Source organism: Streptomyces albiflavescens (genome assembly GCF_014645835.1).
GTDB classification, from domain to species: Bacteria; Actinomycetota; Actinomycetes; order Streptomycetales; family Streptomycetaceae; genus Streptomyces; species Streptomyces albiflavescens.
In genome coordinates this window covers 115,001-171,607 of record NZ_BMMM01000011.1, presented here as the reverse complement: position 1 = coordinate 171,607, position 56,607 = coordinate 115,001, and the positions used below count along the sequence as shown (strand labels likewise).

At 70.0% G+C, this 56,607-nt stretch carries 48 protein-coding genes, 5 tRNA genes and 3 pseudogenes (2 of these 56 only partly in view); 20 read left to right on the top strand and 36 right to left on the bottom strand.

What is annotated here, in order from left to right:
* Together leuD and leuC are read right to left on the bottom strand one after the other, a co-directional pair.
* Positions 1-293, bottom strand: partial view of a 3-isopropylmalate dehydratase small subunit gene (gene leuD, locus IEY95_RS28070; protein ID WP_189188942.1) — the beginning only. Its footprint begins 301 nt before the window's first position; only the first 293 of its 594 coding nucleotides appear in the window; its start codon is at positions 291-293; its stop codon lies off the left edge, out of view.
* 5 nt (positions 294-298) lie between these two features.
* Positions 299-1,723 (bottom strand): 3-isopropylmalate dehydratase large subunit, encoded by a 1,425-nt coding sequence (leuC, locus tag IEY95_RS28065; protein WP_189188941.1) that lies wholly within the window; start codon positions 1,721-1,723, stop codon positions 299-301.
* A 190-nt stretch (positions 1,724-1,913) separates the two neighbouring features.
* Between leuC and ndgR the strand changes: the two genes are divergently transcribed.
* Entirely contained in the window at positions 1,914-2,630 is a 717-nt protein-coding gene (gene ndgR, locus IEY95_RS28060) for an IclR family transcriptional regulator NdgR (protein ID WP_189188940.1), read from the top strand.
* 76 nt (positions 2,631-2,706) lie between these two features.
* Here the strand turns inward: ndgR and IEY95_RS28055 are convergent, their stop codons facing one another.
* Complete coding sequence (locus tag IEY95_RS28055; RefSeq protein ID WP_189189101.1) at positions 2,707-3,231, bottom strand: DUF4188 domain-containing protein; 525 nt, start codon at positions 3,229-3,231, stop codon at positions 2,707-2,709.
* A gap of 81 nt (positions 3,232-3,312) precedes the next feature.
* Between IEY95_RS28055 and IEY95_RS28050 the strand changes: the two genes are divergently transcribed.
* The gene (locus IEY95_RS28050; RefSeq protein WP_189188939.1) at positions 3,313-3,957 is read left to right on the top strand and encodes a MerR family transcriptional regulator; all 645 of its coding nucleotides are present in this window, start codon (positions 3,313-3,315) and stop codon (positions 3,955-3,957) included.
* Between the two features lie 53 nt (positions 3,958-4,010).
* Here IEY95_RS28050 and IEY95_RS28045 read toward each other — a convergent pair.
* The 10 genes and pseudogenes from IEY95_RS28045 to IEY95_RS28000 form a co-directional block, all read right to left on the bottom strand.
* Positions 4,011-4,083, bottom strand: a tRNA-Glu gene (locus IEY95_RS28045).
* Positions 4,084-4,111: 28 nt separating this feature from the next.
* Positions 4,112-4,183, bottom strand: a tRNA-Gln gene (locus tag IEY95_RS28040).
* A gap of 21 nt (positions 4,184-4,204) precedes the next feature.
* Positions 4,205-4,277 (bottom strand) — tRNA-Glu (locus IEY95_RS28035).
* 62 nt (positions 4,278-4,339) lie between these two features.
* A tRNA-Glu gene (locus IEY95_RS28030) sits at positions 4,340-4,412 on the bottom strand.
* A gap of 42 nt (positions 4,413-4,454) precedes the next feature.
* Positions 4,455-4,526, bottom strand: a tRNA-Gln gene (locus IEY95_RS28025).
* 91 nt (positions 4,527-4,617) lie between these two features.
* Positions 4,618-5,351 (bottom strand): annotated as a pseudogene (locus IEY95_RS28020) (HAD family hydrolase).
* Positions 5,352-5,387: 36 nt separating this feature from the next.
* Positions 5,388-7,616: a FlgD immunoglobulin-like domain containing protein gene (locus IEY95_RS28015; RefSeq protein ID WP_189188938.1), complete on the bottom strand. Its 2,229-nt coding sequence runs from the start codon at positions 7,614-7,616 to the stop codon at positions 5,388-5,390.
* Positions 7,617-7,781: 165 nt separating this feature from the next.
* Positions 7,782-9,257, bottom strand: a complete 1,476-nt coding sequence (gene gltX / locus IEY95_RS28010; protein ID WP_189188937.1) for a glutamate--tRNA ligase — start codon at positions 9,255-9,257, stop codon at positions 7,782-7,784.
* A complete protein-coding gene (locus IEY95_RS28005) occupies positions 9,250-10,026 on the bottom strand; it encodes a fumarylacetoacetate hydrolase family protein (RefSeq protein ID WP_189188936.1) in 777 nt (258 codons plus the stop codon). The genes gltX and IEY95_RS28005 overlap by 8 nt, the downstream gene beginning before the upstream one ends.
* Positions 10,027-10,146: 120 nt before the next feature.
* Entirely contained in the window at positions 10,147-10,335 is a 189-nt protein-coding gene (locus IEY95_RS28000) for a hypothetical protein (protein WP_189188935.1), read from the bottom strand.
* A gap of 598 nt (positions 10,336-10,933) precedes the next feature.
* Between IEY95_RS28000 and IEY95_RS27995 the strand changes: the two genes are divergently transcribed.
* From IEY95_RS27995 to IEY95_RS27960, 8 genes are all read left to right on the top strand, one after another.
* Positions 10,934-14,653, top strand: coding sequence for a sensor histidine kinase (locus IEY95_RS27995; protein WP_189188934.1), 3,720 nt, complete (start codon positions 10,934-10,936; stop codon positions 14,651-14,653).
* 9 nt (positions 14,654-14,662) lie between these two features.
* Complete coding sequence (locus IEY95_RS27990; RefSeq protein WP_037764993.1) at positions 14,663-15,076, top strand: roadblock/LC7 domain-containing protein; 414 nt, start codon at positions 14,663-14,665, stop codon at positions 15,074-15,076.
* Positions 15,077-15,184: 108 nt separating this feature from the next.
* Positions 15,185-15,583: a DUF742 domain-containing protein gene (locus IEY95_RS27985; protein ID WP_095936861.1), complete on the top strand. Its 399-nt coding sequence runs from the start codon at positions 15,185-15,187 to the stop codon at positions 15,581-15,583.
* Positions 15,564-16,139: a GTP-binding protein gene (locus tag IEY95_RS27980; protein WP_054235412.1), complete on the top strand. Its 576-nt coding sequence runs from the start codon at positions 15,564-15,566 to the stop codon at positions 16,137-16,139. The genes IEY95_RS27985 and IEY95_RS27980 overlap by 20 nt, the downstream gene beginning before the upstream one ends.
* 350 nt (positions 16,140-16,489) lie before the next feature.
* Positions 16,490-19,693 (top strand): nitrate- and nitrite sensing domain-containing protein, encoded by a 3,204-nt coding sequence (locus IEY95_RS27975; protein ID WP_189188933.1) that lies wholly within the window; start codon positions 16,490-16,492, stop codon positions 19,691-19,693.
* A gap of 10 nt (positions 19,694-19,703) precedes the next feature.
* Positions 19,704-20,117 carry a roadblock/LC7 domain-containing protein gene (locus IEY95_RS27970; RefSeq protein ID WP_005479603.1) on the top strand — a complete coding sequence of 138 codons (414 nt, stop codon included), beginning with the start codon at positions 19,704-19,706 and terminating at the stop codon, positions 20,115-20,117.
* A gap of 97 nt (positions 20,118-20,214) precedes the next feature.
* Positions 20,215-20,814, top strand: a complete 600-nt coding sequence (locus IEY95_RS27965; RefSeq protein WP_189188932.1) for a DUF742 domain-containing protein — start codon at positions 20,215-20,217, stop codon at positions 20,812-20,814.
* Complete coding sequence (locus tag IEY95_RS27960) at positions 20,795-21,376, top strand: GTP-binding protein (protein ID WP_161225504.1); 582 nt, start codon at positions 20,795-20,797, stop codon at positions 21,374-21,376. The genes IEY95_RS27965 and IEY95_RS27960 overlap by 20 nt, the downstream gene beginning before the upstream one ends.
* Before the next feature lie 150 nt (positions 21,377-21,526).
* Here IEY95_RS27960 and IEY95_RS27955 read toward each other — a convergent pair whose 3' ends face one another.
* The 4 genes and pseudogenes from IEY95_RS27955 to IEY95_RS27940 all read right to left on the bottom strand — a co-directional run bounded on the left by IEY95_RS27955 (position 21,527) and on the right by IEY95_RS27940 (position 25,706).
* Positions 21,527-21,718 carry an acyl-CoA carboxylase subunit epsilon gene (locus IEY95_RS27955; RefSeq protein WP_189188931.1) on the bottom strand — a complete coding sequence of 64 codons (192 nt, stop codon included), beginning with the start codon at positions 21,716-21,718 and terminating at the stop codon, positions 21,527-21,529.
* 57 nt (positions 21,719-21,775) lie between these two features.
* Positions 21,776-23,374, bottom strand: a complete 1,599-nt coding sequence (locus IEY95_RS27950) for an acyl-CoA carboxylase subunit beta (protein WP_189188930.1) — start codon at positions 23,372-23,374, stop codon at positions 21,776-21,778.
* A gap of 154 nt (positions 23,375-23,528) precedes the next feature.
* Positions 23,529-25,179, bottom strand: a pseudogene (locus IEY95_RS27945) (polysaccharide lyase family 8 super-sandwich domain-containing protein).
* 29 nt (positions 25,180-25,208) lie between these two features.
* Positions 25,209-25,706, bottom strand: a complete 498-nt coding sequence (locus tag IEY95_RS27940; RefSeq protein ID WP_189188929.1) for a hypothetical protein — start codon at positions 25,704-25,706, stop codon at positions 25,209-25,211.
* 238 nt (positions 25,707-25,944) lie between these two features.
* Between IEY95_RS27940 and IEY95_RS27935 the strand changes: the two genes are divergently transcribed.
* Entirely contained in the window at positions 25,945-26,559 is a 615-nt protein-coding gene (locus tag IEY95_RS27935; protein WP_189188928.1) for a YceI family protein, read from the top strand.
* A gap of 103 nt (positions 26,560-26,662) precedes the next feature.
* Here IEY95_RS27935 and IEY95_RS27930 read toward each other — a convergent pair whose 3' ends face one another.
* The gene (locus tag IEY95_RS27930; protein ID WP_189188927.1) at positions 26,663-27,727 is read right to left on the bottom strand and encodes an FUSC family protein; all 1,065 of its coding nucleotides are present in this window, start codon (positions 27,725-27,727) and stop codon (positions 26,663-26,665) included.
* Between the two features lie 57 nt (positions 27,728-27,784).
* Here IEY95_RS27930 and IEY95_RS27925 point away from each other — a divergent pair, with 57 nt between their 5' ends.
* Entirely contained in the window at positions 27,785-28,216 is a 432-nt protein-coding gene (locus IEY95_RS27925) for a MarR family winged helix-turn-helix transcriptional regulator (RefSeq protein WP_189188926.1), read from the top strand.
* 37 nt (positions 28,217-28,253) lie between these two features.
* Here the strand turns inward: IEY95_RS27925 and IEY95_RS27920 are convergent, their stop codons facing one another.
* The 3 genes from IEY95_RS27920 to IEY95_RS27910 form a co-directional block, all read right to left on the bottom strand.
* Complete coding sequence (locus IEY95_RS27920; RefSeq protein ID WP_189188925.1) at positions 28,254-28,685, bottom strand: group II truncated hemoglobin; 432 nt, start codon at positions 28,683-28,685, stop codon at positions 28,254-28,256.
* 55 nt (positions 28,686-28,740) lie between these two features.
* Positions 28,741-30,090 carry a hypothetical protein gene (locus IEY95_RS27915; protein WP_189188924.1) on the bottom strand — a complete coding sequence of 450 codons (1,350 nt, stop codon included), beginning with the start codon at positions 30,088-30,090 and terminating at the stop codon, positions 28,741-28,743.
* A gap of 250 nt (positions 30,091-30,340) precedes the next feature.
* Positions 30,341-33,361 carry a glycoside hydrolase family 3 protein gene (locus tag IEY95_RS27910; protein WP_189188923.1) on the bottom strand — a complete coding sequence of 1,007 codons (3,021 nt, stop codon included), beginning with the start codon at positions 33,359-33,361 and terminating at the stop codon, positions 30,341-30,343.
* Between the two features lie 273 nt (positions 33,362-33,634).
* Between IEY95_RS27910 and IEY95_RS27905 the strand changes: the two genes are divergently transcribed.
* Genes IEY95_RS27905 through IEY95_RS27895 form a run of 3 tightly spaced genes read left to right on the top strand, consistent with a single transcriptional unit; the run spans position 33,635 to position 36,608 of the window.
* The gene (locus tag IEY95_RS27905) at positions 33,635-35,512 is read left to right on the top strand and encodes a lectin (protein ID WP_189188922.1); all 1,878 of its coding nucleotides are present in this window, start codon (positions 33,635-33,637) and stop codon (positions 35,510-35,512) included.
* Between the two features lie 41 nt (positions 35,513-35,553).
* Positions 35,554-36,096 (top strand): hypothetical protein, encoded by a 543-nt coding sequence (locus IEY95_RS27900; RefSeq protein WP_189188921.1) that lies wholly within the window; start codon positions 35,554-35,556, stop codon positions 36,094-36,096.
* A gap of 38 nt (positions 36,097-36,134) precedes the next feature.
* Positions 36,135-36,608 carry a hypothetical protein gene (locus IEY95_RS27895; RefSeq protein WP_229703430.1) on the top strand — a complete coding sequence of 158 codons (474 nt, stop codon included), beginning with the start codon at positions 36,135-36,137 and terminating at the stop codon, positions 36,606-36,608.
* A 10-nt stretch (positions 36,609-36,618) separates the two neighbouring features.
* Here the strand turns inward: IEY95_RS27895 and cimA are convergent, their stop codons facing one another.
* From cimA to ureA, 6 genes are all read right to left on the bottom strand, one after another.
* On the bottom strand, positions 36,619-38,223 hold the full coding sequence (gene cimA / locus IEY95_RS27890) for a citramalate synthase (RefSeq protein WP_189188920.1): 1,605 nt from the start codon (positions 38,221-38,223) through the stop codon (positions 36,619-36,621).
* Positions 38,224-38,523: 300 nt separating this feature from the next.
* Positions 38,524-38,781 (bottom strand): hypothetical protein, encoded by a 258-nt coding sequence (locus tag IEY95_RS27885; protein ID WP_189188919.1) that lies wholly within the window; start codon positions 38,779-38,781, stop codon positions 38,524-38,526.
* A 3-nt stretch (positions 38,782-38,784) separates the two neighbouring features.
* Positions 38,785-39,375 (bottom strand): TetR/AcrR family transcriptional regulator, encoded by a 591-nt coding sequence (locus tag IEY95_RS27880; protein ID WP_189188918.1) that lies wholly within the window; start codon positions 39,373-39,375, stop codon positions 38,785-38,787.
* A 19-nt stretch (positions 39,376-39,394) separates the two neighbouring features.
* Positions 39,395-40,432: an agmatine deiminase family protein gene (locus IEY95_RS27875; RefSeq protein ID WP_189188917.1), complete on the bottom strand. Its 1,038-nt coding sequence runs from the start codon at positions 40,430-40,432 to the stop codon at positions 39,395-39,397.
* Positions 40,433-40,457: 25 nt separating this feature from the next.
* On the bottom strand, positions 40,458-42,128 hold the full coding sequence (locus tag IEY95_RS27870) for an urease subunit alpha (RefSeq protein ID WP_189188916.1): 1,671 nt from the start codon (positions 42,126-42,128) through the stop codon (positions 40,458-40,460).
* Complete coding sequence (gene ureA / locus IEY95_RS27865) at positions 42,125-42,817, bottom strand: urease subunit gamma (protein WP_189188915.1); 693 nt, start codon at positions 42,815-42,817, stop codon at positions 42,125-42,127. The genes IEY95_RS27870 and ureA overlap by 4 nt, the downstream gene beginning before the upstream one ends.
* A gap of 144 nt (positions 42,818-42,961) precedes the next feature.
* Between ureA and IEY95_RS27860 the strand changes: the two genes are divergently transcribed.
* Positions 42,962-44,404: a cytosine permease gene (locus tag IEY95_RS27860; protein ID WP_189188914.1), complete on the top strand. Its 1,443-nt coding sequence runs from the start codon at positions 42,962-42,964 to the stop codon at positions 44,402-44,404.
* On the opposite strand, the gene IEY95_RS27855 is transcribed toward IEY95_RS27860, so the two are convergent.
* The 3 genes from IEY95_RS27855 to IEY95_RS27845 all read right to left on the bottom strand — a co-directional run bounded on the left by IEY95_RS27855 (position 44,341) and on the right by IEY95_RS27845 (position 47,230).
* Positions 44,341-44,640 carry a hypothetical protein gene (locus tag IEY95_RS27855; protein ID WP_189188913.1) on the bottom strand — a complete coding sequence of 100 codons (300 nt, stop codon included), beginning with the start codon at positions 44,638-44,640 and terminating at the stop codon, positions 44,341-44,343. The genes IEY95_RS27860 and IEY95_RS27855 overlap by 64 nt on opposite strands.
* A gap of 160 nt (positions 44,641-44,800) precedes the next feature.
* A complete protein-coding gene (locus IEY95_RS27850) occupies positions 44,801-45,889 on the bottom strand; it encodes a branched-chain amino acid aminotransferase (RefSeq protein ID WP_189188912.1) in 1,089 nt (362 codons plus the stop codon).
* 297 nt (positions 45,890-46,186) lie between these two features.
* Positions 46,187-47,230 carry a 3-isopropylmalate dehydrogenase gene (locus IEY95_RS27845; protein WP_189188911.1) on the bottom strand — a complete coding sequence of 348 codons (1,044 nt, stop codon included), beginning with the start codon at positions 47,228-47,230 and terminating at the stop codon, positions 46,187-46,189.
* Between the two features lie 142 nt (positions 47,231-47,372).
* On the opposite strand from IEY95_RS27845, the gene IEY95_RS27840 reads away from it, so the two are divergent.
* The gene (locus tag IEY95_RS27840; protein WP_189188910.1) at positions 47,373-48,932 is read left to right on the top strand and encodes a purple acid phosphatase family protein; all 1,560 of its coding nucleotides are present in this window, start codon (positions 47,373-47,375) and stop codon (positions 48,930-48,932) included.
* 168 nt (positions 48,933-49,100) lie between these two features.
* Here IEY95_RS27840 and IEY95_RS50205 read toward each other — a convergent pair whose 3' ends face one another.
* Together IEY95_RS50205 and IEY95_RS27835 are read right to left on the bottom strand one after the other, a co-directional pair.
* Positions 49,101-49,229: a hypothetical protein gene (locus tag IEY95_RS50205; RefSeq protein ID WP_268240522.1), complete on the bottom strand. Its 129-nt coding sequence runs from the start codon at positions 49,227-49,229 to the stop codon at positions 49,101-49,103.
* A 204-nt stretch (positions 49,230-49,433) separates the two neighbouring features.
* Positions 49,434-50,867 carry an MFS transporter gene (locus tag IEY95_RS27835; protein ID WP_189188909.1) on the bottom strand — a complete coding sequence of 478 codons (1,434 nt, stop codon included), beginning with the start codon at positions 50,865-50,867 and terminating at the stop codon, positions 49,434-49,436.
* 66 nt (positions 50,868-50,933) lie between these two features.
* Between IEY95_RS27835 and IEY95_RS27830 the strand changes: the two genes are divergently transcribed.
* Positions 50,934-51,887, top strand: a complete 954-nt coding sequence (locus tag IEY95_RS27830) for a LysR family transcriptional regulator (RefSeq protein WP_189188908.1) — start codon at positions 50,934-50,936, stop codon at positions 51,885-51,887.
* Here IEY95_RS27830 and IEY95_RS49265 read toward each other — a convergent pair.
* Both IEY95_RS49265 and IEY95_RS27825 read right to left on the bottom strand, forming a co-directional pair.
* Positions 51,850-52,051: pseudogene (locus tag IEY95_RS49265) on the bottom strand (LysR family transcriptional regulator); the annotation flags it as partial. The gene IEY95_RS27830 and the pseudogene IEY95_RS49265 sit on opposite strands and share 38 nt — an antisense overlap.
* Positions 52,052-52,191: 140 nt before the next feature.
* Positions 52,192-52,731 carry a GNAT family N-acetyltransferase gene (locus IEY95_RS27825; RefSeq protein ID WP_189188907.1) on the bottom strand — a complete coding sequence of 180 codons (540 nt, stop codon included), beginning with the start codon at positions 52,729-52,731 and terminating at the stop codon, positions 52,192-52,194.
* Between the two features lie 151 nt (positions 52,732-52,882).
* On the opposite strand from IEY95_RS27825, the gene IEY95_RS27820 reads away from it, so the two are divergent.
* Positions 52,883-54,841 (top strand): glycoside hydrolase family 97 catalytic domain-containing protein, encoded by a 1,959-nt coding sequence (locus IEY95_RS27820; protein ID WP_189188906.1) that lies wholly within the window; start codon positions 52,883-52,885, stop codon positions 54,839-54,841.
* A gap of 390 nt (positions 54,842-55,231) precedes the next feature.
* On the top strand, positions 55,232-55,438 hold the full coding sequence (locus tag IEY95_RS27815; protein WP_189188905.1) for a DUF5988 family protein: 207 nt from the start codon (positions 55,232-55,234) through the stop codon (positions 55,436-55,438).
* A gap of 31 nt (positions 55,439-55,469) precedes the next feature.
* Here the strand turns inward: IEY95_RS27815 and IEY95_RS27810 are convergent, their stop codons facing one another.
* Together IEY95_RS27810 and pruA are read right to left on the bottom strand one after the other, a co-directional pair.
* Positions 55,470-56,333, bottom strand: a complete 864-nt coding sequence (locus tag IEY95_RS27810) for an alpha/beta fold hydrolase (RefSeq protein WP_189188904.1) — start codon at positions 56,331-56,333, stop codon at positions 55,470-55,472.
* An 88-nt stretch (positions 56,334-56,421) separates the two neighbouring features.
* Positions 56,422-56,607, bottom strand: partial view of an L-glutamate gamma-semialdehyde dehydrogenase gene (pruA, locus tag IEY95_RS27805; RefSeq protein WP_189188903.1) — the final stretch only. The gene runs 1,455 nt beyond the window's last position; the window shows 186 of its 1,641 coding nt (coding positions 1,456-1,641); the start codon falls outside the window, past its right edge; its stop codon occupies positions 56,422-56,424.

Genomic DNA, 56,607 nt, shown 5'->3' with positions numbered 1-56,607 from the left:
GCGAAGCGGGACGAGATGACGGCCTTGAAACCGTAGTTCTGCAGCGCCCAGACTGCGTGCTCGCGCGAGGAGCCCGTACCGAAGTCGGGACCGGCGACCAGGACCGTGGCGCCCTTGCGCTCGGGCTGGTTGAGGACGAAGGACGAGTCCTTGCGCCAGGCCTCGAACAGCCCGTCCTCGAAACCGTCCCTGGTCACCTTCTTGAGCCAGTGGGCGGGGATGATCTGGTCGGTGTCGACGTTGCTGCGGCGCAGCGGGACGGCCCGGCCGGTGTGCGTGGTGAATGCTTCCATGGCTCTCAGACTCCAGCGGGCACAGGGGCGTCGGACAGGTCGGCGGGCGAGGCCAGATGGCCCAGCACGGCGGTCGCGGCGGCGACCTGCGGCGAGACCAGGTGCGTACGGCCGCCCTTGCCCTGCCTGCCCTCGAAGTTGCGGTTGGAGGTGGACGCGGAGCGCTCACCGGGGGCCAGCTGGTCGGGGTTCATGCCCAGACACATCGAGCAGCCCGCGTGCCGCCATTCGGCGCCGGCCTCCTTGAAGACGACGTCCAGGCCCTCGGAGACGGCCTGCAGACCGACCCGCGCGGAGCCGGGGACCACCAGCATCCGTACGCCGTCGGCGACTTTGCGGCCCTCGACGATCGCCGCGGCCGCGCGCAGGTCCTCGATACGGCCGTTGGTGCACGAACCTACGAAGACGGTGTCGACCTTGATGTCGCGCAGCGGCTGTCCGGCGTCCAACCCCATGTATTCCAGGGCCTTTTCGGCGGCCAGGCGCTCCGAAGCGTCTTCGTACGAAGCCGGGTCGGGGACGGACGCCGAAAGCGGCGCGCCCTGGCCCGGGTTGGTACCCCAGGTGACGAACGGCGACAGAGAAGCGGCGTCGATGACGACCTCCTCGTCGAATTCCGCGTCGTCGTCCGACTTCAGCGTCTTCCAGTACGCGACGGCGGCGTCCCAGTCCTCGCCCTCGGGCGCGTGGGCGCGGCCCTTGAGGTATTCGAAGGTGGTCTCGTCGGGGGCGATCATGCCCGCGCGGGCGCCCGCCTCGATCGACATGTTGCAGATGGTCATCCGGGCCTCCATCGAGAGCTTCTCGATGGAGGAGCCGCGGTACTCCAGGATGTAGCCCTGGCCGCCGCCCGTGCCGATCTTGGCGATGATCGCCAGGATCAGGTCCTTGGCCGTGACGCCCTCGGGCAGTTCGCCGTCGACCGTGATGGCCATGGTCTTGGGGCGGGCCAGGGGCAGCGTCTGGGTGGCCAGCACGTGCTCGACCTGGGAGGTGCCGATGCCGAACGCCAGCGCGCCGAAGGCGCCGTGCGTGGACGTGTGGGAGTCACCGCACACGACCGTGGTGCCGGGCTGGGTCAGGCCCAGCTGCGGTCCCACCACGTGGACCACGCCCTGCTCGACGTCGCCCAGCGAGTGCAGCCGTACGCCGAACTCGGCGCAGTTCTTGCGCAGCGTCTCCAGCTGGGCCCGGGAGACCGGGTCCGCGATGGGCTTGTCGATGTCGAGGGTCGGGGTGTTGTGATCCTCGGTGGCGATGGTGAGGTCGAGACGGCGCACGGGACGGCCCGCCTGGCGGAGGCCGTCGAAGGCCTGCGGGCTGGTCACCTCGTGCAGCAGGTGCAGATCGATGAAGAGGAGGTCGGGCTCGCCCTCGGCGCGCCGGACGACATGGTCGTCCCAGACCTTCTCCGCGAGTGTCCTACCCATCGCTTTCCCTCCGGCCGGCAAAGGTGCGCCGGCCCAACTAGAGATCTTTGAGGAGACGGCGCCCTCACCCCTGGTTGCCGGGCAGCCGCCGCCAGGCCCGTTGGTCCGCGGGCCGCTGTGCATACAAGGGTTGCGCGTCTCACGAAAAAAGGAACTTGCGTTTCACAGAGTGAGACGCGAGTATCGTTTCATGGACAACAGTAGCGGCGTCGGCGTTCTGGACAAGGCAGCCCTTGTCCTGAGCGCCCTGGAGTCCGGTCCGGCCACCCTCGCAGGCTTGGTCGCTGCCACCGGACTCGCACGACCCACGGCACACCGGCTGGCCGTGGCTTTGGAACACCACCGCATGGTGGCGCGCGACATGCAGGGCCGTTTCATTCTCGGCCCCCGGCTCGCCGAGCTGGCCGCGGCCGCCGGCGAGGACCGCCTCCTCGCCACGGCGGGCCCGGTGCTCACGCACCTGCGGGACATCACGGGCGAGAGCGCGCAGCTCTACCGCCGCCAGGGCGACATGCGCATCTGCGTCGCCGCCGCGGAGCGCCTGTCCGGCCTCAGGGACACGGTCCCGGTCGGCTCGACGCTCACGATGAAGGCCGGCTCCTCCGCGCAGATCCTGATGGCCTGGGAGGAGCCGGAGCGTCTGCACCGCGGCCTCCAGGGCGCCCGCTTCACCGCGACGGCCCTGTCGGGCGTACGGCGGCGCGGCTGGGCCCAGTCCATCGGCGAGCGGGAGCCGGGCGTCGCGTCCGTCTCCGCGCCCGTACGGGGCCCCTCCAACCGCGTGGTGGCCGCGGTGTCCGTCTCCGGCCCCATCGAGCGCCTGACGCGCCACCCGGGCCGCATGCACGCCCAGGCGGTCATCGACGCCGCCGCCCGCCTCTCCGAGGCCCTGCGCCGCTCCGGCTGACCTCTCGGGTCCTTCGGGTACGACGAGGGGGCCTGCCCCAACGCCGCGGCAGGCCCCCTCGTTCCCCCGCCCCCCGTCACCTGGCTTCTTCGGCCGCCTTCGCCTTCGCCGACCGGTGCGCGAACCGCTCCTTCGCAGAGCGCCCCCGCCGCTCGAGCGGTATCTGACCGTGCACCGCCGCGAGCCCGAAGGCCGGCATGTCCGCGTAGATCGACTCGTACGACCCCTCGGGCACCACATAGGCCTCGTGCCACCGCCCGACGTGCTGACGCAGCTTCCCGGCGCGCTCCTGGCGGTTGATCCTCGCCCACGCCTTGTGGTGGAACATGTCGGGCGAGTGCGCGTAGGAGTAGAGCTTTTCCTTGGACTCCCAGTACTGGACGACGTAGTACGTCCGCGGTGAGGCTGTCAGCAGCACATGGCCGAGCAGCCCCCGGCTCTTGTCCTTCCCGAGCTCGCGCAGCATGCGCGGCATCGCCAGCAGCACCGGCAGCCAGTGGTGCACGGCCCAGAAGTGGTTGATCCGCATGCCGATCAACAGGACCACCACGTCACCCTCGGCCCCCGCGGTCGTAAGGCCCGGCACCGGTTTCGCGAACATGACGGTCCCCCTCATCGGATAGCTCCACTATCCTTTTGGCGATGCTTGGATAGTGGCACTTCCCAAGGAAAGGCGCAAGAGATGCGGCTGGCGGAGCTGAGCAGGCGCAGCGGCGTGTCCACGGCGACGATCAAGTACTACCTGCGTGAACGGCTGTTGCCGCCGGGCCACCAGATCAACGCCACGACGGCCGAGTACGACGAGGAGCATTTGCGCCGACTGCGGCTGGTGCGGGCGATGATCCAGGTGGGCCGGGTGCCGGTGGCGAAAGTGCGCGAGGTGCTCGGGCACGTGGACGACGACTCCCTTGGCCGGACGATCCGCCTCGGCGCGGCGATGTGGGCGCTGCCGCAGGTGCCGGAGCCGGACGAGGACGACGAGTTCGTCCAGGCCGCAGAGCAGGAGGTCATCACGCTCCTCGACCGGCTCGGCTGGGAGAACACCAAGCGGCTCACGACCATCTCCTCCGCGTATCGCTCACTGGTGGTGGCGATGGCCGCGCTCCGCCGGATCGGCTACGACTGGGAGGCCGAACTGCTGGAGCCGTACGCCGAGTTGATGCACCGGGCAGCCGTTCTCGACCTGAACCTGCTGGAGACACAACCGTCCGAGGCGGAGCGGATCGAGTTCGCGGTCCTGGGGGCGATCCTCATCGAGCCGGTGCTGCAGGCGCTGCACCGGCTGGCCCAGGAGGAGGAGACGACACGGCGGTACGGCTTCGAGTAGCCGGCGCCGGACACGACAAAGGCCCTCCGCCGAAGCGAAGGGCCTTCCTCTTGTACCCCCGACCGGATTCGAACCGGCGCTACCGCCTTGAGAGGGCGGCGTGCTAGGCCGCTACACAACGGGGGCCTGGATCTTGCGTTTCCGCAGATCCGAGCTGGTCTACCAGGACTCGAACCTAGACTAACTGAACCAGAATCAGTCGTGCTGCCAATTACACCATAGACCAATATGGTTTAGACCAACTGCGTACCCCCGACCGGATTCGAACCGGCGCTACCGCCTTGAGAGGGCGGCGTGCTAGGCCGCTACACAACGGGGGCCCTAGCGATCCTGCATGAGAGTCAGCGGGTGCGACCCGGACTGCCTCCCTGGGAAGGATCTGTACCCCCGACCGGATTCGAACCGGCGCTACTGCCTTGAGAGGGCAGCGTGCTAGGCCGCTACACAACGGGGGCGTTGCGGAATTGATCTCCGCGGTTGCAGATGAGCTCTGCGAGCTGGCCTACCAGGACTCGAACCTAGACTAACTGAACCAGAATCAGTCGTGCTGCCAATTACACCATAGGCCACTGAAACGCAATCCCCCGTGGGGATCTTGTTCTAGCTTGCGCCTCCGGTTACCGGCCTTTCGGCCCGCTCTCCGGCGGCGCAGGAAGAACATTACCTGAAGGTGGACGGCGCTCCAAAACGGTATCCGCGCCGAGGATGGCGGGGAGTTCGGACAGCGAGGCGATCCGACGCGGGCCGGCCGGTCCTCCGTCATCGTCGGTGCGAGCGCCGTCACGGTCGATCCAGACGGACAGCAGACCCGCTTCAGCGGCGCCGCGCCCGTCGATCTCCGGGTGGTCACCGACGTACGCGACCTGGTGCGGAGGCAGTCCGAGAGCGTCGCAAGCGGCATGGAACGCGGCCGCGGCGGGCTTGGAGACGCCGAGCTCGGCCGCGCACAGGACGGCCTCGAAGCGATCGCGTACGCCGAGGACGCGGAGCTTGCCGTCCTGGACCAAGAGACTGGAGTTGGACAGCACGGCGTGTCGGTGGCTGGCGGCGAGGGCATCGAGGGCGGGCAACACGTCCGGGAAGAGGGCCCAGGCGGCTTCGTAGTGCGCGATGTACCGGTCGAACCACGCGTCGGCCTCGGCATCGCTCAGCGGATTCTCCAGGAACACCCTGACCCGCTGCCGGCGCTGGCCCTGCCAGTCCGTCTCCCCCGCCGAGAACCTTGCCCACTGGGCATCGGTGACCTGCCGCCAGCGCGCGAGGGCCTGCTCGACGGACTCGTACCCGTCGAGCAGGCCCTCGGCCGCCAAGTGCCCGCGCATCCCGGCCCGGTCAGCGGCCGTGTAGTCGAAGATCGTGTCGTCCACGTCCCAGACCACGGCCTTGATGCTCATGATCCGACCGTAGCTCCTGGCGGGGCCGTCTGTCCTTCAGTCGGTGATTGTCGTGCCGGTCAGCGCCAGGTCGGGGCCCTGACCGTCGCGGGGTGCGGCGGTCAGCTTCCAGGTGTACGTGCCGCGGGGCGCCTGCGTACCGTCGGTCCTGCGGCCGTCCCATGCGGGCCGCACCGCGGCCGCGGTGGAACTGCCCGTGAGGGTGCGCACGACCGTGCCGGAGCCGGTGCTCAGGGTCAGCGTCCAGGTCGACGGCTTGTTCAGCTGCCATACGGGGCGCCAGGGGCTCGAGAGGGTCGGACCACCCGCCTGGGGGTCGGTCTGCGCCTCCATCTGGGCGAGCGGCGAGGTGGGAACCCCCGCGGTGACGATCGCGACCTGCCCCTTGTCCGTGAGGTACGCGACATTGCCGCCGAAGCGGTCGACGGCCCAGCGGCCGGTGTTGCCGCCGGTGTTCTGGTCCGCGGTCGGCAGTACGGCCACGGTCCTGGTCGTCGCCGCGCCCGTGTGGAAGTCCGTGAGCAGCAGCTCGTGGGTGGTGCGGTTCTCGCGGACCAGATAGCCGTCGGCGAGGCGGGCCTGGCCTGCCGGAACCGCGATGGCGCGGCTGGTCGCGCGGTCGTAGACGCCCGCGGGGCCCGAGGAGCCGCAGGACCAGTACAGCCAGGTGTTGACGGCCTGGATGTCGGTGGGCGTGCAGGGGGCGCCGGTGTCGACGGTGGCCACGTTCTTCTTGGCCTTCAGGTCGTACGCGACGACGCTGCCCTGCGTGGTGCCGGGTGCCCACAGACGCTGGCCCCAGACCGCCGCGGCGGTGCGGCCGCGGTCCAGAGCGGTCTCACCGTCGGCGCCGCGCGGGAAGTCGGCAACCTTCTGGATCCCGGGGGTGCCGCCGTTGTAGAGGACGTAGCGGCCGGTGCCGGTGCCGAGGCGTCCGGCGGAGTCGCCGGTGGGCTCGGTGCTGTACGTGTCCGTGGTGAGCCCGGCCACGTGGACGGACTCCTTGCCGTCCGTGCCCGTGTACAGGAACGCGAAGCGGCCGTCGCCGAGGGCCTCCAACTGGGGGCAGGCGGCGTCGCCGGACAAGCAGGGCGAGGACGCGACGTACGGGCTGCGGCGGACCTGCGTGCCGGTCGGCTTGCCCGTCGGGTCGAGGGGGACCGCGTAGGCGGCGTCCCAGCCGGCGTTGACGGTCGCGTTGCCGAACATCAGCAGCTCGCCGCCGGCCATCATCAGGCCGCTCACCCGGGCCTGGTTCGGGGCCACCGTGAACACCGCCTCGGCCGAGACGTCGCCGTCCGGGCGGGGCAGGACGCGGTACACGTGCCAGTCGCTGCTCGACGGGCCGCCCGTGGCGAGCAGACCACCGTCGGGTGTGGCCGTGTAGGCCCCGTCCGAGTCCTCCAGGACGATGCGCTTGGCCCCGGTGGCGAGCGAGACCGCCGTCAGCTGGGGCTTCTCGCCTCCGGGAATGAACTGCGGGTCGGCGGCGAGGAGTTGGTCGCCGACGACGGCCTGGGCGCTGCCCAGGTAGGGCGTGGTGATCGTGCCGGGTTCGGTGCCGGGCTCCGAGTCCACGCGGATCGACTTGCTGCCCGAGACGACCCAGCGGTCGTTGAACGTGATGCGTGGCGAGGCGCCGACGCCGGTGATGTACGTACGGAAGGAGCCGTCCGCGAGGTCGATGAGGCCCGCCGAGGCGACGCCGTCCACGGTGGAGACCACGGCGAGGCGGCGGACCGAGCCGCCGGTGACGAAGGTGCTGGGCTCGGCGCCGGACGGGAAGCCCGTCACCGGGAGGTCCGTGGTGGTGCCGTCGGCGGCGGCGCGCAGGATGTGCAGGGCGCCCGCGGCGTCCTGGGTCACCACGCTCCAGCCGGACGCGGCCCGGTAGGTCTGGCCGACCGGGACGGCGACGGTGGCGGTCGCGCCGGTGGAGCGGTGCTGCTGTGTGACGGTGGCCCCGGACCGGCTGGAGATGACGTCCGTACCGGTGGCGAGGTCGTCGGGGCCCGCGTGCTCCGGCGGGGTGACGCCCGGATAGTCGGCCCAGAAGTCGTGGGCCCAGATGCCCAGTTGGTAGCGGAAGCCGGAGGCACCCGCCCAGGTGTAATGGATCTCGGCCGGGGCGACGTAGTTCAACTGCGTGGTGGCGACCGGGGTGTCGGCGCTCGGCGCGGCCTCGGCCGGCGCCGCCAGGACGGTCCCCGACAGGGCCACCGCCCCACCCAGGGCCAGCCCCATGAGTCTTCGTGAACGGGTCACGTTCCCCTCCCCTGAAACATGGCGAACATGCGCATCATGTGCACAGGCAACATCCAACTGCCGCTTGTGGAGCGGCAGTCCGGTGGAGGAATGAAGTCCGGGTGACGGCTCGGTGTACGGGAGAGGGGCGGCATCCGAACCGGATGCCGCCCCTCTGTGCGTGGGCTATGCCGTGAGCTTCGCCAGCGCCGCGTCGATGCGGGCCAGCGTCTTCTCCTTGCCCAGGATCTCCAGGGACTCGAAGAGCGGCAGGCCGACGGTACGGCCGGTGACGGCGACGCGGACCGGGGCCTGCGCCTTGCCCAGCTTGAGACCGTGGGCCTCGCCGGCGGCCAGGACGGCCTCCTTGAGGGACTCGGGCGACGACCAGTCGGCCGTCTCGAGCTTCTCGCGGGCCGTGCGCAGAAGGGCGTCCGAGCCCTCCTTCATGGCCTTGGTCCAGGACGCCTCGTCGGAGACCGGCTCCGGCAGGAACAGGAAGTCGACGTTGTCCGTGATCTCCGAGAGGACCTTCAGACGGGACTGGGCGTGCGGGGCGACCGCCTGCCACTTGGCCTCGTCGAAGTCCTCAGGTGCCCAGGGGGCGAACGGGGCCCGCAGCCAGGGGGCGCAGCGCTCCGTGAAGTCCTTCACGTCGAGCATGCGGATGTGGTCGGCGTTGATCGCCTCGGCCTTCTTCAGGTCGAAGCGGGCCGGGTTCGGGTTCACGTCCGTGACGTCGAAGGCGGCGACCATCTCGTCGATGGTGAAGATGTCGCGGTCCGCCGCGAGCGACCAGCCGAGCAGGGAGAGGTAGTTCAGCAGGCCCTCGGGGAGGAAACCGCGCTCCCTGTAGAGGTTGAGCGAGGACTCCGGGTCGCGCTTGGAGAGCTTCTTGTTGCCCTCGCCCATCACGTACGGGAGGTGTCCGAAGGCCGGGGTCTCCTTGGCGATGCCCAGCTCGGTCAACGCCTTGTAGAGGGCGATCTGGCGCGGGGTGGAGGAGAGCAGGTCCTCGCCGCGCAGGACGTGGGTGATCTCCATCAGGGCGTCGTCGACCGGGTTGACCAGCGTGTACAGGGGCGCGCCGTTGGCTCGTACGATCCCGTAGTCCGGGACGTTCTCCGGGAGGTATGTGATCTCGCCGCGGACCAGGTCCGTGAAGGTGACCGTCTCGTCGGGCATGCGGAAGCGGACGATGGGCTCCCGGCCCTCGGCCTCGTAGGCGGCCTTCTGCTCGGCGCTCAGGTCGCGGCAGTGGCCGTCGTAGCCGGACGGCTTGCCGGCGGCGCGGGCGGCGTCACGGCGGGCGTCGAGCTCCTCCGTCGAGCAGTAGCAGTGGTATGCGTGCCCGGCGTCCAGGAGCTTTCGCGCGACGTCCTTGTAGAGGTCCATGCGCTGCGACTGACGGTACGGCGCGTGCGGGCCGCCGACCTCGGGGCCCTCGTCCCAGTCGAAGCCCAGCCAGCGCATCGCGTCGAGCAGCTGGTTGTACGACTCCTCGGAGTCGCGGGCCGCGTCGGTGTCCTCGATGCGGAAGACCAGGGTGCCTTCGTTGTGCCGGGCGAACGCCCAGTTGAACAGGGCGGTGCGGACCAGGCCCACGTGGGGGTTGCCGGTCGGGGAGGGACAGAAACGTACGCGGACGGTCGCGTTAGCCACGCTTGATCACCTTGTTGGTGAGAGTGCCGATGCCTTCGATGGTGACGGCGACCTCGTCGCCGACGTTCAGGGGGCCGACCCCAGCCGGGGTGCCCGTGAGGATCACGTCGCCGGGGAGCAGCGTCATGGCCTCGGTGATGTTCACGATCAGATCCTCGATGGAGTGGATCATCTCGCTGGTACGGCCGAGCTGGCGTTGCTGACCGTTGACCGTGCACTGGATGGTGAGGTCGCTCGGGTCGAGGTCCGTCTCCACCCACGGGCCGAGCGGGCAGGAGCTGTCGAAGCCCTTGGCCCGCGCCCACTGCTTCTCGCGCTTCTGGACGTCACGCGCGGTGATGTCGTTCGCGCAGGTGTAGCCCAGGATCACGTCCTTGACACGCTCGCGCGGGACCTCGCGGCACATGCGGCCGATGACCACGGCGAGCTCGGCCTCGTGGTGCAGCTCGTTCGAGAAGGACGGGTACTGGATGTCGTCGCCGGGGCCGATCACCGAGGTCGACGGCTTGAAGAAGGCGAACGGGGCGTCGGGCACCTCGTTGCCGAGCTCCTTCGCGTGCTCCGCGTAGTTGCGGCCGAAGGCCACGACCTTGTTCGGGAGCACCGGCGGCAGCAGCCTCACCTTGCTCAGCGGGACCTTTGTTCCGGAGAGCTCGAATTCCGCGAACGGGATGCCCTTGATGATGTCGAGGACGAGCTCGTCCGGCTTGTCGCCCTCGACCGCGCCGAAAGCGACGTTGCCGTCGATGGAGAACCTGGCGATGCGCACGGGATCCTTGCGCCCCTCACTGAGCTGGCTGAAGTCTGACGCTCCAGGCTAACGCGGCAAGGGGTGCGAGCTTCGCGTATATCGACCGGCACGGTGAGCGCGCGGCGGAGTGCGTGCGTACTACTCCGCGACGGAGGCCGCGACCGGGGCTTCCATCAGGATGGTCCGGCGGGGGTTGGCGGTCTGGGCGGGAAGGTCGACCGAGTGCTCCGGCTGCTCCGGCGTCTCCAGCGCCTCGGCGTCCTCGAGGTGCGCCAGCGTGGTGCGTCGGGGGTTGGCTATGTTGCGGAACATCATCGTCGTCTTCACTGTTGTACTTGACCTTGTCCTCATGGGCGCCGGGTGGGCCCAGAGGCCTCCGCGTCGGCGCGGGTTGTCGGATTCGCCATCCCTGTAAAGCGTCAGGCTAAACATGCAATTCCCGGGCGAAGCCGTGAAGAGGCCATGATCGCGGTGTGAGTTTCCTCACTTACTAGCAGGCAAACCGGTCAATTCAGGCCCCCAGCTTTGCCCGGCGAAACGGACATTGCTCTGCTGAAGCAGACATTCCGCTCCTGATCATGGCGACTGGGACACCCTGCACGCCGCAACACCTCGTGGGCATACGCCCGTTATGTACGAGATCACTTTCTACGTCTCGTAACGCAACACTCACAAGCTGTCACGGAGGTCACAGCCTGGTACTCGGGCCTTGTTGGAGATCCGGCACTGTGCTGGAATTCCACGGACCGCCGCGGGATCGAAACCGGCGCGCAGGGGGCGCAACACAGCGCCAAGTGGCGGCGGGAAGGGGGAGCCTGCGCCGGTCACTCACGACCACCAGGGGGCGCATCGGCGCCCCTGTACGACGCCGACACCGTCCCGCCGTTTTCGCGGAGGGGCGCCTGGTCCAGAGGTTGCGACGCTAGTGCAGGGACGTTTCAAGAGGGATGGCAGCGCTTCGGCGGAGCCGGAGCCGCGCGGCGGGACCGACCGCGGTTCCTCGCCCCAGCACGCCCAGAACCCGGGACCGGCAGAGCTCGGCGGCAGCGGTGAACACTCCGCTCGCTCCGGCGCCAAGCCCAAGGCTCCCGCCACACCGGCCCCCAAGCCGACGGGCCCCGGCGCGCGAATAGCGCTGCGCAACTGGCGCATCTCCACGCGTCTGGTCTCGCTGCTCGCGCTCCCCGTGGTCGCCGCGACCTCGCTCGGTGCGCTGCGCATCAACGACAACATGGACAGCATTCAGCAGCTCGACAACATGAAGCTGCTGACGGACATGACCAAGCAGGCGACCGAGCTCGCCGCCGCGCTCCAGAAGGAGCGCGACGTGTCCGCCGGTCCGCTCGCGCACGGCGCCACGGCCAACGACTACACGGTCAAGGGCGCCCGCGACGCGACGGACGTGGCCAAGAGGCACTTCCTCGAGGGCACCCAGGAGATCGACGACGCCACGGCGAACGGGCAGCTCTCCGGCGTCCGGGACAGCCTGGTCGGCATCGCGGGCGAGCTGTACAAGCTCAGCAGCATCCGCAAGGAGGCCTACGCCGACCCCAAGAACTCGACGCAGACGGTCGAGGCCTACCACCGCCTCGTCACCCAGCTGCTCGCGCTCTCGCAGGACATGGCCGAGGCCACCAGCAACCCGGAGATGATCCAGCGCACCCGCGCGCTGTCCGCCTTCTCCTCCGCCAAGGAGTACGCCTCCGTCCAGCGGGCCGTCATCGCCGCCGCGCTGCCGGAGACGAAGAACACCTTCGGCTCGCTGTCGGAGAACGACCGGCAGTACGCGCTCTCCGCTCAGGAGAGCCAGGAATCCGAGATCAGCGGCTTCAAGAACATCTACGGCGACGGCTTCGCCGACCTGCTCAAGACCATCGAGGGCGGCAACCCGATCATCGAGTCCGCCGACCAGTACGCCAAGCGCGTGCTGGGCAGCCCCGAAGGTCTCAGGACGCAGACCAAGCGCGGCTACAAGGACTGGGTCGACGAGGACACCGCCAAGATCCAGCAGATGTCGAACATCGAGACCACACTGCTCGGCCAGATGGAGCAGAAGGCGCGTCAGCTGCGCAACGAGTCCGAGAGCGAAGCGATCATCTCGGGTGCGCTGATCCTCCTCGTCCTCGGTGTCTCGCTCGTCGGCGCCTTCGTGGTGGCCCGCTCCATGATCCGCTCGCTGCGCCGCCTGCAGGACACCGCGACCAAGGTCGCCCAGGACCGCCTGCCCGAGCTGGTCAAGCAGCTGTCGGAGTCGGACCCGCAGGACGTCGACACCTCCGTCGAGTCGGTCGGTGTGCACTCCCGGGACGAGATCGGCCAGGTGGCCGCGGCCTTCGACGACGTGCACCGCGAGGCCGTACGACTGGCCGCCGAGCAGGCCCTCCTCCGGGGCAACGTCAACGCGATGTTCACCAACCTCTCGCGCCGCTCCCAGGGTCTTATCCAGCGTCAGCTCTCGCTGATCTCCGAACTGGAGTCCCGCGAGGCCGACCCGGACCAGCTGTCCTCGCTGTTCAAGCTCGACCACCTCGCGACCCGCATGCGCCGTAACGGCGAGAACCTCCTCGTCCTCGCCGGTGAAGAGCCCGGCCGCCGCTGGACCCGCCCGGTCCCGCTCGTCGACGTGCTCCGTGCCGCCGCGTCCGAGGTGGAGCAGTACGAGCGCATCGAACTGGCCGCCGTGCCGACCACCGAGGTGGCCGGCCGCGTGGTCAACGACCTCGTGCACCTTCTCGCCGAGCTGCTCGAGAACGCCACCTCCTTCTCCTCGCCGCAGACCAAGGTCAAGGTCACCGGTCACGCGCTGCCCGACGGCCGCGTCCTGATCGAGATCCACGACACCGGTATCGGCCTCTCCCCCGAGGACCTCGCGGCGATCAACGAGCGGCTCGCCTCGCCGCCCACCGTGGACGTCTCCGTCTCCCGACGCATGGGCCTCTTCGTGGTCGGTCGTCTGTCGCAGCGGCACGGCATCCGCATCCAGCTGCGTCCGTCCGACTCCGGTGGCACGACCGCGCTCGTCATGCTCCCCGTCGATGTCGCCCAGGGCGGCAAGAAGCCCGCTCCGGGCAAGCCCGGCCAGGGTGGCCCGGGCGCCGGCGGTCCGGCCGCCGCGCAGGCCTCGGCGGGTGTCGCCGCGGCGCGTCGTGGCAACGGTTCGCAGGGCGGCCCCTCGCTCGGTGCCGGTGCTCCCGCAGCCGGTGGTGGCCGCCTCGGCGCCCCGCCGCAGCGCGGACAGGTCGGCGCGGGCCAGGGTCCGCGGGCGGCACTGCCCGGAAGCAACCAGGGCGGCCCCGCGCTGCCGGGCGGCAACCAGGGCGGTCGCCCGGGTGCTCAGGGCGGAGCACGTGGACCGCAGGGCCAGGGGAATCCGCAGCAGGGCAGGCCGGCTCCGGCCGGTGCCGGTGCCGGTGCCTTCGGGCAGAGCACGCCGGGCGCCCCGCAGGGCCTCCAGGCTGCCGGGACCGGTGCGCCGCAGGGCTTCGGCGACGGGCCCGGGGCGGGCCGGAGCGGATCCGGTGCGCGTCAGAGCGGCCTCGGCGACAGCGGCCCCGCGGCCGCGCCCGCGCAGCAGCAGCCGTCGGGCGGCAAGGGCAGCCGTCGTCGGCCGCAGCTTCCCGGACGTGGTGGTGGGCGCGCCGAGCTGCCCGGTGCCAACCCGCAGCCACGCACGCCGAGTTGGAGCGACGAGAACGCGCAGCCGCCGGTGCCGCGCACGTCCCTCGACACGCCGCGTGGCCACGAGGAGTCCGACGCCACCTCGCGCATGCCGCGGATCGACGACCGCCAGGGTCCCGGCTCGACGTCCGAGTTCGCCCGACCCGACTTCGACGCCCCGCGCCCCGGTGCGGGTGCGCCGCAGAACAGCGGCCAGAACACCGGGCAGTTCGTCCGCCCCGACGTGTTCGGCACCTCCAACCCGTCCACCGCCACGGGCCAGTACGCCACCCCGGGCTACGGCGCCTCCCAGGACCAGTCGTCCACGGGCCAGTTCGCCCGGCCGGGCTACGGCCAGCAGGACCCCTCGTCCACCGGCCAGTTCGCGACGCCCGGGTACGGCAACCGCCAGGACCCGTCGTCCACCGGCCAGTTCGAGCGGCCGCAGCCGCAGCAGCGTCCCGCTCGTCCGCAGGAGCCCGAGGCGCTGCCGCCGGCATCGAGCCCCGGTGACGGACGTACGCCGCTGTACGACACGCTGGAGACCAACTGGTTCCACGGTCAGGCGAACGGCACCCACACCAACGGTGCTCACCACAACGGTTCCCAGGGTGCGCCCCAGGCCGCGCATCAGCAGTCGCAGGCGCCCTCGGCTCCGCAGCGGCCGGCTGCCGCACCGGCCCCCGCCGCCCAGGCCTCCTGGCGCAGCTCGCCGAACGACGACCTCGTCCGGCAGGCAGAACGCGTCCGTCAGCCGTCGGCGGGCGGGGTCACCACCTCAGGCCTGCCGCGCCGCGTCCCGCGAGCCAACCTCGTCGCGGGCACGGCACAGCAGCAACAGCACCAAACCGGTCCGCAGGTCTCGCGTGCGCCTGATGACGTACGCGGCCGGCTGACCAATCTCCGTCGGGGCATTCAGCAGGGTCGACAGGCCGGTACCGGCCAGACCGGCAGCTTCCCCAGCCCCACTCACCAGCAGGAGCGTTAGTTGAGCCCGATGAGCCAGGCGGCACAGAACCTCAACTGGTTGATCACCAACTTCGTGGACAACACCCCTGGGGTGTCCCACACCGTCGTCGTGTCCGCCGACGGACTCCTTCTGGCACTGTCCGAAGGCTTCCCCCGTGACCGCGCCGACCAGCTCGCTGCCGTCGCTTCCGGACTCACCTCGCTGACGGCCGGGGCATCCCGGATCTTCGAGGGCGGCACGGTGGCCCAGACGGTCGTGGAGATGGAGCGCGGCTTTCTTTTCCTGATGTCCATCTCGGACGGATCGTCCCTGGCGGTTCTCTCCCACCCGGAGTGCGACATCGGCCTTGTCGGCTACGAGATGGCGCTGCTCGTCGACCGCGCGGGCGCAGTGCTCACGCCGGACCTGCGCGCCGAACTACAGGGAAGTCTGCTCCACTGACGGCCCTGGGTTCTACCCTCAGCACGAAATCACCGTCCGGCCGCCACAATCCCCCCACCGGCCCCAACAGACGGCACTGACCGACTTGCTGTCCCGCCCGGAGGATTCATGACCCCGCCCACCGCCTCTCATGATCCGTACGCGCAGCCGTACGAGGATGAGGGCGACCAGCCGCTGGTACGTCCCTATGCGATGACCGGCGGCCGGACCCGGCCGCGCTACCAGCTCGCCATCGAGGCTCTGATCAGCACCACGGCCGACCCGGCGCAGCTGATGGGGCTGCTCCCCGAGCACCAGCGGATCTGCCACCTCTGCCGAGAGGTCAAGTCGGTGGCGGAGGTGTCGGCCCTCCTGTCCATGCCGCTCGGTGTGGCCAGGATCCTCGTCGCGGACCTCGCGGAGGCCGGACTCGTCGCCATCCATCAGCCGGGTGGCGACGAGAACAACGGCGGCGCGCCGGACGTGACTTTGCTCGAAAGGGTGCTCAGTGGACTTCGCAAGCTCTGACGGAGGTCGTACGACCACCTCCGCGAAGATCGTCGTGGCGGGCGGCTTCGGCGTCGGCAAGACCACCTTCGTGGGCGCCGTCTCCGAGATCAACCCGCTGCGCACCGAGGCCGTCATGACGTCCGCTTCGGCCGGCATCGACGACCTCACGCACACGGGGGACAAGACCACCACCACGGTGGCCATGGACTTCGGCCGCATCACCCTGGACCAGGACCTGATCCTGTACCTCTTCGGTACGCCGGGCCAGGACCGCTTCTGGTTCATGTGGGACGACCTGGTCCGCGGCGCCATCGGTGCCGTCGTCCTGGTGGACACCCGCCGTCTCGCCGACTGCTTCCCCGCGGTCGACTACTTCGAGAACAGCGGCCTGCCCTTCGTCATCGCCCTCAACGGCTTCGACGGACACCAGCCCTACAACCCCGAAGAGGTCCGCGAGGCCCTGCAGATCGGTCCGGACGCCCCGATCATCACGACGGACGCCCGGCACCGTGCCGATGCGAAGAGCGCGTTGATCACGCTGGTCGAGCACGCGCTCATGGCACGGCTGCGGTAGTAGCCAAGTCGACAGTTCCATAAGGCAGTTGTCGTAGACGCATTGGAGCCGGCTGTGTCGTTTGACACGGCCGGCCACAGTGTTCATAACGTTTCGACAGAGAATTTCGCTGGCACAGACACGCATCGCGGTCAACCGGTGCCGCTGTGCTCACAAAAGCCCCGCCTTTTGGCGGGGCTCGCTCTTTATGACCGTTTTATCTGGGGCTTACTTCACCCGGAACCCCTGGTTCCGAGTGTTTGGAAGGGCGCCGCCTGACGTGCTGGAATGCGCTGAACTGCCCAGTAGTCAAGGGCGCTGGAGACACCGCGGCACAACGTAGGTGCCGACGCCGAGAGGTTGTTGGTCGAGTGAGGCGAAGCAAGAACGGTCCCGAGCCGTCGGCACGGGGCAACTTCACCCCGCCGCCGCGCGGAGCGGCGCCCGCACAAGTGCCCGGCCCGGAGCCCACGGCGGCGCCCGCGCCGAGCGGCGGTCGCTTCTCCCCGCGCAACTGGCGCGTGCCGACCAGGCTGAACGCGATCCTGCTCATACCCGTGATGGTCGGCCTTGTCATGGGCGGCTTCCAGGTGAAGAGCTCGATCGACACCTGGCAGGAAGCCCAGGACGCGGAGAAGACGGCACGTCTGGTCCAGGCGGCGCTGACATACGGCGACAAGCTGTACGTCGAGCGCGACGTCACCGCCAAGCCCCTGCTGATGGGCAAGGGCCAGAACGACCCGACCGTCGTCAAGGCCCGCGCGGCCACGGACGCGGCCGCCGACGCCTTCGACGAGGCCGCCCAGAACATGCCGAAGACGGCTGGTCTGGAGCGCCGACTGGCCATCTTCCGCAAGGTCGAGCCCGGCCTCGACACCCTGCGCAAGGCCGCGTACGTCTCCCCCAAGCTCACCGGCGTGCAGACCGAAGAGGGCTACACGCTGATCCAGCACCCGCTGATGGAGTTCGCCAACGAACTCGGTCTGGGCACCGGAAACATCACCAGCTACGGCCGTACGGTCTACGCGATCTCGCTGTCCAAGGCGGCGCTGTCGCTTCAGCGGTCCATCGGCACGCACATGCTGATCAAACCCGGCCCCGGCCTGAGCAGCCTCAACAGCCAGCGCGTCGCCCTCTCCTCGTACGCCTACCTCGAAGGCATCGCCACCGAGGAGTACATCGGTGGTGGCACCGAGGCCGACGCGGCCAAGCTCGAGGCGGCCAAGAAGCAGATCAAGACGGACCTGACGGCCCAGGCCGCACAGGCCCGCGCGGCCAACCCCAACTACGTGCCGCCGCCGTCCGATCCCAAGAAGGGAGACTTGATGGTCCCGGCCCTGGCGACGCTCAAGTCCCCCCGGCAGGCGGAGCTCGACGGGCTCGCCTCGCAGGGCGTCACCGCGGACAACTGGTGGGCGGTCACCACCGCCAGGTACAACGCCTACCGCCAGATCGAGTCGGACCTCGCCGACAAGGCCGTGTCCGAGGCCGCGGACATCTCCGAGAACGCCAAGAACGACGCCCTCATCACCGGTGCCGTCGTCGTGGTCGCCCTGCTCGCCGCGTTCATCCTGGCCGGCATGGTGGCGCGCCAGATGAGCCGCTCGATGCGCCAGCTGCGCAACGCGGCCTTCGGTGTCGCCGAGCAGCGGCTGCCGATGCTGGTCGACCAGCTCTCGCGCACGGACCCGGGCCGCGTCGACACCCGCGTGCAGCCCATCCCGATCACCAGCACGGACGAGATCGGCGAAGTCGCCCGCGCCTTCGACCAGGTCCACCGCGAGGCCGTCCGACTGGCCGCCGAGCAGGCCCTTCTGCGAGGCAACATCAACGCGATCTTCACCAACCTGTCGCGCCGCAACCAGTCGCTGATCGAGGGCCAGCTGACGCTCATCACCGACCTGGAGAACAACGAGGCCGACCCGGACCAGCTGGAGAACCTCTTCCGCCTGGACCACCTCGCGACCCGTATGCGCCGCAACGGCGAGAACCTGCTCGTCCTCGCCGGCGAGGAGCCCGGCCGCCGCTGGGACCAGCCGGTCCCGCTGGTCGACGTGCTGCGCGCCGCCTCCTCCGAGGTGGAGCAGTACGAGCGCATCGAGCTCTCCGGCGTCCCGGAGGCCGAGATCCACGGCCGTGCCGTGACCGACCTCGTGCACCTGCTCGCCGAGCTCCTGGAGAACGCCACCACGTTCTCCTCCCCGCAGACCAAGGTCCGCGTCACCGCGACCCGGCTGCCGGACGGCCGCATCATGGTCGAGATCCACGACAAGGGCATCGGCCTCACCGCCGAGGACTTCGCGGACATCAACCACAAGCTGGCCAACCCGCCGACCGTGGACGTCGCGATCTCGCAGCGCATGGGCCTGTTCGTGGTCGGCCGGCTGTCCGACCGGCACGGCATCCGCGTCCAGCTGCGCCCCTCGGGCGAGCAGGCCGGTACCACCTCGCTGGTCATGCTTCCGGACGCGATCACCCACGGTGGTGGCGGCGAGCAGCAGCCGATGCGCGACGAGTTCACCGTTTCGCAGATCATCCCGGAGCAGCGCGCGTTCCAGGGCGAGGACTTCGGGGGCCAGCAGCAGCCGCTGCGCACCGCCGCGGAGCTCGGCTTCGACGACAGCCGCTACACGGAAATCCCCGACGACATCCGTGACTTGGACCCCGTGGGCCGCTCACTGATGCGTGAGGAGCGCCGCGCTGCCCTGGAGGCCCAGGCGCACGGCCCGGAGGCCATCGAGGGCCCGCAGGGCTACCAGAACGACTTCGAGGCCCAGCAGCCCGCGTACGACAACGGGCGGCCGTCGTACGACGGCGGGCAGGGTGTCTACGAGGAGCAGCAGGCCACGTACGACCAGCAGACGGCGTACGACGAACCGCAGCAGGCGTCGTACGACGAGACGTACTTCCCGTCCAACGGCGGCTACCCGGAACCCGGTTATGCGGAACCGGTCCAGGAGGAGCACTCGGGAGCCCGAGGTGCCGCCTCGGAGACGTTCTCGGCCTTCGAAGAGCCGTCCTACCAGGACGACTGGCCGCAGCAGGACACGTATCAGGGCTCGTATCGGTCCGATTACGCTCCGGAAACGGAATCCTCGCAGGCCGCTGACGTGAGTGAGCGGGACCGCGTAGGCTTCACCCGTCCGGGACCGGCCCCCTCCGCCACCCACACGCTGACCGACGCCGGGCTGCCTCGCCGTGGATCCACCGCGAGCGGCAACGGCCAGCGCCCTGTGGACCAGAGGGAGCAGGCGGCACCGGCTTCGGCCGCGGAGACCAACGGCGACTGGCGCTCGTCCAACGACGACCGGTGGCAGCAGGCCGCTCAGCTCCGGAAGCCCAAGGCGGGCGGGGTCACCTCGTCCGGTCTGCCGCGGCGGGTGCCCAAGGCCAACCTGGTCGAGGGAACCGCGGAATCGACGCCCCAGGGCGGCCCCCAGGTCTCCCGCGCTCCCGAGGACGTCCGGGGCAGGCTGAGCAACCTGCGCCGCGGCGTACAGCGGGGACGCAATGCAAGCAGTGACACGAACGGCCAGGGCTTCGGTCCTGACAGCACCTACAACCAGGAGCGTTAGTGTGAGCCCGATGAGCCAGGCGGCACAGAACCTGAACTGGTTGATCACCAACTTCGTGGACAACACCCCTGGGGTGTCCCACACGGTGGTGGTCTCCGCCGACGGACTCCTTCTGGCGATGTCCGAAGGCTTTCCCCGTGACCGCGCCGACCAGTTGGCGGCCGTCGCGTCCGGTCTGACCTCGTTGACCGCGGGTGCCTCCCGCATCTTCGAGGGCGGCAGCGTGAACCAGACAGTTGTGGAGATGGAGAGGGGATTCCTCTTCATCATGTCCGTTTCCGATGGTTCCTCGCTCGCCGTCCTTGCACACCCGGAGGCGGACATCGGTCTCATTGGGTACGAGATGGCGCTTCTGGTGGACCGTGCGGGTACGGTCCTGACCCCGGATCTTCGAGCGGAGCTCCAGGGGAGCCTTCTCAACTAACAGACAGACGGTGCGTATTGGCGTCCCGGGGCCGTAAGGTTTCGGGACGCGGTCCCACACTGATGGGTGCCCGGCGCAGTCGGAGGAGGAGAGAAAAGTGGCAACACCCCCAGGCGGTTCGCCTTCGGGCAACTGGTCGTACGGCCCCGGCCAGGGGCAGGGCGGCCAGGGTGACGGTTCGCAGAACCCGAACCGGTACAACTTCCCCTCCGCGCCCAGCCACCGGCGTCAGCCGTACGCGCCCCAGGGTCCCCAGGGCCCCGGTCCCTCGCCGTACGACCAGCCTCCGGCGCCGCGTATCCAGCCCGTGCAGCCGCAGCGACGCTCACCCGAGCCGTCGCCCGCGGGGGCGTCGAACAATCCTCTGGTGCGCCCGTACGCCATGACGGGCGGCCGCACCAGGCCCCGCTACCAGCTCGCCATCGAGGCGCTGGTGCACACCACCGCGCAGCCGCACCAGATGCAGGGCCAGCTGCCCGAGCATCAGCGGATCTGCAACCTCTGCCGAGAGATCAAGTCGGTCGCCGAAGTCTCGGCGCTGCTCACGATCCCCCTCGGCGTGGCCAGGATCCTCGTCGCCGACTTGGCGGAGGCGGGCCTGGTCGCCATTCATCAGCCCGGCGGCGACGAGAGCGCCGGCGGCCAGCCAGCCGTGACATTGCTCGAAAGGGTGCTCAGTGGACTTCGCAAGCTCTAGCGGAGGGCCTTCCCGCTCCACCACGTCCGCGAAGATCGTGGTGGCGGGCGGCTTCGGCGTGGGCAAGACCACGTTCGTCGGCGCCGTCTCGGAGATCAACCCGCTGCGCACCGAGGCCGTCATGACATCCGCTTCCGCGGGCATCGACGACCTCACGCACACCGGAGACAAGACGACGACCACCGTCGCCATGGACTTCGGCCGCATCACCCTGGACCAGGACCTGATCCTCTACCTGTTCGGCACCCCCGGTCAGGACCGCTTCTGGTTCATGTGGGACGACCTGGTCCGCGGCGCCATCGGCGCGGTGGTCCTGGTCGACACGCGCCGCCTGGCCGACTGCTTCCCGGCGGTCGACTACTTCGAGAACAGCGGCCTGCCGTTCGTCATCGCCCTCAACGGCTTCGACGGCAGCCAGCCGTACAACCCCGACGAGGTCCGTGAGGCCCTCCAGATCGGCCCCGACACCCCGATCATCACGACGGACGCCCGCCACCGCGCGGACGCCAAGTCGACGCTGATCACGCTGGTCGAGCACGCGCTGATGGCGCGCCTTCGCTAGCACGGGCACCGCACACTCCGAGAACGGCCCCCGCCCTCCCTGAGGAGGCACGGGGGCCGTTCTCATGCGCGCTTTTTCACCACTGCGCCCAAACCCCACACCACGGCCCCGCCCTCCCGAAGGAGAGCGGGGCCGAGTGCGCTGGAAGAGTCAGTGCCAGCTGTGCGGAGCGTGGAAGCCGGGCTCGCGCTCCAGGCGGCGCCAGCCGGCCTTGAGGCGGCCGCGGTGGGCCGGAGCATGAGTGGAGGCGGCGGCCGCGCGGGCCAGGAGGATGGCCGTGATGGCGGCGACTTCCTCGGGCTCGGCGTGGCCCTTCTCGACGCGGATGTCAGGGGTGTTCATAGGTGTCAGTCTCCGTGAGAGAGGTTTCCGCGGGGCTGCCGCGGAGGATCCGCAGGGTTACTGCGGGGGGTTGCCGTGCTTGCGCGAGGGCAGGTCCGCGTGCTTGGTGTGCAGCATCGCGAGCGACTTGATCAGGACCTCGCGGGTTTCCGCCGGGTCGATGACGTCGTCGACCAGGCCCCGCTCCGCCGCGTAGTACGGGTGCATCAGCTCGGCCTTGTACTCCTTGACCATGCGCACCCGCATCGCCTCGGGATCGGCTGCCTCGGCGATCTGGCGGCGGAAGATGACGTTGGCGGCACCTTCCGCACCCATCACGGCGATCTCGTTGGTCGGCCAGGCGTAGGTGAGGTCGGCACCGATGGACTGGCTGTCCATGACGATGTAGGCACCTCCGTACGCCTTGCGCAGGATGAGCGAGATCCTCGGGACGGTCGCGTTGCAGTAGGCGTAGAGGAGCTTCGCGCCGTGTCGAATGATCCCGCCGTGTTCCTGGTCGACGCCCGGGAGGAATCCGGGGACGTCCAGGAGCGTCACGATCGGAATGTTAAAAGCGTCACACATCTGGACAAAGCGCGCAGCTTTTTCGGAAGCCTCGATGTCCAGCACGCCCGCGAGGGTCTGCGGCTGGTTGGCGACGATGCCGACGACCTGGCCGTCGAGGCGGGCCAGCGCACAGATGATGTTGCGGGCCCAGCGCTCGTGGACCTCCAGGTAGTCGCCGTCGTCGACGAGCTCCTCGATGACCTTCGCCATGTCGTACGGGCGGTTGCCGTCCGCGGGGACCAGGTCGAGCAGGATCTCCGAGCGGCGGTCCGCCGGATCCTCGGAGGCGACGTGCGGCGGGTTCTCGCGGTTGTTCTGCGGAAGCATCGACAGGAGGTAGCGCACCTCGGCGATGCAGGTCTCCTCGTCGTCGTACGCGAAGTGGCAGACGCCCGACGTCTCGGCGTGCACATCGGCACCGCCCAGGCCGTTCTGCGTGATCTCCTCGCCGGTGACGGCCTTGACCACGTCCGGGCCCGTGATGAACATCTGCGAGGTGTCGCGGACCATGAACACGAAGTCCGTGAGGGCGGGGCTGTACGCCGCGCCGCCCGCGCACGGGCCGAGCATCACGCTGATCTGCGGGATGACACCGGACGCCTTGGTGTTGCGCTGGAAGATGCCGCCGTAGCCGGCGAGGGCGCTGACGCCCTCCTGGATTCGGGCGCCCGCGCCGTCGTTCAGGGAGACGAGCGGCGCACCGGCAGCGATGGCCATGTCCATGATCTTGTGGATCTTCGTGGCGTGGGCCTCACCGAGGGCGCCGCCGAAAATACGAAAGTCATGCGCGTACACGAAGACCGTGCGGCCCTCCACCGTGCCCCAGCCGGTGAGGACACCGTCGCTGTACGGCTTCTTGGCCTCCAGACCGAACCCGGTCGCCCGGTGCCGGCGCAACTGCTCGACCTCCTGGAACGAGCCCGCGTCGAGCAGCAGCTCGATGCGCTCCCGGGCGGTCAGCTTGCCCTTGGCGTGCTGCGCCTCGGTCGCCTTCTCACTGGGCCCCCGCAGCGCCTCCGCACGGATCGCGTGCAGTTCGGCCACGCGCCCGCGCGCGTCCGTGGGCTCGCCTGTGGAGCTTGCGGATCCAGCCTCATCCAAAACGGTCATGTAGTGACCTTACGAAGCCCACCAAGGAAAGCGAGCCGTCGACTCCGTACAGTCTCCGGCCCGTTTTCCTGGTACCCCTGAACAGAACCACGACTGCATGCAGGCGATCTGACTGCTCAGAGGGCCTTCGGCTTGTAGAGGTCACACAAAGGAGTCACCTGAGAGCCACCTCACATTCATGAGAGGCGCATGCCATCCTTGGAGTGACACGGACCCTGAGCCGACGGCCCGTCCCGAGGATTTCGACCGTCGGATCCGCGCTGACGACCCCGCGCACCGGCCGGTCCCAGACGATCTCCAGCGGCTCTCCGGTACGCGGCGGCTCGCTCACCCAGAGGGTAGCGGTGCGCCCCCGGCTCCGTACAAGTACGCTCGCGCCCGCCGAGGAGCTCAGCGGGCCCGCCGTGCCGGCCTCCCAGAAGTTCGCGGCCGTCAGGCCGAGGGAGCGTACCTGAACGGCCTGGCGGCGGGCGTCGTTGGCAAGGACGCACAGCCAGTCGTGGTCCGCCGCACGGGCCGCGACATCGCCGCGCGAGGCGCCGGGCATCAGGAGATAGACGTACGTCGCCCCGGCCGGGTCGGTGCCATGGTCCAGCCAGAGGGTCTGCCAGCGCCGGGTGCGCCGTTCGGTGGTGCTGGTGGTGTTGATGTCGGACCAGGCGCCGGTGCGGTCCTCGCGGAGGGTGCGCAGGGCCCTCGTACCGCCCGGGAACACCCATCCGCCGTGGCCGTCGAGATGAGCCCATCCGCGGGCGACGGTGAACCGCTGTGTACCGCCCTCCCCCAGGTTGCGATTGTCGACCACCGTCTCCACCGGCACGCCGTCGGTGGCCGTGATCCCCGCGCCCAGGCAGATGAGGGAATCCGCGACGCAGAACCACGACTTGCGGGCTTCGAGGGTGGAGCCGAGCCCTTTGAGGTGCTGCCCCACGGCCGCGTAGGTGCCGTCCGTCGCACCGCCGACCCAGCGCACGGCGGGCCTGGCCGCTCCCCACTCACCGCCCTCCCTGTCGGCAAGTCGCTTGGTGGACACGGTCGTTCCGGGCAGCCGGTACCAGTCCACGGTGGGCCAGAACCAGTCGGTGTACTGATCGGCCCGCCCCGAGTGTCCGTCGGCCCACCACAGCGTCATCCCCGCACCCGTGTGCCAGCCGCGCGGGTTCTCCCCGTTGCCGCACTCGTAGTGCGCGATCCGCTCGGAGGCCATGGAGATGCCCGCGGCGAAACCCGGGCCGCGGTGCACGGCGCGGTCCATGGCCGCGAAGAGGTGGTGACCGGCGGTTGTCGACGGCGGCGCAGGCGGCCTCACGCCGGGGCCGGGTCAGTTCGTCGTGCAGGGCGGCGACGATGTCCATGAGGAGGCGGGGGCTGCCGATCTGCCATTCCCACCAGTTGCCGTAGCGGGTGGTGGAGGGGTTGTAGACCGTCGCGGAGAGGTGGTCGAGGCCGCTGATCACCTGCGCGAGGAGCGTCTCGTCCCCGGTCGATCCGGTGCCCTCCTGGACGTACGCCTGCGTCATCGTCCACAGCCTGCTGTAGCTCTGGGTGATGCCGGAGGGCGGGTCGAAGGGGTAGCCCGGCCAGAGCGATCCGGCCGTCGGAGTCATGGTCGCGCCGAAGCCGCGGGCCAGTTCGCCGGTTTCGCGGAGGCGGGAGGCGTAGGGCTCGGCGGTGGGCTCGTAGCCGGTGCCGAGGGCGATGTCGAGCCAACGCCGCCGCAGGGTGGCGTACTCGTCGTCCTCGTCGGCTGCCGCGGGGGACGGGGCGCTCGCGGCCGCCGTGAGGGCGGCCGCGAGCAGGAACATACGTCGGGTGGGAGTCATGCGGTCATGCCCTAGCAGCCACCGCAGTTGTAGTAGAGGACGTCCCAGTGGCTGCCCTCGTCGGCGTAGATGTTGCCGGAGCCCGACTTGTACTGCGGGGCGCCGTCGCCGCGCAGGCCGATGTAGGTGAAGTTGTTCTTGATGTAGCCGGTGACGCAGGTGTTCTTGCCGTAGTCGAGCTTGTAGCCGTTCCAGTGCGAGTACGTACCGCTGGCGTGGCCGGTCTCGGTGCCGCCGGTGATGTTGAGCGCGCAGCCACTGGCCCGCTTGAGGGTCTGGGCGCCTTGCGCGGTGGCAAGATTGAGCTGCTCGAAGGACGTACAGGTGGGGTTGTTCCGGTCGGAACACCCGCCGGACGAGGACCAGGTGATGCCGACCTGGCGGAACATCGAGGTCGCTGTGGCGTGGCTGATCTTGGTGACGGCGAAGGCGTCGGTGGCGGTGCCGACGACCGCGGCACCGGGGGCGACGACGAGGACGAGGGCGGTCAGGGCGGAGCGGAACTTCATGGGGACCCTTCCTGCGGACGACCGTGCTTCCTGTGGGGCGGCTGTGCAGGCGGTGCACGGAGATGGTGCCCGAGGTCTACGCGCGTCGGCCAGAGGGCGAGCAAAACCAACCCCAAGTAACGTCGTGAACACGCTATGGATGATGTTGAAACTTGAACGGAATACCTCTACAGTCGTCCCTGTTGACCTCATTGAAGATTCAATAGAATCCGTTACTCGCCCCTCCAAGGAGCACGTCATGGGCATCTTCGGCCGCAAGAGCGACGCCAAGGACACCACCACCGCGGCGCCCGCCGCCGCAAGCGCCGACCTGGCCGCGCTGACCGGTGACTACACGATCGACCCGTCGCACTCGACGTTCGGCTTCGTCGCGCGCCACGCGATGGTGACGAACGTCAAGGGCACCTTCCATGAGTTCGAGGGCAGCCTGCACCTGGACGGCACGGACCCCTCCAAATCCACGGCCAGCATCGACATCAAGGTGGAGAGCGTCGAGACCGGGTCCGCGGACCGTGACGGCCACCTGAAGAGCTCCGACTTCTTCAAGGTCGACGAGTTCCCGACGATGACCTTCCGCTCCACCAAGGCGGAGGCCCTGGGCGGCGACGACTACCGGATCACCGGCGACCTGGAGATCCTCGGCACGACGAAGCCGATCTCCATCGACCTGGAGTTCAACGGCTCCGCGAAGGACCCGTTCGGCAACGAGCGCGTGGGCTTCGAGGGCAAGGCCGAGATCCTGCGCTCCGAGTGGGGTCTGACCTGGAACGCGGCCCTGGAGACCGGCGGCTTCCTCGTCTCGGACAAGATCAAGCTGAACTTCGACATCTCGGCGATCAAGAACGCCGCCTGAGCCCTTCGGCTCCCGTCGGCACCCTGAGCGCGCCCGCCTTCCCATTCCCCCGTATCCGGAAGGCGGGCGCTCCGGCATGTCCGGGCACCCTCGCCCTCCTGTCTCAACCGGTGGCCGGGCGGGGTCCGGTACGCCGTCGGACCACCGGCAGTACCCACCACGCCGACGCCACCGCCAGTGCGGCTCCCGCCGCGATCTCTTCGAGGCGGGTCGGCAGCAGGCTCTGTGTGTTCTGGCCGTAGTAGCCGAGGAGGAGGGCCAGGGCGGTGGTCATGCCGGCAGCCCAGTAGGCATAGTTCAGTGGGCGCAGCCACAGGGCGGCTGCCAGGACGGCGAAGATCAGGACGACGGACGTGCGGCCGGTTGTTCCGGCCGCGGCCACGCCGGTGGCCAGCAGTGTGCCGGCGCAGGCGCCGAGGAAGCGTTCGACTCCCTTGCGTGCGACGTCGTTCCGGCCCCGGTTGCCGCTCGCGGCGACGTACGCCGTGAGGACCATCCATGGCCAGTGGTGGTCGAAGAGCAGTCGTCCGAGGGTGAGCGCCGCGGCCACGGCGGCCGCCATCTGCAGGGCCATGCGGGTGCTGGGGCGGGGGCGCAGTGCCGAGGGGCGCCCCGTGCGGTTCCGTTGGGGCGCGGGCGCGGGCTCGGGCCGCCAGGGGATGAAGCGGTCCGCCGCCGTCCGGACCAGCCAGACGCAGCCGCACGCCAGCATTCCGATCAGCGCCGACCAGCCCCAACTCACCACCGACGACTGGGCCTTGGGCGGCAGCGCCGGGCCGGGGACGACGAGCAGGGCGACCAGCGGCAGTGTCATCAGGGTGCCCGCCTTCGTCGCGGCCGGGCCGAAGCGGCGGATCCAGATCGGCAGGGAGATGCCGAGGGTGAAGACGGCGGCCCCCAGCGCGTAGTGCTCCGCCATGAGGTGGCCGAGCAGGGTCGAGGCTCCGGCCACGACGGGCAGCAGGACGAGGGCCGTGAGGCGTTCACGGGTGTCGGCGGTCCGCTGGGTGCCCGCCAGGGTGAGCGTCAGGGCGACCGCGAGGACCAGTACGTCGGTGTGCAGTCCGGCGGCACCCTCCAGCCACAGGGCGGCGGCCCAGCAGAGCAGCACGGCCGTCATGGTGAGCGCAGATTCGTAAGCATTGCGTATGAGTGATGCGGTCACCATGCCGATGGTACGGGCAATATGGGGCGCCAATAATAAATGATCGCGTAAGATCTCCTCATGGACCAGCTTTCCCGCGCCGCCCAGATCCGCCGCGGCATCGTGCGGCTCAACCGCCGGCTGCGGCAGGAGCGGGGCGAGGGTGGGCTCAGCCCGAATCAGCTGGGGGTGCTCGGGCATCTGCGCCGGCACGGGGCCGCGACACCGGGCGAGGTCGCGGCGGCCGAGCGGCAGCGGCCGCAGTCGCTGACCCGGGTCTTCGCCGAACTGGAGACGGCCGGGCTCATCGCCCGGGAGCCCGGCACCGCGGACCGGCGCCAGTCCGTGCTCACACTGACCGAGGAAGGGCGCCGGGCGCTGGAGCGGGACATGGCCGAGCGCGACGCCTGGCTGGCCACGGCGCTCGGCACGCTGAGCGAGACCGAGCGGGAGGTACTGCGTCTCGCGGGTGCCCTGATGGACCGGCTCGCGGACACCGATCCGAGCGCGTGAACCATCGGTCGGTGCGCTGCGTGTCCGCTCCGGTGAACTACCAGTCCCAGTGCGGGACTTCGCGCAGCGGGTGCAGTTCCTCGTCCGTCTCCGCCCGGGAGTTCTGCTGGGCCACGCGCGAGCCGAACTCGACGTGCGAGCGGACCGCCGCGCGGAACGGTTCGTCGTCCGGCAGGTCCGCCTCGTCCAAGGACTCCAGATAGACCTGTACGAAGCGGTCGCGCTGTTCGTCGGTGATCCGCAGCCCGCGGTGCACCTCGATGATGTGCTCGAAGCCGAGCTCCCGGGTGAAGCGGTCGGGGCCGCCGAACGATTCCGCGGTGAACCAGGTCAGCCGGTCGACGTGGTGCGGTTCGCGGCGTGGGAAGACCTCGCGCAGGACGGGGTCCGCGAGTGCCTTCGCGTAGAAGATCTCCTCCAGGCGGTGCAGGGCTTCGTCGCCGCCCGCGTGTTCGTAGAGGCTCGTCATGCTGTCCATCGTGTCCCATCGCGAGGCGGTGGAACGGGTTCCGCCCGGCGAACTTTCAGAAGCCGCCGCCGAAGTCCCCTCCCCCGCCGAAGTCGCCGCCTCCGCCGTCCCCGAAGCCGCCGCCGAAGTCGCCGGGGTCGAAGTCGGAGCCCGAGACGTCACCGCCGTCGTAACCGCCGCCGAAGTCGCCGTATCCGGAGCCGTAGTCGGCCGCGTACGAGGGGCTGGACATCACGCTGCCGAGCAGGGTGCCGACGAGGAAGCCGGGCAGCAGGCCGCCGCCGAAGTAGCCGCCGGCCCAGGGGCCGTAGGCCGGGCCCGCGTCCCAGTACGGGCGACGGCCGTAGTCCGTGTCCACCTCGCGGATCGCCGGGTCGGCGCCGTCGGCGAGGCGGGCCCCGTCCGCCGCGCAGACCGGGACCTGGCGGGGTGCGCCGCCGGCGGGCGTCCAGGTGGCGTCGGCGACGGACGGGCCGTGGCGCGGGTCGAAGAAGCACGGGGAGCGGCGCTCGGGGATGGGCCGGCCCTCGCGGCGCGCGGCGAGCACCGCAAGCGAGAACCGGCCGTCCTCCAGGGCCTGGGTGACGGCTCGTACGTCCTCGGGTCGCCGGGCCGCGGCCATGGACGACTTCGCCTGCTCGTACGCGTCCAGCGCGCGCTCGTAGTCCGCGCGCATCGCGTCGTCGGCGCCCGCCTCCGCGGGGTGGAAGTCGAGCCGGTCCAGTTCCTCGCCGAAGGCCGTGATGTCCTCGTCCACGACCACGCCGAGCTTGTCGAGCGCCGCCTGCTGCTCCTCCGCCTTGCGGTGGCGGTTGCGGCGTACGAGCGTGTACGCGCCCGCGCCGCCGGCCACGACCACCGCGGCGACCGTGATCAGGGCGCCCGTGGAGACGCCGCCTCCCGTGTCGCCGCCGCTCCAGCCCGCGGGGGCCGAGCCGCCGATGTTGGTGAGCGCGCGGTCCGTGAAGTCGTTCAGCTGGGTCTTCGCGGGTTCGCCCTGGACGCTGGTGACGAGGTTCTGCACGGCCGTGCGGGACATCACCGAGGAGTCGGCCCGCGCGTCGAGGCGGTCGCCGAGCCTGATGGCGTAGAGGCCGGTGATGCCGGTGGCGGTGCGCAGATTCTGGAAGAGGTTCTGGGTGGGGAAGCCGGCGGGGAGGACCGCCACGAAGACGGGCTTGTCCGCGTTTTTGATCTTCTTCGCGAGGGAGTCGGCGTCGGTGGCCGAGAGCTGGGCGGAGGCGGCGGGGTCCACGTATACCGGGCCCTTGCGCAGGGCCGCGGCGACGGTGTCGACGCTGGTGGCCGCGTGGACCCTGGGCGCGCCGACCGCGAGTACCGCCAGGGCGGCGAGGGCCAGTGCGATCAGCAGGCCCGGGAGTGCTCGGGTGAGTGCGGCCTTCATGTCTTCGAAGCTACCCGAATAGCCGCAAATGTGGACATCCGGGCTGGTGGGGAATGGTTGCGGTGCGGTTGTTCTCGCCCCCTCCGCCCCTCTCCTCCCCCAAGCTCTCGGCCTCCTCCCCCAAGCTCTCGGCTCCGCTCGAGCAGGGGGGACCCATCGTCCCTGGGGGCTGCGCCCCATACCCCCGCCAAAAGAGTGCGCAGTTCCCCGCGCCCCTGAAAGGGGCTCGGGGAACTGCTCAACATTGGGCTCAGCTTGCCAGGTAGGCCTCCTTCAGCTTCGCCACCGCGGCCGCGTACCGGCCCGTCAGCAGGAGATGGTCCGCGTCGGCGAAGGGCTTCGCGGTCGCGGGCGTGATGGTTGAGGCGAGCTTCTGCTGGACGAGGAGGCGGGCCTTGGCCACGGCGGCGCGGCCGGCTTCGGAGGCGCCGGTCCGGTCGGCCGCCTCGGCGACGAGGGCGAGGACCTTCAGGGTCGAGGTGCCCCCTGCCGGCACCTTCGTGAGGGTCGTGAGGCCCCAGCCGTACGGGAACTGCGGATCGTAGGACGCGTCACCGACGTTGATCGGCAGTTGGGACTCCGACTTCGGCCAGGTGACGGGGAGCTGACCGGTGAAGGCCCGCTTTCCGTACAGCACGTCCGCGACACCGTCGCCCTCAGTGCCCGGCAGCCAGGAGGCGACGAGCGCGTCGATCGAGCCCAGGCGGTCCCCCACCAGCTGCGGTCGGCCGGAGACGGTCAGGACCACGCACTTCATGGCCCCGCACACCTTGTCGACGGCGGCCTTGTCGGCGGCGGTCAGCTCCAGGTCGTTGCCGTTGCCGACGTCGCCGACCCCCTCGGCGTACGGAGTCTCGCCCACGACGACCACACCCACGTCGTAACCGCCCGTCGGAGCCGAGGCGTCCTTCGAGTAGGTGACGTCACCGCCGGCCCGCCGCATACCCTCCAGGATCGTCGTGCCGTCCGTGATGGGACCCGACGAGCCCTGCCAGGTGATCGTCCAGCCACCGGTCTGGTTGCCGATGTCATCGGCATTGGATCCGGCGACGTACACCTTCTGGGTTTTCCTGAGGGGGAGCACGCCGCCCGCGTTCTTGAGCAGGACCTGGGACTCGGCCGCCGCCTGACGGGCCACGGCCCGGTGCTCCGGCGAACCGATCAGCGACGCGCCACTCGTGTCCGCATACGGCTTCTCGAACAGGCCGAGCTTGAACTTCTGCGTGAGGATGCGCGTCACCGCGTCGTCGACCCGGCTCTCGCTGATCCGGCCCGCCCTCACCTCGTCGATCAGTGTCGTGCGGAAGTCCTTGTAGGCGTACGGGACCATGATCATGTCGAGGCCCGCATTGACGGACGTACGGACGTCGGACGCGTAGTCGCCGGGAATCTGGTCGATGGCGGCCCAGTCGCTGATGACGAAGCCGTCGAAGCCCATGCGGTCCTTGAGCACACCGTTGATCATGTCCGCGCGGGCGTGCATCTTCACCGGGCCCTGGCCGTCGCCGAGGATGTCGAGCGAGGAGTAGGAGGGCATGACAGAGCCGATGCCCCGGTCGACCGCCGTCTGGTACGGGGAGAGGTGAATCGCTTCCAGCTGCTGCCGGGTCACCTTGGTGACGCCCTGGTCGATGGTGTACGAGCCCGTCGTCGACGAGCCGTACACCGTGCCGCCGTCGCCGACGAAGTGCTTCGCGGTGGCCAGCACCTTGTCGTCGTCCTTCAAGTCCTTGCCGTTGGCGGCGCCTTGAAGGCCCTGGATGATCGTCTCCATCGACTTGACGAGGGCCGGGTCCTCGCCGAAGGACTCGTAGGAGCGGCCCCAGCGTTCGTCGCGGGTGACGCACAGGCAGGGGGCGAAGTCCCAGGGAATTCCGGTGGCGCGGACCTCGGCGGCGGTCACGGCGCCCGCCTTCTGGGCCAGCCCCGGATCACGGGTCGCGCCGATGCCGATGTTGTGCGGCATGATCGTCGAGCCGACGAGGTTGTTGTGGCCGTGCACCGCGTCCACACCGTAGATCAGCGGGATCTGGAATCGACTTGCCTGGGCGCGGAGCTGGAAGGAGTCGATCATCTTCGCCCACGCCGCGGCGGTGTTGGGCGTCGGGGTGGAGCCGCCGCCGGACAGGAGCGATCCGAGGTCGTACGTCGCGATGTCGCCCTGCGCCGTGAGCGCCCCGCGCTCGGCCTGGGTCATCTGCCCGGCCTTCTCCTCCAGGGACATCCGGGAGACGAGGTCGGCGACCCGCTTCCGCACGGGCAACTTCGGGTTCAGGTAGGGCAGTCCGTGGGCGTCGATGACCACCTGCGGGGTCTCGGCGGGAGCCTTCGCGCCGGTGACCGTGAGTTTGAGGGGGATCGTCTCGGCGGACTCGGCGGACTTGTCCTTCAGCGCGGACACCTGGATCGTGCGCGAGGTGCCGGAGGCCGTGCCCGCCGGGAAGGTGATCTCGCCCTTGACCGGCGTGTAGTCCTTGCCGGACTCGGCGGTGCCGCCCGCGCTCTCGTACGCGACGGTCACCGGCTCGTCGATCGGTGCTGAGCCGGTGGTGGCGACGGAGACCTTCACCGCGGCCGTGCCGCCCTCCTTCACCGGGTACACGGCGGAGTCGGTCATGACGGAGGCGCGCAGGGACTGGTCGGCCTTGCCGTACAACTCGACGTCGTCCATGGCGAACCGGCCCTTGACGCCGACCGGCAGGGTGACGGCGTACCCCCACATCTGGGTGAGGCCGAGGACCTGGTCGATACCGCCGACGGGCTGGTAGTCCGTGCGATAGGTGAAGTCGGTGAAGGGGATCTCGATCTGTTTCCAGCCGGTGAAGTCGTCGGTGAAGGACGTCGTCCACAGCTCGGAGGCCTCGCCGTTGGCGCCGCCGTCCTTGATCTCGAAGGCGACCTTCTTGGCGTTGTTCTGGCCGTCCCACCAGAAGCGGATGCCCTTGTGGGCGGACCAGTCCTGGGCCGGCTGGGCGTAGGCGAAGTCATGGGTGAAGCCGCCGTAGCCGCTGATGTCGTAGCTGCCGGTGAGGACCTTGGCGCCCTCGGGGGCGTCGGACCGTGCGGTCAGGGCGAGTTGGGGCGGATCGTCGGTGTCACTGCCCCAGGGGAAGATGCCGTCGGCGGGCGGATTCGCGAACGGAACCTCGCCCTCGAAGGTGTCGACGGGGACCGGGGCCGGATCGTCGGCCCCCGCCGCGGCCCCCGCGGAGGCCAGGGGCAGCAGCCCGGTGAGCAAGGCGGCGGAGGCGAGCAGGGCGGTTCTTCGCATGGACCTTCCCTCGACTCTCGGAAATCCACTTCAGGGCTCTTCAGTACTCTTGCGACTCAGTAGTCTTACGACTTAGATCACGGCGTGAGTTAACTGGCGCCCCGCGAACCCGTCAAGACTTCACGTCAGAACCGGTACACAGCCAATGGGCTGCTGGATCAGGGCAGTTGTTCCTTCAGCCTGTGAACGCGCACCCCCTTGACGCGCGTCCGCAGCCGTCATTTACTCACGCCTCGCATGCCCCACTCCCCCACCCCCAGAAGGGCTGCGCACATGAGTCTCCTGAGACGACCCACCCGGACGGCACGGCTGTTGCTGGCCGGGCTGCTGACGACCGCCGGGCTGACCACTGTCGGCTCCGTGCCCGCGCACGCCGCGGGCGAGCAGGTCACGGCCTGGCTGACCACGACGGACGACACCGGCGGCCGCCATGTGGTGCGTGGCTTGCAGGCGCAAACTCCCTTCGCCTTCCAGTCCGGCAGCGGCGGCAGCGGCGAGAACATCAGTGTCGACGAGAACACCCGCTACCAGACCTTCACCGGTGGAGGCGCGTCCTTCACGGACACCGCGGCCTGGCTGATGAACAGCAGCGGAGCACTGTCGCAGACCACGCGCAACGCCACGATGACGAAGCTGTTCTCACCGACCGACGGCATCGGCCTGTCCTTCCTGCGCAATCCGATGGGCGCCTCGGACCTCGCCCGGTACGGCTACACGTACGACGACGTGCCGGCCGGGCAGACCGACCCGAACCTCACGCAGTTCTCGATCGCACACGACCTGGCGGACGTGGTGCCGCTGACCAGGCAGGCCCTCCAGCTGAACCCGTCGCTGACCGTGATGGCCTCACCGTGGACGGCGCCGGCCTGGATGAAGGACAGCGGGTCGCTCAACGGCGGCTGGCTGAAGGCGGAGGACTACGGGGCCTACGCCTCGTACTTCGTGAAATACCTCCAGGCCTACCGCGACCAGGGCGTCCCGGTCTCCTACGTCACCGCGCAGAACGAGCCGACGTGCTGTTCCGGGTACCCCTCGATGAGCTGGAACGCCTCCGGGCTGGCCTATTTCACGAAGAGCGAGCTGCTGCCGAAACTCCAGCAGGCGGGGCTGTCCACGAAGGTGCTGGCACACGACTGGAACTGGGACGTGTACGACGCGTACGCCGCCCAGACGGTCGACGACGCGACGGTGCGCTCGCACCCCAACTTCGGCGGGATCGCGTGGCACGGCTACGGCGGCGACGTCACCAAGCAGACCACCGTCCACAACCAGTACCCCTCGCTGGACGCCTTCGGCACCGAGCACTCGGGCGGCACCTGGATCGCCAACCAGCAGCGCGAGGACATGCTCAACATCGTCGACTACACCCGGAACTGGGCGAAGTCGGTGACCAAGTGGTCGCTGGCCGTGGACCAGAACATGGGCCCGCACAACGGGGGTTGCGGCACCTGCACCGGTCTCATCACGGTCCACAACGGTGACGGGCAGAGCGGGACGGTCGACTACACCGTCGAGTACTACACGATGGGGCATCTGACGAAGTTCGTACGGCCGGGCGCGCAGCGCATCGCGTCGACCGCGAGCTCGTCCGTGCCGAACGTCGCATGGCGCAACCCGGACGGTTCGAAGGCGCTGATCGCGTACAACGACGCGTCGACGGCGAAGACGGTGACCATCAACTGGGGTTCGCAGCACGCCACTTACTCCCTGCCGGGCAAGACGTCGGCCACGTTCACCTGGTCGGGGACGCAGGCGGGCGGCGGCGACCGGTCGGGTTCCTTCGTCGGACTCGCGGGCAAGTGCCTGGACGTGGCAGGCGGTTCGAGCGCGAACGGAACCGCCGTACAGCTCTACGACTGCAACGGCTCGACGGCGCAGCGGTGGACCGTGCGGGCGGACGGTTCGATCGGGGCGCTCGGCAAGTGCCTGGACGTCACCTCGGGGTCGACGGCGGACGGGGCGAAGGTGCAGTTGTACGACTGCAATGGGACCGGTGCGCAACGGTGGTCGTACAACTCTTCGACGGGTGATGTAGTCAATACGGCGGCGGACAAGTGCCTCGACGTGACGGACAACTCGTCAGCGAACGGGGCACGGGCGCAGATCTGGTCGTGCACGGGGGCCGCCAACCAGAAGTGGCGGTTGCAGTAGGACATCGGGCCCTGCTGCCCGGCCAGGGGGAGGCAGGGGCCATGAGACATCGGGGTGCGACCGCGACCGGAGTGCTGGCGGGGCTGAGGCTGTTGAGCGGATGCAGTCCGGCCTCGCTGCCGCTCGTCGCGGTCTGGCCGGGCGCGGACGGGCAGCCCGTCGTGGCGGTGCGGCCGTGCGACGGCGATCACGCGACGGGCCTGCGGCTCTCGAGCTGGGCCGCGGACGCGTACATCGAGGACCCGAGCGGCGGGGTGGTCGACAACCCCTCAAGCACGGCGTCCCCCGGGCAGGTGGACACCCGCTGGGCGGTGCGGAGCGGGGTCGAGATCGGCAGGACCACCTTTCCGCTGTTCTCGCCCCCGTCCGCGTGGCACGCGCAGCGGATCGGGCCGCAGAAGCTGGGGCCCGGCCGCGTGTACTCCTTGGACTTCACCGGCGCACGCCAGGGCTGGGACCCGTACGACGGCAGGCTCGGCTTCACCGCCGCCGACCTCGCCTCGCTGCACCCCGGTCAGGTCTGGGCAGACGGCCGTGCGATGAGCCGGGACGCCTTCGACGACCTCGTGGACGACAAGTGCTGAGGGAGCGGCCGGGCACGGCCGCCGGTCCGAGGCGGCGCGTGGCGGCGGTGCTGGGTGTGTCGGCCGGAGCACTCCTGCTGAGCGGTTGTGGCGCGGTCGATCTGCCCCTGGCAGCCGTGCGGATGGGCACGGACGGTGCACCCCGGGCGCTCATCCGGCCGTGCGGCGACGACACCTATCGCGGCGCGGCCCTCGACGGCCGGCCCCGGTCCGGCGGCAAGGGACCCGCCACCGGCGGCTGGGACACGAAGGGCGAGCACGGCGGCGACGCCGCGTTCCCGCTGTTCACACCGCCGGCCGACTGGAAGGCCCGCCACCGCGGCACGCAGCGACTCCTGCCGGACCACCGCTACACGCTGTCCTTCCACCACTACGTCACCGGCGACTCCTACAACGGCGTCGTCGAGTTCACGGCCGAGGACATCACCGCGCTGAAGCCCGGCCAGGTCTGGGCCGACGGCCGCGCCATGAGCCCCGGCGAGTTCGAGAAGCTCGCCGAGGACTCGTGCTGAACGGCGGAGGCTACGCCGCGGGCTCCACCCCGGCCCGCAGCAGGCCGTAGGTGTACGCGTCCTCCAGTGCCTGCCACGACGCCGCGATGACGTTCTCGGCGACGCCCACCGTGGACCACTCGCCGGAGCCGTCGGAGGTGGAGATCAGAACGCGGGTCGTGGACTGGGTGCCGTGCTTGCCCTCCAGGATGCGGACCTTGTAGTCGACGAGCTCCAGTTGGGCGAGCTGGGGGTAGATCTTCTCCAGGGCGACTCGCAGGGCGCGGTCGAGGGCGTTGACCGGGCCGTTGCCCTCGGCGGTGGCGACGATGCGCTCGCCCTTGGCGAAGAGCTTGACCGTGGCCTCGTTGGCGTGGCTGCCGTCGGGGCGGTCCTCGACGATGGCGCGCCAGGACTCGACCTCGAAGTACGTGCGGGCCTTGCCCTCGGCCTCGGCACGGAGGAGGAGTTCGAAGGACGCGTCGGCCGCCTCGTAGGTGTAGCCCTGGAGCTCGCGCTCCTTGACCCGCTCGACGACCCGGGCGACCAGTTCGCGGTCACCACTGATGTCGACGCCGAGTTCCTTGCCCTTGAGCTCGATCGACGCGCGGCCCGCCATGTCGGAGACGAGCATCCGCATGGTGTTGCCGACCTTCTCCGGGTCGATGTGCTGGTAGAGGTCCGGGTCGACCTTGATCGCGGAGGCGTGCAGACCCGCCTTGTGCGCGAACGCCGAGACACCCACGTACGGCTGATGCGTGGACGGCGTGAGGTTGACGACCTCGGCGATCGCGTGCGAGATGCGGGTCATCTCGCGCAGGGCACCCTCGGGGAGCACCTTCTTGCCGTACTTCAGTTCCAGGGCCGCCACGACCGGGAACAGGTTCGAGTTGCCGACCCGCTCGCCGTAGCCGTTCGCCGTGCACTGGACGTGGGTCGCGCCCGCGTCGACGGCGGCGAGGGTGTTGGCGACCGCGCAGCCCGTGTCGTCCTGGGCGTGCATCCCGAGCCGTGCGCCGGTGTCGGCGAGGACCGTGGCGACGACCGCCTGGACCTGGGCGGGGAGCATGCCGCCGTTGGTGTCGCAGAGCACGACCACATCGGCGCCGGCCTCGGAGGCGGCGCGGACCACGGCCTTCGCGTACTCGGGGTTCGCGCGGTAGCCGTCGAAGAAGTGCTCACAGTCGACGAAGACTCGGCGGCCCTGCGAGCGCAGGTACGAGACCGTGTCGCGGACCATCTCCAAGTTCTCGTCGAGGGTGGTGCGCAGGGCCAGCTCGACATGCCGGTCGTGGGACTTGGCGACGAGGGTGATCACCTGGGCGCCCGAGTCCAGGAGCGCCTTGACCTGCGGGTCCTCCGACGCCTTGCCGCCCGCCCGGCGCGTCGCGCCGAAGGCCACCAGCTGGGCGTGCTTGAAGTCGATCTCCTGCTGGGCGCGGGCGAAGAACTCGGTGTCGCGCGGGTTGGCGCCGGGCCAGCCGCCCTCGATGAAGCCCACCCCGAAGTCGTCCAGGTGCCGTGCGATGGCCAGCTTGTCCGCGACCGTGAGGTTGATGCCCTCACGCTGCGCGCCGTCGCGCAGGGTCGTGTCGAAGACGTGGAACGAATCGTCGAGGTCGCTGGTTTCGGTCATGGTGTTCGGCTCCTGATGTTGGATCTCGGTCTATACCGGAATGACCGGCTCCACCGTCCCCCCAATAGTCCCTCGCGCTCTCCTCCCGGCTTGAGGTGGGCCAGGAAAACGAAAAACCTCTCGCGGGTGCGAGAGGTCTGCGCGCGGGTCGAGGACGACGGTGTCCGCCCGTACGTGGTGGTACGTGGCGGTCACTGCGGACCGGCGCGCCTGCTGCCAATAATCATGGCGAACGAGAGCACGGGGGCAGTCTGGCACATACCGCCCCCATGCTCACGCGGTGTCTCAGGATGCGAACAGTCAGCCAGGACGGCGCAGCCGCCGCACGAAGCCGTCGCTCATCCTGTTCGTGTCGCCGGTGCCCAGCTGCGCGGAGCTCGACCCCAGGCCGAGAAGCCTGCCGTCGCGCCCGCCGAACGAGGTGACACAGACGCCGTAGTCGGTGACGGGCCCGCCGGTGACCGCCTCGCCGGCGAGGCGGGAGGTGCCGGTGCGCAGATCCCGTACGTAGATGTTCCGGGCGGCTGACCGACTGTCCGCGACTACCGGACGCCGCATCCGTCAGCCGAGTGACTCGTCGAGGAACTCCCTTACGTGGGAGAGGATTTGGCCACGATCGGTACCGCGCAGACCGATGGCCACATGGATCGCGAACCCGTCGAGGAGCGCGCGCAGCCGGGCGGCGAAACGGTCCGGGTCGACCACGCGGAACTCGCCGCGCGAGACGCCCTCGGCGAGCAGCGCCACCAGGTCCCGGTGCCAGGCGCCCTCGATGGCGACCTGTCGCTCGCGGGCGTCCTCGTCCGCGTTCTGCGAGCGGTTCCAGACCTCCAGCCAGAGCGTCCAGTGCGGGTCGCGGTGACCGTCGGGGACGTACAGGTCGACATACGCGTCGAGGCGCTCGCGGGCGGTTCCCCGCGCGGCCAGCAGTCGGCTCCGCTCGGCGCCGAGACGGCCCTCGCTCCACTCCAGGGTCTGCAGCAGCAGCTCGTCCTTGGAGTGGAAGTAGTAGAGGAGATGGCCGCTGCTCATGCCGACCTCTCGGCCGAGCGCCGCCATGGTCAGCTTCTCCAGACCGCGTTCGGCGATCATGTTCATGGCGGCGGCGAGCACGTCCTCCCGCGGAGGCGCGTTCTTTCGCGCACCGGCCATCCGTGACTCCTGTCGTTCCTCAGACCTTCGGCTGCTGCTGGGTGATGCAGTGGATGCCACCGCCGCCCGCAAAGATCGTACGTGCGTCCACCAGCGTCACCGTCCGCTCCGGGAACAGCCGGCGGAAGATCCCGGCCGCGATCTCGTCGCGCGGGTCGTCGAAGCCGCAGAGCACCACGCCGCCGTTGCAGAGGTAGTGGTTGATATACGAGTAGTCGGCCCAGTGGCCGTCGGCCTCCAGCACGGTCGGGGCGGGGATCTCGACGACCTCGATACGGCGGCCGCGCGCGTCGGTCTGCGCACCGAGCAGCCCGATGACCTCCTTGCTGACCTCGTGGTCGGGGTGCGCCGGGTCCTGCTGGGAGTGCGCGACGATCACGCCGGGGCGCGCGAAGGCGGCGACGATGTCGACATGGCCGAGCGTGCCGAAGCCGTACGGAGGGTAGTCGCCGGTCAGACCGCGGGGCAGCCAGATCGCCTTGCTGGTGCCGAGCTGGGCATGGATCTCCGCCTCGACCTGCTCGCGGGTCCAGTCGGGGTTGCGCTCGGGGCCGAGCTGCACGGTCTCGGTGAGCAGCACGGTGCCCTCGCCGTCGACGTGGATCGCGCCGCCCTCGTTGACCAGTTTCGAGGCGTACGTCCGTGCTCCGGCGAGGTCGGAGACATGGGCGCCGATCTTGGAGTCGTGCTCCCAGCGGGCCCAGTCCTGGGCGCCCCAGCCGTTGAACGTCCAGTCCACCGCGGCGAGTTCACCCTTCCCGTTGGTGAGGAAGGTGGGGCCGATGTCACGCATCCAGGCGTCGTCGAGTTCCCGCTCGACGGTGTCGATGTCGGCGCCGAGGAGCTCGGCGGCCTCCTGAGACTGTCCCGGACCGCACACGACCGTGACCGGCTCGAAGCGGCGGACCGTACGGGCCACCGCCGCCCAGGCCGCCCGCGACTCGGCGAGGTCCTCGGGGCTGTCGAAGGTGGGGTTGGAGCCCGGCCACGCCATCCAGGTGCGCTCGTGCGGGGTCCACTCGGCGGGCATTCGGAAGCCGTCGGCGGCAGCAGACATGGGTGATCCTTACAGGCTGTGACGATTACAAGAAGTACAGACGATTGAGGGACACGGAGTCGGCGGGTTCGGAGCGCAGCGGTTCGCCGTCGAGGGTGACCAGGCCCGTGCGCTGGTCGACGTCGACCGCTCCGGTGCGGGAGTTGAGCCGCAGGTCGGCCGGGCCGATACCGCGGGTGCCGCGCACGGCGACCCGCCGGCGGCGCGTCGGCATGCGGTCGTTGCCCTGGTCGAGCGCCGCCTGCGCGACGAAGGCCACCGAGATCTCGGCGGGTGTCGCGCCGTGCGCCCCGAACTGCGGCCCCAGGACGAGGGGTTCGCAGGTGTCGGTGGCGGCGTTGGGGTCGCCGACGACTCCGTACGCCGGGAAGCCGGACTTCAGCACGAGCTGTGGCTTGGCGCCGAAGTACTCGGGCCGCCACAGCACGATGTCGGCGAGCTTGCCGACCTCGAGGGAGCCGACCTCGTGGGCGAGGCCGTGTGCGATGGCGGGGTTGATGGTCAGCTTCGCCATGTAGCGCAGGACGCGTTCGTTGTCGTGGTCCTCGGGGGCCCCGATCTCGGCCTTCATCTTTCCGGCCATCGCGAAGGTCCGGCGTACGGTCTCGCCCGCCCGCCCCATGCCCTGCGCGTCGGACGAGGTGATGCCGATCGCGCCCAGGTCGTGCAGCACGTCCTCGGCGCCCATCGTGCCGGCCCGGATCCGGTCACGGGCCATGGCCGCGTCGCCCGGCAGATCGGTCTTCAGATCGTGGACGGAGACGATCATCCCGTAGTGCTCGGCGACCGCGTCCCGGCCGAAGGGCAGGGTCGGGTTGGTGGAGGAGCCGATGACGTTCGCGACTCCCGCCATCTTCAGCACATTCGGCACGTGACCGCCGCCGCAGCCCTCGATGTGGAAGGCGTGGATGGTGCGGCCTTCGAGGACCCGCAACGTGTCCTCGACGGACAGGCATTCGTTCAGTCCGTCGCTGTGCAGGGCGACCTGGACGTCGTGTTCCTCGGCGACCCGCAGCGCGGTGTCGAGAGCGCGGGTGTGGGCCCCCATGTCCTCGTGGACCTTGAAGCCGCTCGCGCCGCCCTCGGCGAGGGCCTCGACCAGGGGCGCGTCACTGGAGGAGGAACCCCGGCCCAGGAAGCCGATGTTGACCGGCCAGGCGTCGAAGGCGCTGAAGGCGTGGCGCAGCGCCCAGGGCGAATTGACCCCGACGCCCCACACCGGGCCGAACTCCTGGCCGATGATCGTTGTCACGCCGGAGGCGAGCGAGGCCTCCATGACGCGCGGCGACAGCAGGTGGACATGCGTGTCGACGGCTCCGGCGGTGGCGATGAGCCCCTCGCCCGACACGATGGACGTGCCCGTGCCGACCACGACGTCGACGCCGTCGAGGGTGTCGGGGTTCCCGGCCCGCCCGATGGCACAGATCCGCCCCTCGCGGATGCCGAGGGAGACCTTGCGAATCCCCTGCGCCGCGTCGATCACCACCACATTGCTGATGACGACGTCACAGGTCTCACGGACGGCGGCGGCCTTGAGGTGCAGCCCGTCGCGCGCGGTCTTGCCGAAGCCGGCGAGGAACTCGTCACCCGGCTTCTGGGCGTCGGACTCGACGCGGATCGTCAGCCCCGAGTCGCCCAGGCGGACCCGGTCGCCCGCACGCGGACCGTGGGTGGCGGCGTACTCGTAGGGATTCATCGTTGCCCAGCTCCCTCGGTTCCGAGATATCCGCAGGCGGCGGCCCTGCGCAGGGCCTCTTCCTTCGCCCCCGGCGCGTCCAGCGGCCCGTCGACCAGACCGGCGAACCCGATCGCGATCCGCTCGCCGCCGATGGGCAGCAGCCCGACCTCGACGCTCTCGCCGGGCCCGAAGCGGACGGACGAACCGGCGGGCACGGCGAGCCGCATGCCGTAGGCCGCCGCCCGGTCGAAGTCGAGCCGCGGGTTGGCCTCGAAGAAGTGGAAGTGGGACGTGACGGAGACGGGCACGGTGGCCGTGTTCCGCACGAGGAGCCGTACGGCCGCCTCGGGCTCGGTGTGCTCCGGACCCGGCAGCAGCGCGCCGGGAGCCCGGTCCCCGAGGCCGCCACCGAGGGGGTCGCTGACGACCGCGAGCCGTGAACCGTCGTCGAAGACCGCCTCGACGTGCACCTCGGTGACGACGTCGGCGACGCCCGGCAGTACGTCGTCGGGGCCGAGCACGGACCGGGCCGCCTCGATGGCCTCCGCCAGCCTGCGCCCGTCGCGCGCGGCCTCGCAGACGGTGTCCGCGATGAGCGCGGTCGCCTCCGGCACATTGAGCCGGAGGCCGCGCGCCTTGCGGGCCCGGGCCAGTTCGGCGGCCGAGAACAGCAGCAGCCGGTCACGCTCCGTGGGAGTCAGTCTCACGCCACGACACCTCCTTGCCTTCCTCGCTTTAGAGCATCACTCTAAACGGCAGATTCATGAAACGGAAACATTGACGGGCGACCTTCCAAGACGTCACATTGAACGTCGCTCTAACCCTCAGGCGGCCGTCGAAGGAGACCAGCCATGCCGATAGAACAGCGCGGAGTCGACACCATCCCCGACGAGGAGCGCACCAGCGGGCCGCGCGACCTCGTGTCGATCCTGCTCGGCTCCAACCTCTGTCTCGGCGTGATCATCTTCGGCTGGCTGCCGCCGTCCTTCGGGCTCGGCTGGTGGGCATCGGTGAGCGCGATCGTGGCGGGCACGGTGATCGGCACGGCGCTCACGGCACCGCTGGCCCTGGTGTCGCTCCGCACCGCGACGAACCTCTCCACCTCCTCCGGCGCCCAGTTCGGCGTACGCGGCCGCCTGGTCGGCTCGGTCGTCGGCCTGCTCCTCGCACTCGGCTACACCGCGCTGACCGTGTGGATCGGCGGCGACGTGATGGTGGGCGTCCTGAACCGCCTGTTCGGACTGCCGGTGTCGGGAGTCTCGTACGCGGTGGTCTACGGGCTGCTCGCCGCGGCGACCGTGGCAGGCGCCGTGTACGGCTACCGGGTGCTGCTCGCGATGTCCCGTGTCCTGGCGATCGGCATGACGGCCCTGCTGGTCGTGGGCGTGATCGCGTACGCCCCGCACTTCACCACCTCCGCGCTCCCGGAGACCGGCGGCTATCTGCTCGGCTCCTTCTGGCCGACCTGGCTGCTGGCGGCGGTGGCGGCCGGCCTGTCGGGCCCCATCGCGTTCATCACCCTCCTCGGCGACTACACGCGCTACATCTCCCCGGCCCGCCACTCCTCCCGCACCGTCCTGCACGCCACCTGGCTGGGTCTGATCGCCGGTCTCCTCGTCCCTCAGCTCTTCGGCACCTTCACGGCGTACGCGGCCCGCGCGGCCCTCGACTACGCGGGGCCGCTGGTCTCCGCCTCCCCCACCTGGTACCTGATCCCGCTCCTGCTCGCCGCCTCCGCGGGCTCGGTCGGCAACGCGGGTCTGATGCTCTACTCCATGGGCCTCGACCTCGACGCCATCCTGCCCCGCGCCTCGCGCGCCCGTGCCACCTACACCGTCGCCGTCGTCGCCACGGTGTGCGTCTTCGTCGGCCACTACGCCTGGAACGCGCAGTCCGCGATGACGTCCTTCGTGCTCCTGCTGACCGCGATCGGCACCCCCTGGGCCGTCATCACCCTCATCGGCTTCGCCCGCTGCCGCGGCGTCTACGACCCGGACGCCCTCCAGGTCTTCAACCGCCGCTCGCGGGGCGGCATCTACTGGTACCGCGGCGGCTGGAACATCCAGGCCGTGGTGTCATGGACCCTCGGCGCATGCACAGGCCTGCTGGCGGTGTCGCTCCCCTCGTACGAGGGTCCACTGCTGTCGCTGACGGGCGGGGTGGACTGCAGCTTCGTACTGTCGGGCGTCGTTGGCGGTCTCGTCTATCTGGCGTTGAGCACGCGGACGGCTCAGGCGTCGGTGTCGTCCGAGTCGTCGGACACGGAGCACCAGCGGGCTTCGGCCGCGTCGTAACGCAGGGTGCCTTCCTTGGCCACTCGGTCGAGGCCGCCGTGTCCGATGAAGTGCAAGACGTGCCAGGGTCCGTGGCCGGGGCGGAGTACGGCCCGCAGATCACGCCCGGTCTCGCCGCCGACCCAGCCGAGTTCGATCAGCCCGTCGCGCCGCAGTTCCTCGAGGGCGCTGCCGAGCCGCTCCTTCTCGAGCTCTACGGCCAGGACCTCCCGATCCCCGGGCGGGCGATCAGGCACAGAACCCTGAGCGGCGGCTCGACGTGCAACGGCCGCTGGGGGAACGGAACTTGGGGGTGCCGGATGAGAGAGGCGGTCTGGCACACAGAGCCGTTCAGGCCCGGGGCGTAAAAACGGGGTCGCGCCGGTGTGCACCGGCGCGGACCCCGTTCCGCTCACCTCAGCCCAGCGGATGCATCCACCCGTGCTCGTCCGAGGTGACACCTCGCTGGATGTCCAGCAGTGCCTCGCGCAGCCTCAGGGTGACCTTGCCGGGCTCGCCGCCCGACTGCTGCCACTCGGTGGCGGTGCGCTTGACCGTGCCGACGGGCGTGATGACGGCGGCGGTGCCGCAGGCGAAGACCTCGGTCAGGGTGCCGTTCTCCGCGTCGCGCTGCCACTGGTCGATGGAGACGCGGCCCTCCTCGGACTCGTAGCCGAGGTCGCGGGCGACGGTGAGCAGGGAGTCGCGGGTGACGCCCTCCAGGATGGAGCCGGTGAGGGACGGGGTGATGATCTTGTCGCCGTACACGAAGTACAGGTTCATGCCGCCGAGTTCCTCGACCCACTTGTGCTCGACCGCGTCGAGGTAGCAGACCTGGTCGCAGCCCTTCGCCGCGGCCTCGGCCTGGGCGAGGAGAGAGGCCGCGTAGTTGCCGCCCGTCTTGGCGTCGCCCATACCGCCGGGGACGGCACGCACGCGGTCCTCGGACAGCCAGATGGAGACCGGCTTCACGCCGCCCGCGAAGTACGCGCCCGCGGGCGAGGCGATGACGAGGAAGAGGTACTCGTTGGCGGGCTTCACGCCCAGGCCGACCTCGGTCGCGATCATGAAGGGGCGAAGGTAGAGGGATTCCTCGCCGCCGTGCGCCGGGACCCAGGCGCGGTCCTGCTGGACCAGCACGTCGCAGGCCTCGATGAACGTCTCCACCGGCAGCTCCGGCATGCCGAGCCGGCGGGCGGAGGCCTGGAAGCGCTTGGCGTTCTTGTCCGGGCGGAAGGTGGCGACGGAGCCGTCGGGCTGGCGGTAGGCCTTGAGGCCCTCGAAGATCTCCTGCGCGTAGTGCAGGGTCATGTTCGCCGGGTCGAGCGAGAGCGGGCCGTACGGAACGAGCTGGCCGTCGTGCCAACCGCGGCCCTCCGTCCACTTGATCGTCACCATGTGGTCGGTGAAGTGGCGGCCGAACCCGGGGTTGGCCAGGATCGCCTCCCGCTCCGCGGAGGACAGCGGAGTGGCGGAGGGCTTGAGCTCGATCGTGGGCTGCGTCATGAGTGGTTGTCCTTCACCGGTTGTGTGTGACGGGCCGCGCTCACGCCCATAACTGCCAGTGGCCAGTGTTAGGACGTCCGAGCATTCCCTCATTCCGCGGCTCCGCGTTCGATTATCGCGCGCGGAGGACCGTGGACGAAAACAGCGTGAATGCGGCCCCATGGGATTGCCCAGGGCTTGATGGTGGCACCCGGCGAGGGCATAGGAAAGCCGCCGGGTGCGGATGCGACCCGGCGGCTACTACGAGACGTAAGTGGCGTGGGGGTCCCCCCACGCCCTTAAGGCAGTGGGGGAAGGTCAGCCGGCTACTCGTACGGCGAGCGCGTCGCCGATTTCGTCGGTCGTACGGGCGGGCTGCCCGACGCGCTCCGCGAGGTCGGCGGAGACCGCGGCCTCGATGCGGGCGGCCTCGGCCTCGTAGCCGAGGTGGCGCAGCAGGAGGGCGACCGACAGGACGGTGGCACTGGGGTCGGCCTTGCCCTGGCCCGCAATGTCGGGCGCCGAGCCGTGCACGGGCTCGAACATCGAGGGGAACTCGCCGCTCGGGTTGATGTTGCCGGAGGCGGCGACGCCGATGCCGCCGGAGACGGCCGCGGCGAGGTCGGTGATGATGTCGCCGAAGAGGTTGTCGGTGACGATCACGTCGAAGCGGGCGGGGTCCGTGACGAGGTAGATCGTCGCGGCATCCACGTGGATGTAGTCCGTGGTGACCTCGGGGAACTCCTTGGCCACCTTGTTGAAGACGTTCGTCCACAGGTGGCCCGCGAAGGTCAGCACGTTGTTCTTGTGGACCAGCGTCAGCTTCTTGCGCGGGCGGGCCTGGGCGCGGGCGAAGGCGTCGCGGACCACGCGCTCGACACCGAAGGCCGTGTTCACGGAGACCTCGGTGGCGACCTCGTGCTCGGTGCCCTTGCGGATGGTGCCGCCGTTGCCGGTGTACGGACCCTCGGTGCCCTCGCGGACCACGACGAAGTCGATCTCCGGCTGGCCGGCCAGCGGGGTGGCGACGCCCGGCAACAGCTTCGAGGGACGCAGGTTGACGTGGTGGTCGAAGGCGAAGCGGAGCTTCAGCAGGAAACCGCGCTCCAGAACACCGGACGGGACCGAGGGGTCGCCGATCGCGCCGAGCAGGATCGCGTCGTGCTGCTTCAGGGCGTCCAGGTCCGCCTCGGTGAGGGTCTCACCGGTGGCGTGGTACCGCTTGGCGCCGAAGTCGAACTCCTTGGTCTCCAGCTTCACATCCTGCGGAAGGACGGCGGAGAGGACCTTGAGCCCCTGGGCCACGACCTCCTGGCCGATGCCGTCACCGGGAATCACTGCGAGATTGATGCTGCGAGACATGACCGCACCGTACTCCTTGTCCCATGGGATGACACGCGGTGTCCGCCATACGGACATGGCGGAGTGTCGCGGAGGACACTCGTAAGGCTGTGTTCACCCTTATGTGTGGCGGTTGTTGGGGCGTGCTGGGAAGTTCCCAGTCATGGACACCCCTGACGTCGGCATTCCCGAGCAGCTCGCGCGCGGTATGAGCATGGCGGAGCAGCACGAGTATCTGCGGACGAAGCTCACGCGGCGCCGCGCGCTGGTGACGGCGGGCGCGTTCGCGGGCGGCGGGCTGCTGGCAGGTTGCGCCTCGGGGGCGTCGACGCGCACGTCCACCACGACGCCGAGCCCCGCCACCAGCCGCGTACCCGGCTCCGTCGTCGCGCCCTTCGGTCGCCACCTCGCCTTCGGCGCGGACCCCAAGACCCAGATGCGGATCTCCTGGCAGGTGCCGTTCGCGGTCAAGAAGCCGTATGTGCGTGTGGGGCTGACGCCCTGGGGCCTGAGCCGGAAGATCGAGGCCGAGGTCCGCGATCTGCACACGCCGGGACTCGCGGGGCAGCGGTTCGCGCTGGACCAGTACTACCTGCACGCGGCGCTCGACGGCCTGCGCCCCGGAACGACGTACTACTACGGCGTCGGCCACGAGGGATTCGATCCCACGTCCCGGGAGCGGCACTCCACGATCGGCTCCTTCCGTACGGCGCCCGCCAGTCCCGGGACGTTCGTGTTCACCGCCTTCGGCGACCAGGGCGTCACCCCCGACGCACTCGCCAACGACAAGGTGCTCCTCGGCCGGCATCCGTCCTTCCATCTGCACGCGGGCGACATCTGCTACGCGGACTCGGTCGGCGTCGGCAAGGACTCCGACGTCTACGATCCCAGCGCCTGGGACCTGTTCCTCAAGCAGACCGAGTCGGTGGCGAAGTCGGTGCCATGGATGGTGACGACCGGCAACCACGACATGGAGGCGTGGTACTCGCCGAACGGGTACGGGGGCCAGTCGGCACGCTGGACCCTCCCGGACAACGGCTTCGACGCGCGCAACGCGCCGGGCGTCTACTCGTTCACGTACGGCAATGTCGGGATCGTGGCGCTGGACGCGAACGACGTGTCGTACGAGATCCCCGCCAACAAGGGCTACACGGACGGCAAGCAGACGGCCTGGCTCGACAAGCGGCTCGGAGAACTGCGCAAGACGGTCGACTTCATCGTCGTCTTCTTCCACCACTGCACGTACTCGACGTCGACGCATGCCTCCGACGGGGGCGTGCGGGACGCCTGGCTGCCGCTGTTCGCCAAGCACCAGGTGGACCTGGTGATCAACGGGCACAACCACGTGTACGAGCGCACCGACGCCATCCAGGGCGGCAAGGTGGGCAAGCAGGTGCCGGTCGGCGCGTCGACCGATCCGACACGGGACGGGATCGTGTACGTCACGGCGGGCGGGGCGGGCAAGAGCCTGTACCGGTTCCCCGCCGGGGTGAAGGACAGCTACGAGGGCAAGGTCACGCACCGCGAGTCCATCGAGACCTTCCACTGGACGAAGTCGCAGCACCAGAGGCCGGACACAGTGGAGTGGTCACGGGTGCGGTACACCGGATTCTCCTTCCTCTCGGTGGAGGCGGAGGCGGGCACGTCACCCAAGCTCAAGGTGTCGGCGCTCGCGCAGAGCGGAAAGCGCATCGACTACTTCGAGGTGCGGCGCGGAGCGTGAGCCGCCGAGGCGCGGCACGGAGACTCAGCGCTCCGGGATGCGGCTCGGGGCAGGGCCGCCGAGGCACGAGCGCGCAGACTCAGCACTCCGAGGTGCGGCGCGGGGCAGGATGCCTCGCGCCGCACCCCGTACGGGTGCGGCTCCCGGTATGTGAGGGGGTGCGACGGGTCAGTGCCCCGTCGCGCCGCCGTTGTCCCTGCGGTCGAGGGCGCGCTGGAGCGCGGCGGCGGCGTTCTTGCGGTCGGACTCGCTCGAACGGGAGATGTGACGGACTCGGCGGACGGTCGTCTCGGCCATGATGAATCGACTCCTTGCCTCCGAGAGGCCCGGGAAGGGCAGCCGGAAGTGCGGTGAGGAATTTACGAGACGCCGGAAGGGGCGGGGAGCGGTGCCGCAGGGGTTGCCTGCCAGGGGCTCCGGCTCACGACCGCCATTCGCTGGGTCGAGCGAGACGTTCGGCTCCTACAAAACTAGGCGAGGAGCGGGCATCTGTCTCCACAATTACTCGGACTTCCTACTATCTGAGACGGTGGATCGGGGCACACGCTCCTGACCTGCGGCGACTGTCCGAACGGCGTCACCCGCCGTCTGGTGCAGACGGAGGGCGCCCGCAGTCGGCAGAAGGCAGAGCAGACCGAGCGCCACGAACGCGACGGCGTACGCCGAGCGCGGGTCGTCCGTCAGCGCCGCGCCCCCGCGCAGGGCGACCGTGACGATGGCGACGCCCAGGCCGGCGGCCAGTTGATGGGAGGTCGCGAAGAGAGCGTTGGCGTCGCGCAGCCGCTCCTGCGGGGTCTCGCTGAAGGCGATCGTCGCGTAGCCGCTGAGCCCGACCGAGCGAGCCGCACCGCCGAGCGCCGCGACGACCGCGATCACCGAGACCGGCGTCGCCGCGGTGAACAGCGCACATCCCGCGGTCGCGCCCGCGAGCCCCAGCGTGGAGACGATCAGCAGCGGCCGGAAACCGAACCGGTTGATCAGGTACGTCGTCGCGGGCTTGATCCCGATGTTGCCGACGAAGACGAAGAGCACGACCGCGCCCGACTTCACCGCGCTCCAGCCGAAGACCTCCTGGAAGAGCAGCGGCAGCAGGAAGGGGATGGCGGAGACGACCGCCATGTAGAGCGAGCCGTCGAGCGCCGAGGCCCGGAAGGACGGGACGTCCAGGGTGCGGAGGTTGACCAGCGGGTTCGGGGCACGGAGCAGATGCCGTACCGCAGCCACGAGGGCGACGACGGCGATCGCGCCGGTCACGGCCGCCTCCGCCGGGGTGCCCCGGGTCTCGGAGACCAGGTGCGCGGTCCAGGTCAGAGCCGCGAGCCCGGTGCAGGTGAGCAGGACGCCGGTTACGTCGAGCGGCGCCGTCTCCCCTGGCGTGCCCGGTGCGATCAGACGGCGCGCGACGAGGAGGGCGAGGGCGCCGAGGGGCACGTTCAGGAGGAAGATCCAGTGCCAGGAGGCGTACGTCGTGATCAGGCCACCGAGCAGGGGCGCGACGACCGGGGCGGCGAGCCCGGGCCACACGATGTAGGCGACCGCGCGCGGCAGGTCCTGCTTGGCGGTGCCTGCCAGGACGATGAGGCGGCCGACCGGCACCATCATCGCGCCGCCGATGCCCTGCAGGACGCGCATCCCGACGAGGACGCCGAGGTTGGGCGCGACGGCGCAGGCCAGCGAGGCGAGGGTGAAGACCGCGATCGCGGCGAGGAAGACGCGGCGTGGCCCGAAGCGAGCGGTGAGCCAGCCGGAGAGCGGGACGAGGACGGCGAGGGTGACGAGGTAGGCCGTGATGATCAGGCCCACGGAGGCAGGAGTGGTGTGCAGGTCGTGGGCTATCTGCGGGGCGGCTGTCGACACGATCGTGCCGTCCAGCATCTCCATGAAGAAGCAGCCCGCGACCAGGAGCGCGGTGCCGCGCCGGCGCGAATCCATCATGGGTCCAGATTCGGGGCGGCCATTGCTGCACACAAGGTCCGATTGCTTCATGCAGAATTGCGTCTCATGCAGCAGTCATCGGACGTGGCGGCACCTCTCCCGGACATGAACCTCCTTCCGGCCCTCGACGCCCTGCTCCGCTCGGGCAGCGTCGCGGGCGCGGCGGCCGAGCTGAACGTGTCTCCCTCGGCGATGAGCCGCACCCTCGGCCGGCTGCGCCGGGTGGTCGGCGACCCGCTCCTCGTACCGTCGGGCCGGGGCCTGACGCTCACGCCGCGCGCGCACGATATGCAGCCCCGGGTACAGGCGGCGCTCGCGGCCGCGGTGGCAGCGCTGCGGCCGCCGCGCGAGGTGGACCTCGCCACCCTGCAAAGGGAGTTCAGGATCCGCACGAACGACGGGGTCGCCATGTCCCTGGGCGCCCCACTGCTGGAGTTGGCCGCCCGGGAGGCGCCCGGCGTACGGCTGCGGCTGCTGCCGGAGGGCGAGGAGGACCCGGCCGATCTGCGCACCCATGTCGACCTGGACGTCGGTGAGTTGCCGGATCCGCTGCCGCACGACGTACGCTGCTCCGCGCTGCACGAGCACCGCATGGTGGCGGTGGCGCGGGGCGACGCGGAGTTCGCGCGCGAGCCGCTGACACCGGACCGATTCGCCGCGCTGCCGCACATCACGGTGACCCGGCGCGGCCGCGCACGCAGCGTCGTGGACGACCGCCTGGGCGAGCTCGGCCTGCACCGCGACGTCCTGGCCACCGCGCCGACCTACGGCGCGGCCTGCTTCTTCGCCCTGCGCACGGACGCGCTGGCGCTGGTGCCGTCGGAGGTCGCGCAGGAGGCCTCGCGCGTGATGCCGCTCGCGGTGCTGGACATCCCGCTGGACCTGCCGTTGATCCCGTCCGGGCAGGCGTGGCATGTGCGGCTCGACGCGGATCCGGCACATCGGTGGTTGCGGGGGGCGTTGGAGCGGGTGGCCGCCCGGATCACCCCCGCCGCGGGTGCAGCGCCCGCAGCTCCCTGATCAGCGCCCGTACCGCGACCGTCGTGGCGAGCTCCGGCGTGGTGACGTACCCGACGGATCGGGTCGGGCGCCCCCGGACCGAGATCGGTGATCTCGGTGGTGAGCGGTGCACTTGTGAGGGACAGCGCGGGCATGATGGCCATTCCGAGACCACTGCTCACCATCGGCTCGCTGTCGACGAGACGGTGGTCGTCGGCTTCGAACGGATCGTGGGCGCTTTCCTGTTGATGCTCCGCGGCGGCAACACCGGCAATCGTCCGGCGCGCGTCCGTGTGACCGGTCGGCGCGGTCACCCGAGGCAGCGTCAGAGCACGTCTCCGTCACGCCAGTCGAAGATCAGCTCGTGCGCCGGGTCGAGGGGACCGGCCGACGCGAGGCGCACGAAGGTGGTGCCCTCCTCCTCCGGCAGCCGCACGATGCCGTCCGGGCCGAGCGCGCAGATCCGGCCCGGCCAGACCTGCCAGCCCCGGGCCGCGTACAGGGCGGCTCCCGCCTCGCTCGCGGAGAGCGCCCCGAGCCCGTACGCGCCCTCGACGATCCGCTCCAGCTCGGTCATCACCCGTCCGCCGAGGCCCGTGCGGCGCACATCGGCACGTACCCCGACCGCCTCCACGTACCCGACGCGCAGCGAGCGGCCGCGGTGCAGGACGCGCCGCTGGATCACCGAGCCATGGGCCGCGAGACCGCCTTCGTCGTGCACCAGGACGTGGATGCCGCCGAGCCCGTGGTCCCAGTCCTCGTCGCTGAAGTCCCCGTCGAAGGCGTCGTCCAGGAGGTCGTGGGCCGCACGGAGTTCGGCGGGGGTGAGGTCCGCCGTGTGGGCGGTGCGCAGTCGGGTGGTCATCGGCCCAGTATTCACGGCCCTCTCCGGTGCAGGAGCGGATCGGGTGCATCGCTGATTGCTCCTACCTCTGATCCTGTGAGACACCTTGACAGCCCCACCGACCCCCTCCACCCTCACAATCATCGGATGACTGTGAGAAGGAGAGTGCCAAATGTCGGTCCAATTACGGGCCCGCTCGGCCCAGTTGCGGGCCCGCTCGGCCCCCTTGCGTGCCCGCACCATCGTGTTGACGCTCTGCTCCGCCCTGCTCGCCACCGCCGCCACCGCGCTGCCGACCCGCGCCGACGCCGCCGCGCCGAGCGCAGCGGCCTGGGAAGTGAGGGGACCCCACGGCTCCCCGACGGCGGTCGTGGCACTCGATCCCGCCGACGGGCACGCGACGCTCGCGGTGAGACGTGACGGCGCAACGGTCCTGGAGCCCTCCCCGGTCGGCCTCGTCACCGAACAGGCCGACTTCTCCCGGGGGCTGACCTACGCCGGACGTTCCGACCGCACGGTCACCGAGCACTACACGAGCCCAACGGGCAAGTCCCGCATGCGCGTTGTCCATATGACCGAGGCCCGTTTCCGCTTCCGCACAGCGGCCGGCGCCCGGCTCGACCTGGTGACCCGGGTCGCCCCGGACGGTGTCGCCTACCGCTATGTCCTGCCGGGGGCCGACGGCAACGTGCTGCGCGAGACCTCGGCCTTCACCCTCCCCGCCGGCTCGAACGCCCTCCTCGGCGGCTACCGCGCGGACAACGAACTCCGCTTCTCGCGCTACGACTCGGCCGCGACGGCTCCGACGGGCGCGTACATGATGCAGGCACTCTTCCAAACGCCCGGCGGTTACGCCCTGATCGCCGAGTCGGACGTCGATGGCAGCTACGCGGGCGCTCAACTGACGCACACGGCGGACTCGCCGACGTACGGCCTGAGCCTCTGGAACGACGAGCCGGTCCAGACGTCCGGCGCGCTCATCACCCCCTGGCGCGCGCTCGTCACCGGCGATCTCGCGACCGTCACCGAGTCGACCTTCGTGGACGACCTCGCCCCGGCGTCCCGCGTCCGCGACACCTCCTGGATCAAACCGGGCCCGGCCCTGTGGACCTGGCTGGCGGGCGGCAAGGAGGCCGGCCAGAGCCTGGCGGCCCAGGAGAAGTACGTGGACTACGCGACCGAGCGCGGCTGGCCGTACGAAGTCGTGGACGCGGGCTGGTACTTCAAGACGGACGCCTGGGACGTGGTCGATCCCGACTGGCAGACGGACAGTTGGATGCCGGAACTGGTGCGCTACGCGGCGGCCAAGGGTGTCGGCATCCACGTCTGGCTGCACTACAGCCTGCTCACCGACCCCGCCGAGCGCGAGAAGTGGCTCTCCACTCTGGAGAGCTGGGGCGTCAAGGGCGTGAAGATCGACTTCATGGACTCGGAGTCCCAGGAACGGATGCGCTGGTACGACGAGGTGCTGGAGTCCACCGCCCGCCACCACCTCATGGTGAACTTCCACGGCTCGACGATCCCCAAGGGCATTCAGCGCACCTGGCCGCAGGTCATGACGATGGAGGGCGTCGGAGGCGAGGAGAAGCGCACGAACACCCCGGAGCAGTTGGCCTCGCTGCCCTTCACCCGCAATGTCATCGGCTCCATGGACTTCACGCCCGGCGCCTTCCACCGCCCGTACCGCCCCAACGTCGCTTCCGACGCCGGCGAGTTGGGCCTGACGGTCCTCTACGAGTCCGGGATCCAGAACCTCTCCGGAACCCCCGAGTCGTACGACGCGCGCCCCGAGGCCCGCCGCTACCTGGAGCAGCTTCCCGCCCGCTGGGAGGAGACACGCCTGCTCGCCGGCGACCCGGGCCGCTCGGCGGTCCTCGCGCGACGCGCCGCAGACGGCCGCTGGTTCATCGGCGGCACGTTCACCGGCCCCGCCCACACGGTCGACGTACCGGTCCGCCTGGGCGCCGGCCGCTGGCTGGTGGAGACGGTGACGGACGGCCCGTCGGGGCTGGTGCGCGAGACGCATGCCGTACGCGGTGGCGACATCCTCGCCGTACCGGTGACGGCGGAGGGCGGCTTCGCGGCGATCGCCTGCCGCGCGCACGTGGGCCGTACGACCTGCGAGAACTGATCCATCGCCGCTAGGCCCTGTCGTCAAATTCCCGTCTGCCCCGCGACGCCATGCACGCACTCTCGCCGCACCTGACGCCGCAGGGCCCGCCCTCCGGGCGGACGACGGGAATTTGACGACAGAACCTAGCCCCTGAAGCTCACCCGAATGGCCATGGGCAGGCGTGACGCACCACCGACGCCACCAAAGAGAGCTTCAGGGGTCAGGGGAGCCGCTCATGAACGTGCCCCGGATCCACGACCGCACGACCACGGTTCGCTGCAACGAGAGCCACTGCGGGACGTCCTCGACCGGCCTGACGACGGCCCACGGCTGAGCGGCGGATCGCCCACACGACTGATACTCCGCGCGGCATGCGGCATCGGCTCCGGCAAGGGGAACGGTTGCGTCATGAGCGACACGACCAAAGCACTGCTCGAGGGCGGCCCGGATGATCTGCCCGAACGGATCGTCCCGATCCCGCCCCCTGGAACGGATGTGAAGATCGAGTTGCGCAATGGATACGAACACTTCAGAGCGACCCCACGGCACGCGGAGACGCCGGAGGGCAGGCTGCCCGTGTACGAGTGGTGGGAGCGGACGGAGTTCCCCGGGTAGCGCCGCGTCGGGCACGGCGAGGGACGGCTGATCACCGCACCGCCGCCGTCACCGCCTCCCGGAAGCCCTTCGGGTCCTCCACCCACGGCAGGTGCCCGGCCCCCGGCAGCATCACCCGCCGTACCCGTGGCAGCGCCCGCTCCAGCGAGTCGACCGCCGAGCGCGGCCGGATGTCCCGGGCGCCGTCGACGATCAGCACGGGCACATCGAGGGACGCGCAGGCGGCGTACAGCTCCGGCGTGCCCCAGGTACGCTTCCGTTCCTCGTTGAGGGCCTGGTTGCACGCGTCGTCGATCCCGAACCACGGGTCGGCCATACGGCGGGCGTGCTCCAGTGCCCGCTCCCGGTCCTCGAACTCGATCGACCACTGGAGCACCGCCCGCTCCCGGTCCTCGTTCTCGGTCCGGTGCGGCCGGTCCGTCAATTCCTGCCAGCGGGCCTGACGTTCGGGATGGCCGCCGAGCCTGGAGCGGAAGTCGGCCACGAAGGCGGGGTACCAGTCCGCGTCCGGGCCGATGCCCGTACCGGAGACATACACGAGTGCGCTCACCCGCCGCGGGTGGGCCAGCGCGTAGCTCAACGCCAGCTGGGCGCCCCAGGAGTGACCGAGGAGCGCCATCCGCTCCAGCCCGAAGTGCCGTCGGACGGCGTCCAGATCCGCGACGAAACGCTCGCTCGTCCAGGGTCCCGCGCATCGCTCCGACCGCCCGCACCCGCGCTGGTCCCAGCGGACGACCGGGATCACGTCCGCCAGCAGCTCGGCCACGTCCGCGAACATGTCCCACAGGCCGGGCCCGCCGTGGCACAGCACCAGCGGCGCCCCGGGACCCGATCTCGCCGCCCACAGGCGTGCCCCGTCATCGGCCTCAACCGTCTCGCTCCGCGTCCCGGTCATGCGGCAAGTCTGCCCGGGCGGACATGAAAACGGGCCGGGAAGCCTGCTCGGGGGGTCAGGCTTCCCGGCCCGGGTGTGCGGGGGCGTGTCAGCCCATGTGCGGGTACCCGTAGTCGGTCGGCGGGACCAGCGTCTCCTTGATGGCGCGGGTCAGCGTCCAGCGCATCAGGTTCTGCGGGGCGCCGGCCTTGTCGTTGGTGCCGGAGGCGCGGCCGCCACCGAAGGGCTGCTGGCCGACGACGGCGCCGGTCGACTTGTCGTTGATGTAGAAGTT

Excerpts from the sequence above, each read along its gene's own strand:
- leuC (WP_189188941.1), bottom strand. The coding sequence starts at position 1,723 with ATGGGTAGGACACTCGCGGAGAAGGTCTGGGACGACCATGTCGTCCGG.
- ndgR (WP_189188940.1), top strand. The coding sequence starts at position 1,914 with ATGGACAACAGTAGCGGCGTCGGCGTTCTGGACAAGGCAGCCCTTGTC.
- IEY95_RS28055 (WP_189189101.1), bottom strand. The coding sequence starts at position 3,231 with ATGTTCGCGAAACCGGTGCCGGGCCTTACGACCGCGGGGGCCGAGGGT.
- IEY95_RS28050 (WP_189188939.1), top strand. The coding sequence starts at position 3,313 with ATGCGGCTGGCGGAGCTGAGCAGGCGCAGCGGCGTGTCCACGGCGACG.
- IEY95_RS27990 (WP_037764993.1), top strand. The coding sequence starts at position 14,663 with ATGAGCCAGGCGGCACAGAACCTCAACTGGTTGATCACCAACTTCGTG.
- IEY95_RS27985 (WP_095936861.1), top strand. The coding sequence starts at position 15,185 with ATGACCCCGCCCACCGCCTCTCATGATCCGTACGCGCAGCCGTACGAG.
- IEY95_RS27970 (WP_005479603.1), top strand. The coding sequence starts at position 19,704 with ATGAGCCAGGCGGCACAGAACCTGAACTGGTTGATCACCAACTTCGTG.
- IEY95_RS27955 (WP_189188931.1), bottom strand. The coding sequence starts at position 21,718 with ATGAACACCCCTGACATCCGCGTCGAGAAGGGCCACGCCGAGCCCGAG.
- IEY95_RS27950 (WP_189188930.1), bottom strand. The coding sequence starts at position 23,374 with ATGACCGTTTTGGATGAGGCTGGATCCGCAAGCTCCACAGGCGAGCCC.
- IEY95_RS27940 (WP_189188929.1), bottom strand. The coding sequence starts at position 25,706 with ATGAAGTTCCGCTCCGCCCTGACCGCCCTCGTCCTCGTCGTCGCCCCC.
- IEY95_RS27935 (WP_189188928.1), top strand. The coding sequence starts at position 25,945 with ATGGGCATCTTCGGCCGCAAGAGCGACGCCAAGGACACCACCACCGCG.
- IEY95_RS27930 (WP_189188927.1), bottom strand. The coding sequence starts at position 27,727 with ATGGTGACCGCATCACTCATACGCAATGCTTACGAATCTGCGCTCACC.
- IEY95_RS27925 (WP_189188926.1), top strand. The coding sequence starts at position 27,785 with ATGGACCAGCTTTCCCGCGCCGCCCAGATCCGCCGCGGCATCGTGCGG.
- IEY95_RS27920 (WP_189188925.1), bottom strand. The coding sequence starts at position 28,685 with ATGACGAGCCTCTACGAACACGCGGGCGGCGACGAAGCCCTGCACCGC.
- IEY95_RS27915 (WP_189188924.1), bottom strand. The coding sequence starts at position 30,090 with ATGAAGGCCGCACTCACCCGAGCACTCCCGGGCCTGCTGATCGCACTG.
- IEY95_RS27910 (WP_189188923.1), bottom strand. The coding sequence starts at position 33,361 with ATGCGAAGAACCGCCCTGCTCGCCTCCGCCGCCTTGCTCACCGGGCTG.
- IEY95_RS27905 (WP_189188922.1), top strand. The coding sequence starts at position 33,635 with ATGAGTCTCCTGAGACGACCCACCCGGACGGCACGGCTGTTGCTGGCC.
- IEY95_RS27900 (WP_189188921.1), top strand. The coding sequence starts at position 35,554 with ATGAGACATCGGGGTGCGACCGCGACCGGAGTGCTGGCGGGGCTGAGG.
- cimA (WP_189188920.1), bottom strand. The coding sequence starts at position 38,223 with ATGACCGAAACCAGCGACCTCGACGATTCGTTCCACGTCTTCGACACG.
- IEY95_RS27885 (WP_189188919.1), bottom strand. The coding sequence starts at position 38,781 with ATGCGGCGTCCGGTAGTCGCGGACAGTCGGTCAGCCGCCCGGAACATC.
- IEY95_RS27880 (WP_189188918.1), bottom strand. The coding sequence starts at position 39,375 with ATGGCCGGTGCGCGAAAGAACGCGCCTCCGCGGGAGGACGTGCTCGCC.
- IEY95_RS27875 (WP_189188917.1), bottom strand. The coding sequence starts at position 40,432 with ATGTCTGCTGCCGCCGACGGCTTCCGAATGCCCGCCGAGTGGACCCCG.
- IEY95_RS27870 (WP_189188916.1), bottom strand. The coding sequence starts at position 42,128 with ATGAATCCCTACGAGTACGCCGCCACCCACGGTCCGCGTGCGGGCGAC.
- IEY95_RS27860 (WP_189188914.1), top strand. The coding sequence starts at position 42,962 with ATGCCGATAGAACAGCGCGGAGTCGACACCATCCCCGACGAGGAGCGC.
- IEY95_RS27850 (WP_189188912.1), bottom strand. The coding sequence starts at position 45,889 with ATGACGCAGCCCACGATCGAGCTCAAGCCCTCCGCCACTCCGCTGTCC.
- IEY95_RS27845 (WP_189188911.1), bottom strand. The coding sequence starts at position 47,230 with ATGTCTCGCAGCATCAATCTCGCAGTGATTCCCGGTGACGGCATCGGC.
- IEY95_RS27840 (WP_189188910.1), top strand. The coding sequence starts at position 47,373 with ATGGACACCCCTGACGTCGGCATTCCCGAGCAGCTCGCGCGCGGTATG.
- IEY95_RS50205 (WP_268240522.1), bottom strand. The coding sequence starts at position 49,229 with ATGGCCGAGACGACCGTCCGCCGAGTCCGTCACATCTCCCGTTCGAGC.
- IEY95_RS27835 (WP_189188909.1), bottom strand. The coding sequence starts at position 50,867 with ATGATGGATTCGCGCCGGCGCGGCACCGCGCTCCTGGTCGCGGGCTGC.
- IEY95_RS27830 (WP_189188908.1), top strand. The coding sequence starts at position 50,934 with ATGCAGCAGTCATCGGACGTGGCGGCACCTCTCCCGGACATGAACCTC.
- IEY95_RS27825 (WP_189188907.1), bottom strand. The coding sequence starts at position 52,731 with ATGACCACCCGACTGCGCACCGCCCACACGGCGGACCTCACCCCCGCC.
- IEY95_RS27820 (WP_189188906.1), top strand. The coding sequence starts at position 52,883 with ATGTCGGTCCAATTACGGGCCCGCTCGGCCCAGTTGCGGGCCCGCTCG.
- IEY95_RS27815 (WP_189188905.1), top strand. The coding sequence starts at position 55,232 with ATGAGCGACACGACCAAAGCACTGCTCGAGGGCGGCCCGGATGATCTG.
- IEY95_RS27810 (WP_189188904.1), bottom strand. The coding sequence starts at position 56,333 with ATGACCGGGACGCGGAGCGAGACGGTTGAGGCCGATGACGGGGCACGC.